This is a genomic window from Actinomadura keratinilytica (genome assembly GCF_039539665.1).
Taxonomy (GTDB): domain Bacteria; phylum Actinomycetota; class Actinomycetes; order Streptosporangiales; family Streptosporangiaceae; genus Spirillospora; species Spirillospora keratinilytica.
The window spans coordinates 1-48,187 of the sequence record NZ_BAABDO010000040.1 but is presented as its reverse complement, the minus strand read 5'-3'; the positions used below and the strand labels follow the sequence as shown (position 1 = coordinate 48,187).

Sequence of the window (48,187 nt, the reverse complement as noted above, 5' to 3'; positions counted from 1 at the left end):
GCTGACCCGCGACGACGTGGTGATCCCCGACGGCTTCACCCGCCCCCTCGGCGCCGCGGGAGCGCCATGAACCCGCTGCTGTCCCGGCGTTCGTGGCCGCAGGTTCCCGAGGGGGCGCTCGTCCTGGTCCCGGTGGGGTCGTTCGAGCAGCACGGGCCGCACCTGCCGCTGGACACCGACACCGCGATCGCGGCGGCGGTGGCGCAGGGCGCGGCGGCGGAACTTCCGCGCCGCCGTCCCGGCGAGCCGGTGCTGGTCGCGCCGCCGGTGACCTACGCGGCCAGCGGCGAGCACCAGTCGTTCGCCGGGACGATCTCCATCGGGCACGAGGCGCTGCGGTCGATGCTGGTGGAGCTGGTGCGCTCGCTGGCCACCTGGTGCGGTCGGGTGGTGTTCGTCAACGGGCACGGCGGCAACCTGCCGAGCCTGTCGGGCGCGGTCGCGCGGATGCGGGAGGAGGGGCACCGGGTGGCGTGGGTGCCGTGCGAGACCGAGACCGTCGACGCGCACGCCGGGTTCACCGAGACCTCGCTCATGCTGCACCTGGCCCCCGACCGGGTGGACATGACGCGGGCGGCGCCCGGCAACACCGCGCCCGTCGCCGAGCTGCTGCCCGCCATGACCGCCTCGGGGGTCGCCGCCGTGTCGCCGTCCGGCGTGCTCGGCGACCCGACCGCCGCCACCGCCGCCGAAGGCGAGCGGGTGCTGCGGCGGATGGTCGAGGAGGTGTGCGCGCTGGTCGACGGCGGCGTGCCCGGCGCCGACGGCCGCCTGCGGCTCGTCGAGGAGACCCGGCGATGAGCGCCGCCGCGGAAGCGGGACGGGTCGCGCTGGTCACGGGCGCGGCCCGGGGCATCGGCGCCGCCACCGTCCGCGCCCTGTGCGATCGCGGTTACCGGGTCGTCGCCGTGGACTGCTGCGCCGGGGACGTCCCCGGCGACCTGCCCGGCGTGACGTACGCGCTGGCCGGCGAGCACGAGCTGGACGCCCTGCGCGACGAGCACCCCGAGCAGGTCCTCGCGCTGGTGGCGGACGTCCGCGACCGCGACGCCCTGGACCGCGCCGCCGCCGCGGCCGTGGAACGGTTCGGCCGTCTGGACGCCGCCGTGGCCGCCGCCGCGGTGATCTCCGGCGGGCGGCCGCTGTGGGAGACCCCCGCCTCTCACGTGCAGGCGTTGTGGGACGTGGACGTGATGGGGGTGTGGAACACCGCCGCCGTCACGGTGCCGCGCATGCTGGCCGGCCCCGACCCGGCCGGCTGCCGGTTCGTGGCGGTCGCCTCGGCCGCCGGGACGCGCGGTCTGTTCCACCTGTCCGGATACGGCATGGCCAAGCACGCCGTGGTGGGGCTCGTCCGGTGCCTGGCCGCCGACCTGGTGGGCACCGGGGCGACCGCCGTGGCCGTCTCCCCCGGCTCGACCCGCACCTCGATGCTGTCGGCCACGGCCGCGTTGTACGGGCTGGACGACGTGGAGTCGTTCGCGCCGTCCCAGCTCACCGAGCGGCTGATCGACCCCGCCGAGGTCGCCGAGCTCATCGCGTTCTGCTGCTCGCGCGCGGGCGGCGTCGCCACCGGCACGGTGGTCAGCGCCGAAGGCGGGTTCCGGGGATGAGCCGTTCCGCTGCCCGGACGCGCCTGCCGCGCGGCTTCGTCGTCACGCTCGGCCGCCGCGTCCGCGTGTACGACGGCGGCCGCACGCTGGTGGGCGGCGCGCCCATGCGGCTGCTCCACCTGAACGGACGGGCGGCGGCGCTGCTGCGCGGCCGTCGCATCGAGGTCACCGACGCGCTGTCGGAACGCATGGCCGAGCGGCTGCTCGCCGCTGGCGTGGCGGACCCGGTGGTCGCCGAACTGCCGCCGGTCGACCTGTCGCAGGTGACGGTGGTCGTCCCGGTCCGCGACCGCGCCGGCCCGCTGGACCGGCTGCTGGCCGCCCTTGCGGGCCGCGTCGAGGTCATCGTGGTCGACGACGGCTCCAAGGACCCCGGGGCCGTCGCCGAGGTGACGGCCAGTCACGGGGCGCGGCTCATCCCCCTGCCCCGCAACGTCGGCCCCGCCGGGGCGCGCAACGCGGGACTGGAGAAGGTCTCCACCCCGTTCGTGGCGTTCGTCGACTCCGACGTGGTCGTGTCCCCGGAGGCGATCGCGACGCTGCTGCGTCATTTCCACCACCCGCGCGTCGCCGTCGCCGCTCCCCAGATCCTCGGGCTGCGCAAGCAGGGTGCCCCGAACTGGATCTCCCGCTACGAGGACGCCCGCTCGTCGCTGGACCTGGGGCCGACGCCCGCGCTGGTGCATCCCCGGTCGGCGGTGAGCTGGGTGCCCAGCGCGTGCCTGGTGGCCCGGGTCGCCGCCCTCGGCGAGGGCTTCACCGACGGGATGCGCGTCGCCGAGGACGTCGACCTGGTGTGGCGCCTGGCGGCCCAGGGGTGGCAGGTCCGGTACGAGCCCGCCGCCACCGCCTGGCACGACCACCGCACCCGGCTGACGGCGTGGCTGCGCCGCAAGGCGTACTACGGCACCGGGGCGCACCCGCTGGCCGAACGGCACGGCGCGTTGGTGGCGCCGGCCGTCCTCACTCCGTGGAGCGCCGCCGTCGCCGCGGCGGCGCTCGCCCAGCGACGGTGGTCCGTGCCGCTCTCGGCCGCCGTCCTGGCGGTCGTGCACGTCCGGCTGGCCCGCACGGTGGGCCGCAGCGATCACCCGCACCGGCTGGCGGCCGATCTGATCGGGCGCGGGCTCGTCGGCACCGCCGGGCAGACGAGCGCGCTGCTGCTGCGCCACTGGTGGCCGGTCAGCCTGACCGCCTGCCTGTTCTCGCGCCGTGCCCGACGCGCCGTCCTCGTGGCCGCCGTCGCCGACGGCGTCGCCGAGTACCGCCGGGTCTCCCCCGACCTCGACCCGGTGCGCTTCATCCTGGCCCGACGCCTGGACGACCTGGCCTACGGCGCGGGTGTCTGGGCGGCGGCCTTCAAGGCGCGGTCGCCCCGGTCGCTGCTTCCCGACCTGCGCGGGCTGTCGGGGCCGCGGGGCGGCAGCGCCCAGACGAGCAGGGCGATGACGACGAGGGAGGAGTAGGCCCACCAGACGTGGACGTCGCGCCATCCGTACTCGTCCAGCCGGGTCGTGTAGAGGTAGCCGAACGCCGCCCAGGCCCCGGACACGGTGACGGCGGGCCAGGTCGCGCGGCCCGCGAGGGCGATCAGGTACGGCATCGGCCAGGCCAGGTACTGGGCGCCGAACCGGTGCGTGGCGATCAGGAAGGCCAGCAGCAGCGCGAGCGTGAGCACCGCCGGGTCGGCGCGGCGCCACCACCACGCCGCGGCCAGCACCCCGGCCGCGAGGATCAGCAGCCCGGGGCGGGCGTAGGCCGGGTCGACGATCTGCTGCCCGCCCGTCGCCACCGCCGTCCAGCCCCAGTCGCCGACCACCGGCCGCGTGGACAGCGACTTGGCGAGCGTCGCGGGCAGGTCGCCCACCGGCGTGCCCAGGAACACGCAGCCGCTCAGCAGGAACACCAGCGGCACGACGCCCGTCCAGACGAACGCGACGAGGCGGCTGCGCGCCCCGGACAACGCGAGCAGCACGCCGGGCAGCATCAGCCCCGCCCAGCTCGCCGAGGTCACCGCGAACCCGACGAGGATCCCGGCGGCGTGCGCGCGGCCCGCCCGGTGGCCGCCGTCGCGCGCCACCACCAGGGCCGCCACCCCGAGCAGCAGGGTGATCGGCGCGAACTGGCCGTGGATCGCGCTGACCATGACCCCCACCGGGGCGCAGGCGTACTGGAAGGCGCGCAGCCCGCTCTTGTCCGGGTCGGCGGCCAGCCTGCCCACCAGCGGGATGAGCGCGAGGTCGCACAGGATCGGCACGGCCCGGCCGACGACGCTCCACGGCACGCCCAGCAGCTCGCCGAGCTCCCGCTGACCGGCCAGGACGTAGGCCAGGAAAGGCAGGAAGTGCCAGCCGCCCTCGCGCAGGTACACCAGCGGGTCGCGGCCGTCCAGGACGGTGTCGGCGGTGGAGCGGAAGTCCTCGGCCAGGTCGTAGGGCTGCCAGCCGTCCCGGGCGGCGATCACCAGCAGCACCAGCCGCAGCAGCGCGCCGACCGCCAGCGCCGCCGCGAGGGGCGGCCGCCGGCCCGCGCGCGCGGCGGCCACGGCCAGGACCAGTCCGATCGTCAGCGGCAGGCCCGCCGCCAGCACGTGGGTCACCGGGTGTCCTTCCTTTCGCCGGTCATCTTGCCGGATGGGGGCGCCGCGCGGCGAACCGGGGACGCGGCGATGCGGCCGAGCGGCCAGAGCTGCGGCCGAGGTCGGCTAGGGTCGACCTTCAAAGACAAGCACGCGAGCGTCGCGAGTGAACGCAGGTGAGGGAGAAATCGCCGGTGGAGGGGTTGGAGTCGCCGGACGAGGCGAGGCTTGAGGGCGCGCGGGTGCTGGTCACCGGCGGCGCGGGGTTCATCGGCAGCCGCGTGGTGGCGGCGCTGCTCGACGCCGGGGCGGAGGTGGTCGTCGCCGACCAGCGGCCCCATCCGGATCCCGCGGTCCGCTCGGTGGTGGGCGACCTGTGCGACCCCGACGTGCGCAAGCGGGCGGTCGGCACCGCGCCGGACGGCATCGTCCACCTGGCGGCCGCGACCTCGGTACTGCGGTCGATCGAGGACCCGGCCGGGGTGTACCGGCTGAACGTCGACGCCACCGCCGGGCTGCTGGAGCTGGCGCGCGAGCAGGGGGTGCGCCGGGTGGTGTTCGCCTCCACCAACGCCGTCACCGGCGACGTGGGCGACGCGCCGATCAGCGAGCGGCTGCCGCTGCGGCCGCTCACCCCCTACGGGGCGACCAAGGCGGCCGCGGAGATGCTGCTCAGCGCCTACTCGGGCGTGTACGGCATGCGGGCGTGCGCGCTGCGGTTCGCCAACGTGTACGGCCCGGGGATGCTGCACAAGGACAGCTTCGTGCCCCGCCTGATGCGCGCCGCCGCGGCCGGGACGGGCGTCCAGGTGTACGGCGACGGCCGCCAGCTGCGCGACTACGTCCACGTCGACGACATCGTCCAGGCGGTGCTGCTGGCCTGGCGCAAGGGCCTGACCGGGCCGCTGGTGGTCGGATCGGGCCGGTCGACGAGCGTCAACGACCTGATCGAGGCGGCCCGTGAGGTCACCGGCGCGCCGATCCCCGTCGAGCACGTGCCGGCCAAGGCCGGGGAGATGCCCGCCGTCGTGCTGGACATCTCCGCCGCCCGCGCCCTGGGCTACGAGCCGCGCCACGACCTGCGCTCCGGGCTGGCGACCGTGTGGCCCGACTTCGCCCCCGCGAAGGAGGCGTCGTGACCGCGGTGCACGAGAAGGCCGAGGACGTCGACGAGGCGGCGCTGACGGCGTTCCGCGCCGAGTACGGTGCACAGCTCCCTCCGGTGGCCATCGTCATCGCCGCCTACAACGAAGAGGACGGCATCGGTGAGGTCGTCGGGTCCATCCCGGCGACGGTGGGCGGGCAGGAGACCGCCACGATCGTGGTGGTGGACGGCTCGACCGACGACACCGCGCAGGTCGCCCGCAAGCACGGCGCGATGGTCTGCGACGTCCCGGTGAACCGCGGGCAGGGCGCGGCGCTGCGCCTGGGGTACCGGATCGCCCGCGAGGGCGGCGCCGAGTACATCGTCACCACCGACGCCGACGGCCAGTACGACCCGGCGCACATCGAGCGGGTGCTGACGCCGGTGCTGCGCGGCGAGGCCGACTTCGTCACCGGGTCGCGGCGGCTGGGCCGCCAGGAGACCTACGACCGGGTGCGGCGCGCCGGCGTGTACGTGTTCGCCTGGGTGGTGAGCCTGCTGACCGGGCAGCGCGTCACCGACACCTCCTTCGGCCTGCGCGCCATGCGCGCCGAGGTCACCGGGGCCGTCACCCTGAACCAGCCGCAGTACCAGGCGTCCGAGCTGCTGATCGGCGTGATCTCCCGCGGGTACCGGGTGAAGGAGGTCCCGGCGACGATGCGGCTGCGCACGGCCGGGACCACCAAGAAGGGCGGCAACCTGGTGTACGGGTACCGCTACTCCCGCGTCGTGTTCGGCACCTGGTGGCGCGAGCGGCGCGCCGCGCGCGGCCGGCGCCCGGGGCGCCCGCCGTCGGCGAACACCAGGTAGTGGAACAGGACGAACTTCACCACGAACATCACCCCGTAGACGGCGAGGAACACCCCGCCGACCAGGGCGGCCCCCAGCGCCTCGTCCTCCACCAGCCGGTCGACCTGCCGGTCGGCCGCGCCGGTGGCCCATGCGCTGAGGGCCATGGTGGTCAGCGCGATCACCCAGTACGGCAGCAGCTCGCGGAGCGGGTCGGCGCGGCCGCGGCGGCCCCAGGCCCACCACCGGTTGAGCCCGTAGTTGAGCGCCGCGCCCGCCGCCCAGGCCGCGACGGAGGCGGCCTGCGGGCCGAGCAGCCCCGGCCCGTAGGTGAGCAGCAGCACCGCCTCGCTGGCCACGGCCGCCAGCACCGAACCGATCGTGTACCGGGTGAACACGCGCCCGAACGATCGGCGGCGGCCCGGCGCCGCGGGGCCCGCGGGCCGGGTCGGCGCGGTGGCGGTCATCCCGTCACCGCGCCTTCTCCGCCCGCGGGCCGCCGTCCGGCACCCGGGCGACCGCCAGCACCGACTGCCCGAACGGGATCGGCAGCAGCCGGTCGAGCACCCGGGTGGCCGGGACGACCACGCGGTCGTACACGCCCACGGCGCCCGTCTTGGGCCCCTGCACCTTGCCGAGCCGCATCGCCGCCCACCAGGCGACGCCGCCGAGCAGGTTCACCGGCCGGGCCAGCTCGCACGCCAGCCCGGCCCGCCGGATGGCGTCCCGCAGGGTCGCGGGCGTGTACCGGCGGAAGTGCCCGACGCGGCGGTCGAACTCGCTGTACAGGCTCTGGTAGCCGGGCACCCAGAGCACGATCGTGCCGCCGGGGACGACCGAACGCGCCAGCACGGCGAGCACGTGCGCGTCGTCTTCGAAGTGCTCCAGCACGTTGATCGCCACGGCCGTGTCGACCGGCCGGTCCAGTGCTTGCGTCCCCGCCAGGTCGAACTGGTGGGCCTCCACCTCGGCCCGGTCGGCGAAGCGGTTCTTCAGCAGCGCGACCGCGTCCGGGTCGACGTCGGTGACGACCAGCCGGTCCAGCCCGGTGAACTGCGCGGCGAACTCGCCGAGCCCGGCGCCGACCTCCAGCACGCTGCGGCCGCAGTGCGGGGCGATGAGGTCGTACTGGTAGCGCCGGTAGCGGGGCTTGTCGGCGCCGCCCTCCTCGGCCGGCACGGTGCGGCCGGTCGCGCGGGCGAACGCGCCCTCGGGTGAGGTCATGGACGGCTCCCGGTCGGTCATGTCTCCTGCACGGGGCTGGCGTGGCGGCGCCAGTCCACCTTGGGCGTCAGGGCCTCGGGCCGCACCCGGTGCGCGTGCCGCTTGGTCACGTCGAACAGCGAGGTGATCAGCGTATCGGACAGCAGGTGGGGGGTCAGGCCCAGCTCCAGCAGCCGGGTGTGGGTGACGTTGTAGTAGTGGTCCTCGTGCTCGACCCGCGGGTTGTCCAGGTGCTCGATGCGCGCGTCGCCGGGGAAGCAGCGGACCACGGTCTCGGCGATCTCCTGGACGCTCATCGCCTCGGTCATCTGGTTGAACACCCGGAACTCGCCGCGCTCGGCCGGGTTCTCGCAGGCCAGCTGGATACAGCGGACGGTGTCGCGGATGTCGATGATGCCGCGGCGCTGCCCGCCCCGGCCGTAGACGGTCAGCGGGTGGCCGAGCACGGCCTGGATGACGAACCGGTTCAGCACGGTGCCGAACACCGCGTCGTAGTCGAAGCGGGTCGCCAGCCGGTCGTCCAGCACCGTCTCGGGGGTCTGCTGCCCGTACACCACGCCCTGGTTGAGGTCGGTGGCGCGCAGGCCCCAGATCCGGCAGGTGAACTCGATGTTGTGGCTGTCGTGCACCTTGGACAGGTGGTAGAAGGAGCCGGGGCGCTTGGGGAACAGCACCCGGTCCTTGCGCCCCTTGTACTCCAGGTCGAGCCAGCCCTCCTCGATGTCGATATTGGGGGTGCCGTACTCGCCCATGGTGCCGAGCTTGACCAGGTGGATGTCGCGGTCCACCTCGGCGATGGCGTACAGCAGGTTGAGCGTGCCGACGACGTTGTTGACCTGGGTGTAGACCGCGTGCTTGCGGTCGATCATCGAGTAGGGCGCGGCGCGCTGCTCGGCGAAGTGCACCACGGCGTGCGGCCGGAACGTGCGCAGCATGTCGTAGGTGAAGTCGGCGTCGGTGAGGTCGCCGACGAACACCTCGATGGACGCACCGGTCACCTCCCGCCACGCCGCGACGCGCGTCTGCAGCGTCTCGATCGGCACCAGGCTCTCCACGCCGAGCTCGTAGTCGTACTGGCGCCGCGCGAAGTTGTCGGCGACCGCGACGTCATGGCCGCACCGCGAAAGGTGCAGCGCCGTCGGCCACCCGAGGTACCCGTCGCCGCCGAGGACGAGAATCCGCATGCATCACTCCTGACCTGTCCGGACCGGTTCGTCGGGCGAGCGCGGAATACGGCCGGCCCGCGGCGCGGATGCGACACGGGCGGCCCCGGGAGCGGCATGGTGGGGGGCCATGACGGCAGCCGGTGCGAACGATCGCCGGCATGGGCCGACACCCATCTGACAAGCGCCGATTCCATTCCGACCAGACTTCCCGGCTCACCCGGCCGTCACCTTACCGGGCGAAACTGAATGTCAGCTGGAAGCCTTCCGGTCGGGCACCGCACCCCGCCGGCGCCCCGGCCCGTCTCCGGCCGACGTCCAGGCGCGGGCGCCTCAGCCGGCGCCCCGGTCGGCGGCGTGGGCCCGGTCGTAGCGGGCGCGTGCGGCCAGCACCGCCGGCATCTCCTCCTCCACCAGGCGGATCAGGTCGAGGAGCCGGGCGGCGACGCGTTCGCCCAGCGGGGTCAGGCTGTACTCCACGTGCGGGGGGATGGTGGCGCGCACGTCGCGCACCACCATGCCGTCGCGTTCGAGCACGTGCAGGGTCTGCGCCAGCATCTTCTCGCTCACCCCGTCGACGCGGCGGCGCAGCGCGTTGAAGCGGTGGCTGCCCTCGGCGAGCGCGGCCAGGGCGAGCGCGCCCCATTTGCCGGTGACGTTCTCGAGGGTGCGGCGGGACGGGCAGGCGCGGGCGAACACGTCCGCGACCAGCTCGTCGGTGATGTCGCCGGTGTCGCCGGCGGCGTCGCCGGCGGCCTCGGCGCGGGGGGCGGGACCGGTCACGTCCGGGCTCGTGCTGGTCATATGTCAACGGTAACCGCCCGGGCGGCCGCCGTACCGCGCCACCTCCCCCTCTCGGTTAGTGCTGTGGATTAGTTAGTGCATGATGGTCAGTACGTACCCACCGTGGAGAGGACAGTGTTGTGATCACGATCACCGGAGCCACCGGCAGGCTCGGCCGGCTGACCGTCGCGGCGCTGCTGGAGCGCGGCGTGCCCGCCGACCGGATCGTGGCCGCCGTACGCACCCCCGACAAGGCCGCCGACCTGGCCGAACGCGGCGTCCAGGTGCGCCGGGCGGACTACGCGGAGCCGGACACCCTCGCCGCCGCCCTCGCCGGGACCGACCGGCTGCTGCTCATCTCCGGCAGCGAGGTCGGCCGGCGCGTCCCCCAGCACCGCAACGTGGTGGAGGCGGCCGCCGCCGCCAACGTCGGGCTCATCGCCTACACCGGCATCCTCAACTCCGACACCAGCCGGCTGGCCCTCGCCGAGGAGCACCAGGCCACCGAGGCGATCATCCGCGAGTCGGGGCTGCCGCACGTGTTCCTGCGCAACGGCTGGTACTTCGAGAACTACACCGACAACCTGGCGCCCGCCCTGGAGAGCGGCGCGCTCATCGGCGCCGCCGGGGACGGCCGGATCGCCGCCGCCGCCCGGGCCGACTACGCCGCCGCCGCGGCCGCCGTCCTGACCGGGGACGGGCACGCGGGCAAGACCTACGAGCTGGGCGGCGACACCCCGTTCACCATGGCCGAGCTCGCCGCCGAGCTGTCCCGGCAGACCGGCAAGGACATCGCCTACCGCGACATGTCGGAGGAGGAGTACGCCAAGGCGCTGGTCGCGGCGGGCCTGCCCGAGCCCTACGCCAAGGTCCTGGCCGACGGCGACACCGGCATCGCGCGCGGCGACCTGACCACCGGCTCCGGCCACCTGCGCGCCCTCATCGGCCGCCCCACCACCACGCTCGCCGACGCGGTCGCGGCCGCCCTGAAGGGCTGACCGCGGACGCGCCGGCCGGCGGACCTGTCGGCGCCCCGGTCGGCCGACCGGTCGGCCGACCGGGGCGATCCGCACCGGCACGCCGTTGAGGTGCGCCATGCCCGCGAGGGGCTCCAGGTCGGCGGGGTCGGGCGAGGCGAGCAGGTTGACGTCGACGCCCCCGGCGGCGTCGGCGAGCCGCCGGCCCCCGTGGTGGCCCGGCCGTGCGGGACGGCGACGGTGCCCGGCGCCATCTCGTCGGTGACCGTCACCGGCAGCTCCACCGAGCCGTGCGGCGAGGAGATGCGGCACCGTCGCCGTCCTGGAGCCCGTGCTCGGCCGCATCCTCGGGCGCGGGAGGCGGATCGTCGGGATCCGGGCGCAGCCGTAGCAGCTCGCCGTCGCGGACGGTGGCGGTCAGCCCGCACAGCGGCTCGCCGATCCGCCAGTAAGTGGCCACTTGCGTCGTCCCCATGGGGACGATCATGCGCCACGGCCCGCCGCCCGCCCCCCTCGGGCTAGGTGCCGGCGCCGCGGACCATGCGGGCGTGGGCCAGCCAGCGGCGGGCCTTCTCGGCGTGGGCCAGGTCGATGTGCTGGCCGCGGAAGCGGACCGCGCCGTGGCCGTCGGCCGCCGCCCGCTCCACCGCCGCCACCAGCTCCTCGTGGTAGGCGACCTCGTCGTCGGTGGGCGTGAACACCTCGTTGACCACGGGCACGTGCGAGGGGTGGATGACGATCTGCCCGCGGAAGCCCAGCTGCAGGCCGTAGTCGGCGAACGCGCGCAGCCCCTCCAGGTCGGCCAGGTCCTCCCACAGGCCGGTCAGCGCGTGCAGGCCGTGCCGGCGGCAGGCCAGCAGGACGCGGCTGCGCAGGTAGAGCGACTCGCTGCCCTCCGGCGACCAGCGGAAGCCGACCGCGCGGGCGATGTCGGCGTGCCGCGAGGTCGGGCCGATCATCGCGCCGACCCGCGGCGAGGCGCCGGCGATCGCGCCGCACTCGTCGATGGCCTCGACGGTCTCCACCGGGACGATCATCTCCAGCCCGGAGGCGCCGTTGCGCGCCTCGAACCAGTCGATGAGGGTCTCCCAGCGCAGCACGTCGGCGGCGCCGCGGACCTTGGGGGTGAACAGGCCGGTCAGCTCCGGGCCCACGACGCGTTCCAGGTCGGCCCCGGCCATCCGGGTGTCCAGCGCGTTGGGCCGGACGAACAGCCCGACGCGCGGGTCCGCGGCGCGCAGTTCGGCGAGCGAGGCGCGGACGGTGTCGCGGCTTTCGGCCTTGAGGTCGTCCGGCACCGAGTCCTCCAGGTCGAGCACGATGGCGTCGGCCCCGGACGCCAGCGCCTTGCGCGCCCACGCGGGTTTGTGTCCGGGGACGAACAGGACCGATCGGTAGGGGTGCATCGCGTGCCTTTCAGCGGCCCGCCGCCCTTCCGGCGGCGTCGGGGGTGCGGTCGTGGGTGTCGGGGGTGATCCCGGCGGCGCGGAGCTTGGCCTTCTGGACGCGCTGCGACGGCGTCTTGGGCAGTGCGTCGACGAACCGCAGGTAGCGGGGGACGGCGAAGGCCGGGATGCGGCCCTCGCACCATGTCCAGATCTCCTCGGGCGTGACCTCGCCGCGGGTGACCAGGTAGGCCATGACCTCGTCCTCGCCCGCCTCGGACTCGGCGGGCACCGCGATGACCGCGCACTCGGCCACCGCCGGATGGCTGAGCACGGCGGTCTCGACCTCGTAGGAGCTGATGTTCTCGCCGCGGCGGCGCAGCGCGTCCTTGAACCGGTCGACGAAGTAGAACCAGCCGTCCTCGTCGCGGCGCAGCGCGTCGCCGGTGTGGAACCACAGGTTGCGCCACGCCTCGACGGTGCGGTCGGGCATGCCGAAGTAGCCGTTGCTGGAGATGAACGGCACCTTCGGCCGGACGACCAGCTCGCCGACCTGCCCGACCGGGACCTCCTCGTCGGTCTCGGGATCCACCAGCGCCACGTCGAACCACTCGTCGGCGGCCAGCCCCGCCGCGCCCGCCGGGCGGTCCTCCCCGTAGGGGGACAGGATCGGCGCGGACGTCTCGGTCAGGCCGAACACCTCCACGAACGCCTCGATGCCGAAGCGCTCCTTCATCGGGGCCAGGATCGAGGCGGCGGTGGGCGCGGCGAACACGCAGCGCAGCGGGTTGTCGGCGTCGCCCGGGCGGCGCGGCTGCTTCCAGACGAAGTCCATCATCACGCCGATGAAGTTGGTGACGGTGACACCGCCGGCGCGGATCTGGTCGATCCACCGGCTGGCGCTGAACCGGCCGCGCAGCACGAAGCGGGCGCCCGCGACCATCGCCGGGTAGGCGGCCATGAACTGGGCGTTGCCGTGGAACAGCGGGGTGACCGCCATCCACGCGTCGTCCGCGGTCAGCCGGGTGAGCGCCACGCACTCCTGGGCGAAGAAGTACATCTGCGCGTGCGGCATGGCCACGCCCTTGGACGGGCCGGTGGTGCCGGAGGTGAAGAAGACGGCGGCCAGGTCCCGGGGGCTCACCGCGGGCAGTTCGGCGGGGCCGCCGGCGAGCAGCTCCTCCCAGGGGGCGGCATCCCAGCCCGCGGCGCGCAGCGTCTCGATCGCCTCGGCCCGCCGCCCGGTGTCGATCACCCAGAACTTGCGGATGTCGGCGGCGGCCTCGGCGACGGCGGCGAACCGTGCGGCGTGCACGTCCTCGACGACGGCCAGCCGCGCCCGGACGGTGCGCACCTGGTGGGCGAGGAAGTCGTGCTCGTAGGCGGTGTTGATGGGCACCTCGGCCAGCCCGGCGACGGCGGTGCCGAGCCAGGTGCGCACGAACCGGGAGGAGTTCGCCGCGTAGATCACGACCCGGTCGCCGGGCCGCGCCCCGTTCGCCAGCAGCGCCGCGCCGATCGCCTCGGCCTCGGCGAGCACCTGCGCGTAGGTCCAGGCGGCGTCCTCCTCGGGGGCGTCCAGCCAGACGGCGTCGGGCCGCCGCTCGGCGTGGTGCCGCAGGACGGTGGGCAGCGTCCAGTCCTCGCGGTTGGGGAAGGCGGGGTGGATGTCGCGGTAGTAGCGGAAGGTCACGGACGGCCCCCTTCAGGTGCGGCGTCGGTCGCGGCGCGGGCGCCGCGGAAGTCGGGGGCGCGCCGCTCCAGGAAGGCCCGGGCGCCCTCGCGCATGTCCTCGCTGCCGATGGCCTGGACGAGCATGCCCAGGCCGGTGTTCATGTTGTCGGCGGACTGGTGCCACCACTGGTTGGAGCTGATCTTGGCGATCTCCAGGTAGCGGGGGCTGAGCGCGCGGATCTCGGCGATCCAGCGGCCCACCGCCTCCTCCAGCCCGCCGTCGTCGACGACCTCGTTGATCAGCCCCAGGGCGAGGGCCTGCTCGGCGGTGTAGCGGCGGCACAGCATCGCCATCTCCTTGGCGCGCTTCTCGCCGATCTGGACGGTGAGCATGTTCGTGGCGCCCAGCACCCCGGCCGAGCCCACCCGGGGCCCGGTCTGCCCGAACGTGGAGCGGCGGGTGGCGATGGCGAAGTCGCAGGCGACGACGAGCTCGTTGCCGCCTCCGGCGGCGGGCCCGTCCACCGCCGCGATCACCGGGCGCGGGCAGGCGCGGATGGCGTCGACCAGCCGCAGGGAGGCGGTGAACAGCGCCCGCAGCCGCCCCGGGTCGGGGTCGTCCAGCTGGTCGAGCGCGCCGCCCGCGCAGAACGCCCCGCCCGCGCCGGTGAGCACCACCGCGTCGGCGTCGGCGGCGTCCTCGAACGCCGCGATCATGGTGCGGGCCATGGCGAGGTCGTAGGCGTTGCGCCGCTCGGGCCGGTCGATCCGGATCCAGACGACCGGCCCGCGGCGCTCCACGTGCACGCCCCCCGGCCCACTATCCATACGATTCATAGTCATAGATTCTAGTCGTGGACGCGGCCGACCGGCAGGGGCTCGCCGCCCTCGGGGCGGACGAAGTCGACGCGCACCGGCAGGCCCGCGCGCAGCTTGCGCCCCGCGGCGTCCACCAGCCGCAGCGTCAGCCACGGCCCCTCGGTCAGCTCCACCAGCCCGATGACCTGGGCGGGCCCGCGGACGCCGTCCGGGCCCCGGCGGCCCGGCTTGACCGTCCAGGACACCAGCTCGCCGGTGCCCGCGGCGGGCCGCCACTCCAGGTCCCGCGCCTGCGTCACCGAGCACACCACCGCGGCCGGCTCGGACCACTCGCCGCTGCTGGGCGAGTAGCGCAGCAGCAGCGTGCCCTCGGCGGCGGCGTCGAAGAACGGGGCCGAGTGCTCGTCCCGCTCCACGGGGATCAGGTCCATCGGTGCGTCCCTCTCGTCCGGCATCGCGTCACGTCCTGGGGTGCGGGCTGAGGATGAGGGTCGAGTGGAAGTCCAGCACTCCCCCGTTGCCGCTCACCATGATCAGGTCGTGCGCGGGCACCTGGCGGTCGCCGCCCTCGCCCCGCGCCTGGATGACCGCCTCCGACAGCGGCGTCATCCCCCACATGTAGAAGGACGACAGCTCGCCGCCGCCGGTGTTGACCGGCAGGCTTCCGCCGGGTGCGATCGCGCCGCTCTCGACGAACGCGCCGCCCTCGCCCTTGGCGCAGAACCCGTAGTCCTCCAGCGTGACCAGCGTGGTGTAGGTGAAGCAGTCGTAGATCTGGCACATGTCGATGTCGCCGACGCCGATCCCGGCCATCCTCAGCGCCTCGGCACCCGACCGCGCCGCGCCGGTGACCAGGCCGAACTCGCTGCCGCGCCGGTTGACGTAGCCCGGGTGCGCCTGCCCCCAGCCCCAGATGTGCACCGGCGGCCTGCGCAGCCCCGCGGCCCGCTCGGCGGTGGTGAGGATCACCGCGACGCCGCCGTTGCTGACCAGGCAGCAGTCCAGCAGCCGCAGCGGGTCGGCGATCATGCGGGAGGCCTGGTGGTCGGCCAGCGTGATCGGCTCGCGCATCTGCGCGCGCGGGTTCATCGCCGCCCACTGCCGGGCGGCGACCGCGACGGCGCCGAACTGCTCGCTGGTCGTCCCGTAGGTCTCCATGTGGCGGCGGGCCGCGATCGCGTACCGTTCGGGCGCCGCCTTGAGCCCGGCGGCGGCCGGCAGCGCGCCGACGCCGCGCATCGCCCGCCGCTGCCCGGCGTACGAGGCGCCCGCGCCCCTGCCCTCCTTCAGCGGCGCGTCGGCGTAGACGCACGCCACCACGTCGGCCATGCCGGCGGCGATGGCCATCGAGGCGTACTGCACCATCTGCCCGGCCGACGACCCGAACCCCTGGACGGTCGCCAGCAGCCGGGTGTGGCGCATCTGCAGCGTGGACTGCAGGCGCAGGTCGATGTCGCCGCCGACGCCGGGGTTGACCAGCAGGCCGTCGATGTCGCCCAGCGTCAGGCCCGCGTCCTCGGCGGCCCGCGCGATCGCCTCGACGGCGAAGTCGGCGGACGTGCGCCCGTAGATGCGGCCGAACTCGGTCAGCCCCAGGCCCGCGATGACCGCGGTGCGTCCCCCGCTCATGCGCCCTCCCCGCATGCGCCTTCCTCACTGCGGCGCGGCAGGACGACCTCGACGACGCCCGGCCCGACCGTCACGCCGCCGGAGTTCTCGCAGCGGATCGCGATCTCCACCACGCCCCGGCCCTCCTCGTCGATGCGCGCGTCCTTGACCTCGCCGCGGACCCGCATGGTGTCGCCGACGGTGTTGAACGCCCGCATCCGGAAGCCGCGGACGGCGCGGATCTGCCCGGCCAGGCCCATCCAGTCGCGGACGCAGCGTTCCCACGCGCCCAGCAGGAACTGGGTGTTGGCGTACATCTCGGGCGCGCCCGTCCTGCGGGCGTACTCGGTGTTGTGGTGGATGGAGTTGAAGTCGCGGTTGGCGCCCGCCGCCATCACCAGCCGGTAGACGGTCAGGGGGTAGTCGGCGCCGGGCAGCTCCTCCCCGACCGTCACGTCCTCGAACCTGCGCCCCTCCAGGGCCGTCGTGTCCACCGGCTCACCCCTCCCGGTCGCCGTTGTCGGGGACGTCGCTCTTGGGCACGTCGCTTCTGGGCACGTCGCTTCTGGGCACGTAGGCGTAGGTGCCGATGCGGATGCGCGCCACCACCTCGCCGGACGTGGTGACGATGTCGCTCTCCCAGGTCATGAAGGCGCCCCGCCCCACCGAGGTCTCCTTCGGCACGCACGACACCAGCCGCCGCCCGCGCCGTCCGATGCGCTCGCCCGCCACCACCGGGCGCAGGAAGTCCACCTCGATGTCGGTGCCGAAGAAGCCGGTGGTCTTCGGGCCGAGCGGCATGTCCTGGTTGTTGATGGGGCTGCGCACCGGCTGGGCGTCGCGGTCGTCGCTGTCGAACAGCGTCTCGCCGGGCCGCCACATCGGCGGCAGCGTCCACGACATCAGCCCGGTGTAGGGCATCGTGACGTCGGTGAACCCGGCCCGGCGCGCCACCTGCGGATCGGTGTGCAGCGCGCAGCCGAACTCCAGCGGCTCCAGATATCGGCGGATCGCGCCGCGTTCGACGGCATCCGCGCCCCAGACGGTCTCGCCGTCGGAGAAGTCGCGGCCGACCGCGTCGACGACCGGCTGCCATTCGGCCTTCCAGTCGTCCGGCCCGGCGGCCGCCGTGTTCGTGTTCGCCTGTGCGCTCAACGGAGCGCCCCTCCCTCCAGCAGTTCACGCACCCGCGCCTCGGGGTAGCCGAGGATCTCCCGCAGGACGGTCTCGTTGTCCTGCCCCAGCGTCGGGGCGGGACGCCGCACGGCGCCCGGCGCCGCCGACAGCAGGTAGCGCGGCCCTTCGACGTACGCCGTGCCGTGCAGGCGGTGCGGCAGCGCGACGATGTGGCCCCGCGCGGCCAGCTGCGGGTCGGCGACGAAGTCCGCGCTCGCCTGGGACAGGTGGGCCGGGACGCCCTCGGCCTGCAGCAGCCGCTCCACGTCCCGGGCAGCGCGCCGCGACGTCCACTCGGCGATCGCCTCGTCGAGCAGGTCCTCGTGCTCGCGGCGGCCCGCCGCCGTGGCCAGGTCCTCGCGTCCGGCCAGGTCGGGGCGGTCGAGCACGGCGGCCAGGCGGCGCCACTCGGCGTCGCCGCGCACGGCGATCGCCACGAACCGGTCGCGGCCGCCCTCGGGCCGACACGGGTAGACGCCGTGCGGGACGAGCACCTCGTCGCGGTTGCCCCGGCGCCGCGCGACCGTCCCGTCGAACCCGTACCGCGCCACCTGCGGCGACAGGAAGAACACGCCCGCCTCGATCTGCGCCACGTCGATGTGGCGGCCGCGGCCGGTGCGGCGGCGGTCCGCCACCGCCGCCAGCAGCGCCGCCAGCGCCAGCCGCGGGCCGAGGAAGTCGGTGTAGGGGCCGAACGGGCCGAGCGGCAGCCGGTCCTCCCAGCCGACCAGGCCCTGCAGCCCGCTCAGCGACGAGCCGACGTTGCCGTACCCGGCGAGCCCGGCCAGCGGGCCGCTCTGCCCGGCGATGCTGGTGCTCAGCATGATCAGGGACGGGTTGTCCGCCGCGAGCGCGGCGTAGTCCAGCCCCCAGGCGGCCATCCGGCCGGGCGAGAACGACTCGACCACCACGTCGGCCCAGCGCGCCAGGTCGCGGACGACCGCGCGCCCGTCCTCGCTGTTGAGGTCGACGGTCAGGCCGAGCTTGCCGGCGTTGCAGTTGCCGAACAGCGCCGAGTTCTCCGGGCCGGGCACGCCGCCGTAGAACGGCTGCATCAGCCGCGCCGTCTCGATGCGCGTGCCGGACTCGGCCCGCACGACGCAGGCGCCGAAGTCGGCGAGGGCGCGGCCGATGAGCGGCCCGGCGACCACCCATGCCAGGTCCAGAACTTTCAGGCCCTCCAGGGCCCGCGCGCTACGCGGGCGGGCCGCCGCGGCGCCCCGATCGGCGCGTTCGGCGCGATCGCCGCGGACGCCGGCGCGGTCGCCGGGGAGCCATTCGCCCAGCACCTCGCCGGTGTGCTCGCCGACGCGCGGCGCGCGGCGCCGCACCCGCGGCCCGTCGCCGCCCGTGACCTGGGCGAAGCGGCCGGGGATGCGCACCCTGCGGCCCTCGATCTCCACCTCGGACCAAAAGCCGCGGGCCGCCAGGTGGGGCGCGCCCGCCACGTCGGCCGTGTCGAAGATCGGCACGCAGAGCAGGCGGCGGCGCAGCGCCGCGTCCAGCACCTCGGCCTTGGTGCGGTCCTTGAGGAAGGCGCGGACGGCGGCGCGGGCCTCGTCCAGGTCGGCGGGGGTGAGCGTGCCGTCGTCGAGCAGGCCCGGCAGGGTGCGCCAGTCCCAGGACGCGATGCGCTCGTCCACCGCGCCCTCGTCGCGCAGCCAGGCGAACAGGTTGTTGGTGAACGCTCCGGCGGCCGGGCCCATCGACAGGTGCAGCTCGACCATGCCGTCCTTGACGTGCCACTTCTTCAGGGCGTTGGGCGTGGCGGCGCCGCTGCCGCTCTGGTCGGAGCGCGGTGCGGGCTCGCGGTGCCACTCGGGGTCGCCGTCGCCCACCGCGTGCGCCAGGACGCGCGCGAGCGTCGCCACGCCCAGGCACGCCTGCGCCGAGACGTCCACGACCTGCCCCTCGCCGGTGGCCTCCCGCGCCAGCACCGCCAGCAGCGTGCCGGCCGCGGCGTCCGCCCCGGCCTGCAGGAACGCCTGCGGGGCGCTGATGCGCAGCGGCGGCCGGCCCTCGTCGCGGTGCGGGTCGAGGGGGCCGCCCGCCGCCCACACGACCAGGTCGCTGTCGGCGTACCCGGCCTTGGGCCCCGACAGCCCGAACGCCGTGATCGCGGTGACGATCAGCCGGGGCCGCCCGGTGCGCAGCGCCCGCGGGTCCAGGCCCCGTTCCCGCAGCCACGCCGCCGGGGCCGAGGTGACGACGACGTCCGCCGCGTCCGCCAGGCGGCGCACCAGCGCGCGGCCCTCCGCGGTGTCCAGGTCGGCGACGACGCCGCGCCGGCCCGCCGCGTAGGTCTCCCAGAACAGCGACGGGCCGGCCCCGCCGGCGACCGGCGGGGCCTGCCGGGCGGGCGACCCGCCCGGCGGTTCGACCTGCACCACGTCCGCGCCCAGGTCGGCGAGCAGCCGCCCGCACATCAGGCCGCGCTCGTCGGTCAGGTCCAGGACGCGCAGGTGCTCAAGCATCGGCACCGGCGCCGCCCAGCGCACGGGAGGCCTCGCGCAGGGAGATCGCCCGCTCGGGGCAGGCGCTTACCGCCTCCCGCGCGTCCGGCAGCAGCCCCTCCGGGACCTCGACGGTCTGCCCGCGCTGGGCGACGAAGCCCTCCTCGTCGTCGGACAGCAGCCCCTCGGCCACCGAGTAGCAGCGGCCGTGGCCCATGCACCGGTCCGCGTCGATCGACAGGAACATTGCTCAGACCTCCCATTCCAGGGGCAGCGTCGGCATGGTGAGCTGGCCGCCCCGCTCGGTCAGCGGCACGCCCGGCCGGATCCGGTAGTCGGGGATGCGGGCGTGCCACTCGCGCAGCACCACCGCCAGCTCCAGCCGGGCCAGGTGCATGCCCAGGCAGCGGTGCGGGCCGGCGCCGAACGCCAGGTTCTGGTTGACGCCCTCGCGGCCCAGGATGAACCGGTCGGGGTCGGGGAACTTGCGGGGGTCGCGGTTGGCCGAGGCGATGCCCAGCCAGACGACGTCGCCCTTCTCCAGCGGCAGGCCGTGGAAGTCCTGCGGCTCCTGCACCTCCCGGCCCGCCTGGATGACCAGCGGGTACATGCGCAGGAACTCCTCGACCGCGGCGGGCGCCAGCTCGGGTTCGGCGATGATCCGCCGCCGGTCCTCCTCGTGCCGGGCCAGGTGGGTGAAGATGAAGCCGAGCGCGCTGCGGGTGGTGTCCAGCCCCGCCAGCATCAGCGTCATGCAGACGGTGAGGATGTCCTCCTGGGACAGCGGCTCGCCGTCGATCCGCGCCTGCACCAGCCGCGTCACCATGTCCTCGGCCGGGTCGCGGGGGGCGGCGCGGCGCTCGTTCACCGCCCGGTCGAAGTACTCCAGGATGTTGCGCCTGGCCTCGGCGGCCGCCTCGGGGTCGCCGCCGAAGAACCCCGCGAACAGCGTCTCCGACCAGGGCAGGAAGAACTCGCCGTCGGCGACCGGCAGGCCCAGCAGGGACAGGAACAGGTCGGTGGGGTAGCGGATGGCGAACTCGGCGACGAAGTCGCAGCCGCCCTTGGGCCGGACCTCCTCGACCAGTTCGACGCAGCGGCGGTGCGCCAGCGGCTCCATCCGCCGCACCGCCGCCGGGGAGAAGAACGGGTTGAGGACGCGCCGCAGCTTGGCGTGCTCCTTGCCGTTGAGGTCCTGCGGCAGCAGCGCGATGCCCGGCTCGGGGTTGAGCGCGCTGCGCACGCGTGTCGTCCACACCGCGTGGTTCTGGAAGCCCTCCAGCACGTCGTCGTAGCGCTGCAGCATCCAGAAGCCGCGCGGCCGGGTGTCGTTGAAGTGGAACCGGGCGGCCTCGCGTTCGGCGTCCAGCAGGGCGTAGTGCCCGTACAGCTCCGAGTCCTCGCCGTACTCGGTGTGGCTGACGGGGCAGCCGCGCACCGTCCGGGCCCCGGGCGCGTCGTCGTCCGGCCCGGTCCGCTGCCTTGTCTCGCTCATCTGGGGGGATCCTTCGTCGTTCGGTTGTCGCTCGGGTCGCGCGGGGGCGGGGACTCGTCACTCTCCCGACGCCAGGTCGGGGATGAACGTCGCGATCTGCGGGAAGAAGATCAGCACCAGCGTGACGATGATCGCCATCGGCATGAACCACCACACCGCCCGGAACACGTCGTTCATGCTGATGCTCCGGCCCTGGTTGACCTGCGGGTCCTTGGTGATGCTGTAGATGATGAAGGCCAGGATGCCGACCGGCGGCGTCACCACGGCCAGCTCCCCCATGAACACCGCGAACACCCCGTACCAGAGCAGGGAGATGTCCAGCGCCTTGAGCGTCGGCATGAGGATGGGGATGGTCAGCACCATCATCGGCAGCGGCTCCATGAAGGTGCCGAGCACGACGTAGACCACCGTCATCAGCAGCAGGAAGCCCACCCGGTTGAGGTTCAGTTCCTCCACCAGCCCGGCGAACCCGCTGCTGATCCCGGTCAGGGTGAGCATCCGCGACAGCGCCTCGACGCCGATCAGCATGAAGAAGATCGCGCCGACGCCGGCCACGGTGCCGGTCGCGGCGTCGGCCACCGCCCGCCAGGCGCCCGAGCCGCGCCGCCACACCAGCGTGACCAGCAGCGACACCAGCGCGGCGACGGCCCCCGCCTCGGTGGCGGTGAACACGCCGGAGAACATGCCCACCACGATCAGCACGATCAGCAGCGGGACGGGCCAGACGCGCGCCAGCCCGACCAGCCTGTCCCGCCAGGTCACCGCGGGTCCTTCGGCCGCGCCGGAGACCGCTCCGGCCGCCGCCTCGGCTCCCGCCCAGCGCCGCGCGAACAGCACGATCATGACGGTGAACAGGGCCGCGACCAGCAGCCCGGGGCCGATGCCCGCCAGCAGCTGCGGCCCGATGGGCACCTCGGCGATCCCGGCGTAGATGACCAGCATGATGCTCGGCGGGATGAGCTGGCCCGGCAGCCCCGCGACCACGACCGCCCCGATCGCCAGCCGCTTGTCGTACCCGGCCTTGAGCATCTCGGGGATGCCGATGCGGGCCAGCGCGTAGGTGGTCCCGACCGAGGAGCCGCTCACCGACGCCAGGCCCGCGCCCGCCAGGTTGGTGCCGACGGCCAGCCCGCCCGGCAGCCAGCCCAGCCACATCCGGCCGACCGAGTACAGGCTCTCGGTGAGCCCGGCCCGCCACAGCAGCAGGCCCATGAGGATGAACATGGGCACGACGCTCAGCGTCCAGTTCGCCACCTGCTGGTAGGGCAGCGTCGTCAGGGTGCTCTCCACCAGCGGCCACCCGCGCAGCGCGTGCACGCCGAGCAGCGCCGGGATCGTCATGGCGATCGCCACCGGCATCCGCAGGAAGATCAGCACCAGCATCAGCACGCAGGCCAGCGCGCCGATCGCCTCGGGCACCAGCGGCAGGAACAGCGCGGCCGTCGTGCCCGCCACGGCCGCCGCGGTCAGGCCGAGGACGATCCAGGACCGCATGTCCGAGGGGCCTTCCCGGTCCCCGCCGCCGGGATCCTCGGCGCCGGCCGGGGCGCCGGCGGTGCGCGCGGCCGGTTCGGTCATGACCGGGCCTCCTTGTCCTCGGCGGCCGACAGCTCCTGCAGGACGGCCGCCTCGTCGGGGTCGGCGGTGGCGGGGCCGGTGACCGGGCGCAGCGCGGCCCGCACGGCGGCCGCGGCGAACTGCGCGGTCAGCCCGGCGAAGGCGAGCGGGACCAAAAAGTAGGTCGGCCAGGCGGGGACGTCGCTCACCCCCGCCGTCTTCCTGATCTCGTAGGCGTGCAGGGCCTCCTGCCAGCCGAACCAGGCGAAGCCGGCGGCCAGCGCGCAGCAGGCGGCCAGCACCACCGCCAGCACCGGGCGCCGCCCCGCCCGGGGCAGCCGCTCGAACAGCAGGTCGGCCGCGACGTGCTGGCCCCGGTGCTGGGCGGCGACGAAGCCGAGGAAGGCGACGATCGGCAGGTACCAGTACTGCACGATCTCCAGCGTGTTGGGCACCGGCCGGTCGGCGAACGACCGCAGCAGGGCGTTGGCCGTGATGTGCAGCATCATCACGAAGGTCACGGCCACGGCCGCCACCTCGATCACGGCCACGTCCGGCCGGAACCTGCGGGCCCCGGCGTGCGGTGCGCGGTCGGGCCGGCCGCCGGCGGCGGGGTGGGATGGTGCGCTCATGGCGGCTCCATGGCGAAGGTGGGGTGGGTCGGTCCGCCGCGGCGGGGCGCGGCGGACGGTCGGGACGGGCGGTCGGGACGGGCGGTCGGAAGGGCGGTCAGGACGGGCGGTGCGGCAGGAAGACCTGCTGGTAGACCTTGTCGATATAGCGGTCCACGTCCACTTTGCCGGGCTTGTACCACTTATCGAAATCGGCGTGCGCGACGTCCTCCTGCGGCCCGGCGGCCTGCGCCTCCTTCAGCCACCGGTCGGCGGCCGACTGGATGTTCGCCACGAACGCGCCGGGGTCCTCCACCTTGGCCTCGGTCCGCAGCTCGTTCAGCATGCGGGTGTTGGCCGCGGTCATGGCCTTGCGGGCGTCCTCGGCGAACGGGCCGACCGAGCCGCCCGCCGCCTTGGCCTCGGAGACGGCCTGCGCGATGTTCGGCCAGATCTTGCCCTCGATGTTGGCGGCCAGGAACACGTCCAGGCGGTCCCACAGCAGCTGGCGGGCGACCAGCGGCAGCCCGTCCCAGGTCCGCCGGTTGATCGCCATGCCGCCGGGGGCCAGGGCGAACCCGGCGGCGGGGTCGATGGTCACGTTCGGCGCGACCTTGACGAACCCGCCGAGCACGCCGACGGTGAAGCTGGAGACGGTGCAGTCGACCACGCCGCGCTGCAGGCTCTCGAACTGCTCGGTGTAGGGCACCGACGCGGGCGCGGCGCCCAGCGCGGTCAGCTCGGTGTTCTGCGCCTGGCCGCCGGAGGCGGTCTGCACGCCCTTGAGCGCGGCCAGGTCGCGGCGGGGCTTGCGGCAGAACATCACGTTGGCGCCCGAGTCGTAGTAGGGCACCATCAGCTTGATGCCCTTCTTCTCGAACTCCTTGGTGATCTCGGGCGTCTTGAAGGCCACCTCGTTGGGCCAGGCGTTGGACTGCATCGTCCCGGCGACCGGCGTCTGGTTCGACACGAAGCTCGCCTGGATCAGCGCCGCGTTGGCCGGGTACTCCGACGGCTCGTAGATCGGCAGCACCTGGCCGATGTCCAGCCGGCCGTCCACCAGGGCGTCGTCCACCTCGGCGGGCGGGGCGACGCCGTTGGAGTAGGTCACCTCGAAGGTGATCTTCCCGCCCGACCACTCGGTGACGGCCTTGAGGTAGTCCTCGACGTTCTTGCCGGTGACCGAGCCCTTGGGGGACGGGGACTGGGTGGTCAGCTTGATCGGCTCGACGTCGGCGAAGGCCGCCTTGTACTGCTCGATGGTGGCACCTGCGGGGACGCCCTTGCCTCCCCCGCCGCCGGCCCCGCTGCCCTGGGTGTCGGCGCAGGCCGACAGTGCGAGGACGCTGCACGCGCCCACGGCGAGGGCGGCTGCGCGCACGCCCCGGCCACCGCTGTTAGCGACCATGTTCCACTCCGTCGCTCGGGAAAAGATGATGAATATGATTCGCCTGTATTACGTCCAGGTCAAGAGTTCTATGCGCATGAATCGAAGGAAATATGGCCAGGTGGGGAACGTGCACGCTAGGTGCGCAGCCCGCGCCAGGCGGTGGTGCCGCCGTCCACCGGGAAGACCCCGCCGGTGACGAACGAGGCGTCGTCGGAGGCCAGGAAGCAGACCACCTTGGCCACCTCCGCCGGCCGGCCGAACCGGGGGATCAGGTGCGCGCCCGTCATCTCCCGCAGCCTGGCCTCCCGGTCCGGCGCGGCCGCCAGGTGCGCGCGGCTCATCGGCGTCTCGATCGCCCCCGGGCAGTAGGCGTTGCAGCGCACCTCGGGCGCCAGCGCGATCGCGGCGGCCCGGGTGAGCTGGATGACCGCGCCCTTGCTGGAGGTGTAGGCCGCGGCCGGGTAGCCCGTCATCCCCGCGACGGACGCGGCGTTCACCACCGACGGGCCGCGCCCCGACGCCCGAAGGTGCGGGGCCGCCGCCTTGGTCGCCGCCCACACCGCCTTGACGTTGACCGCGTACACCCTGTCCCAGGCGTCCTCGGGCAGCGTCTCGAACGTGGCGCCGGGGGCGACCGCGCCGTCCATCACCCCGGCGTTGTTGACCAGGGTGTCCAGGCCGCCCGCCGCCGCGGCGGCCGCCCGCACCATGTCCGCGACCTGCGCCGCGTCCGCCAGGTCCACCCGGATCGGCAGGCCCCGCGCGCCGGCCTCGCCGACGGCGGCGGCGGTCTCCTCGGCGGCGGCGAGGTCGATGTCGGCCACGGCCACGAACGCGGCGCCCTGCCGGGCGGCCTCCACGGCGATCTCCCGTCCCATGCCGGCGCCCGCGCCGGTCACGAGCACACGCTTGTCCGTGAGCATGTCGGTCTCCGTTCTGCTGTTGGAAGGTGTGCGCGCCGCACCCGGCGACCGACCGGTGTCCCCCGCCCGCCGCGGCGGCGGTCAGTCGCCGGCGGCGGGCACGCGGCGGCCGGCCTCGAACAGCGCGGTCGGCTCCTCGTAGCGGCCGCCGGCGAAGGGGGAATGGCCTCCGGCACCGGTCATACCCGCGTCGACCGGCAGCACGATCCCGGTGACGTGGGACGCCTCGTCGCTGGCCAGGTAGAGCGCCCCGGCGGCGACGTCGGCGGGGCGCAGCGGCCGGTCCATGTACGCCGTCCGCCCCAGCGCGCGCTCGGCCCCGTCCAGGTCGTCGGCGCCTCCGGCCACCAGTCCGGCGGTCATGGCCGACACGACCGCGCCGGGCACGATCACGTTGCAGCGCACACCGAACCGGCGCAGTTCGGCGGCGACCGAGTTGGACAGCCCGATGATCCCGGCCTTGACCGCGCTGTAGACGTGCGGGCCGACGCCGCCGAGCACCCCGGCGGGGCTGGAGGTGGACAGGATCACCCCGCTGCGCCGCGGCTTCATCACCCGCGCGGCGTGCTTCATCCCGCACAGCGCGCCGCGCAGGTTGACGGCGATGGTCAGGTCGGCGTCCGCCATGCGGGTGCGGTCGATCGGGCCGAGGGCGCCCATCACCCCGGCGTTGTTGAACATCACGTCCAGGCGGCCGAACCGTTCGACGGCGGTGTCGACCAGGGCGGCCACGTCGTCCTCGCGGGAGACGTCGGTGCGCACGAACACCGCGCCCTCCCCCAGGGCGGCGGCCAGCGCCTCGCCGGGCCCCTCCTGCACGTCGGCGATGACGACGCGGGCGCCCTCGGCGTGGAACAGGCGGGCGGTGCCCTCGCCGATCCCGCTCGCGCCGCCGGTGATGACCGCGACCTTCCCGGCCAGCCGTCCGGACATTGACCCTCCTCGGTCGGTCTGCCGCGCGCGGGGGTGTCACGCGCGGAGGTCGCACAGGGGTGTGCGGGGAAGCGGGCGCTTCGGGCCCGGTCAGGGGGCGACGGCGATGGACTTGGTCTCCAGGTACGACCGGAAGCCCTCGGGGCCCATCTCCCGGCCCAGGCCCGACTCCTTGTAGCCGCCGAACGGGGTGCCGAACGCCTGGGGGCGCCCGTTGACACTGACCATGCCGGTGCGGATGCGCCGGGCGATCGCCAGCGCGCGGTCCTCGTCCGGTGTCCACACCGAGCCGGACAGCCCGTAGCGCGAGTCGTTGGCGATCGCCACCGCCTCGTCGTCGCCGGCGTACTCGATCACCGCCAGGACCGGCCCGAAGATCTCCTCCTGGGCGACGCGCATGCCGTTGTCGACGCCGTCCAGCAGGGTGGGCGGGACGAACCAGCCGCGGGCCAGCGCGCCGGGCAGCTCGGCGCGCTCGCCGCCGACGACGACGCGGGCGCCCTCGGCCCGGCCGGTCGCGATGTACCCGGCGACGCGGTCCCGCTGCACCTCGCTGATCAGCGGCCCGACGGTGGTGGACGGGTCGGCGGGGTCGCCGAGGCGCTGCGCGCGCAGCGCCTCGGCCAGCGCCGCGACGATCTCGTCCCGGCGGCGGCGCGGCACCAGCACGCGGGTCTGGGCGATGCACGCCTGGCCGTTGACCAGCAGCGCCATCGGCAGCAGGGCCGGGACGACGGCGTCCGGGTCGGCGTCGTCGCAGATGATCGCGGCGGACTTGCCGCCCAGCTCCAGGGTGACGCGGGCGATCCGGTCGGCCGCCACCGCCATGATCTTCTTGCCGGCGGCGCTGCTGCCGGTGAACGCGATCTTGTCGATCCCGGGATGGGCGACCAGGTGCTCCCCGGCGGCCCGGTCGCCGGGCACGATGCCGAGCACTCCCTCCGGCAGCCCCGCCTCGGCCAGCGCGTCGGCCAGGGCGTGCACGGTCAGCGGCGTCTCGGGCGGCGGCTTGAGCACCACCGAGCAGCCGGCCGCCAGCGCCGGGGCGACCTTGAGCGCCGGGGCGCTGAGCGGACCGTTCCACGGGGTGATCGCGGCGACCACCCCGACCGGCTCCTGGGTGACGATGCTGGCGTTGGCGCCGTCGGTGCGCCGCTCGTCGTAGGGGAAGGTCTCGGCCAGGTCGGCGTAGTAGCGCAGGTGCCGGATCGGGTTGGGCACGTGCGCGCGCTCGCTGAACCAGATCGGGCAGCCCAGCTCGGCGGTGATGCCGGCGGCCAGCTCGGGGGCGCGCCGCTCCAGCAGGTCGGCGGCGGTGCGCAGCACCCGGGCGCGCCGGGCCGGGTCGGCGCCCGCCCACACGCCCGCGTCGAACGCCCGCCGCGCGGCGGCGACCGCGTCGTCGATGTCGGCGGGCGAGGCCAGGGCCGCCTCCCCCAGGCGCTCGCCGGTGGCGGGGTTGCGCACCTGCACCGTGCGACCGTCCCGCGCCGGAACCCGGCGCCCCCCGACGAACAGCCCCAGTGGCCCGCTCCGCACCGCCGCCATCTGCGCTCCGATCCCGCCCGATCGCCAAATCTGTGATAATGAACATAAGGGTCGGTCAACGGAAGGTCAAGGGCCCGACCCCGCGGACCTGCACGGACCATGATCATTCGGGCGCGGAGCGGATCGCGCACATCCGCGCCCGCGGCCGGACCGAGGAGCGACCATGACGAGCCGGAGCGAGATCGCCGACCTGCTGCGGCGGGTGCGCCGCCTGGAGGAGAGCGAGACCGCGCGCAACCATCTGCACCGCTACGCCGAGGCGCTCGACGACCCCGACCCGGAGGCGGTCGCGGCCCTGTTCACCGAGGACGGCGCGCTGCACACCCGGCTGGCCGGGCGGCCGGGCCGGACGATGACCGGGCGCGCGGCCATCGCCGCCTTCTACCGGGACCGGATCGCGGCCGACCCGTCGCCCAAGCGGCATTTCATCGTCGGCCCGCGGACCACCTGGGTGGCGCCGGGCGAGGTGGAGATCGCCTCGTACTTCCTGTTCACCGCGCGCGCCGACGTCTCGTCGGTGATCGGCTGGGGCACCTACCGGGACCGGCTGCGGGTCGACGGCGGCACCGCCCTGTTCGCCGACAAGACCATCGACCTGCAGGTGAGCACCGACCTGGAGAAGGGGTGGGCGCGTCCGTGAACCGGCGAACGGGGCGCGCCCGGCGGGCCGGGCGCGCCCCGTTCGCCGCGTGCGGCGCGGCGGTCAGGCGAACGCGGGGAGCACTTCGTCCTTGAACAGCTCCAGGGTCCGCAGCACCTGCTCCTGGGGGAGGTCGTACCACTGGGCGCGCAGGATGACGTGGGTGAACCCGTCGGCCTCCAGGGCCTTGAGCGCGGCGACCGCCCCGGCCGGGTCGGTGAACAGGTAGGAGGCGTCCGCGACCTCCTCGGCCGCCCGGTCGCCGCGCAGGTGCCGGTACGCCTCGCCCTGCTGCGGCGCGTTGTACTCGGCGTACTTGCGGGTGAGGGCGCCGCGGGCCGCGATGCCGACGGCCCGCGCGCGCTCGCGGTCGCGGTCGAGCACCAGCTCCCGGCGGACGACCAGCTCCGACGGCCCGAGGCCGAGCCGCTCGCGCTCCCCCCGGTGGTGCCCCAGGAGCGTGCGCAGCTTCTCCGGGGTGACGTGGGGCGGGACGATCCAGGCGTCCCCGAGCCGGGCGGCGCGCAGCGCCCCGGTGCGGTGCGGGCCCGCGCCGATCCACACCGGCGGCCCGCCCGGCTGGACCGGCGGCAGGCTGATGCGCTGGTCGTCGACGCGGAAGTGCTCGCCGCGGAAGGTGACGCGCTCGCCGCTCCACAGCCGCCGGATCAGCGCGACGGCCTCCTCGTAGCGGCCGAGCCGGTGCTCCATCGGGATGCCGAAGGAGGCGAACTCGTTCTCCCGGTAGCCCATGCCGAAGCCGGCGACGGCGCGTCCCCCGGTCAGGTGGTCCAGGGTGGCGAACTCCTCGGCGACCTCGACGGGGTGCCGCAGCGGCAGGATGAACATGTTCGTGCCCAGGCGCATGCCGCCGGCGTCCTCGGCGAGCGCGGCCAGCAGCGGCAGCGGCTGCAGGGTCGGCATGCCGCCGAGGTAGTGCTGCAGCACCCAGATCGAGGAGATCCCCGCGTCGCGGGCCGCCCGCACCTGCTCGCGGATCAGCGGGACGCGCCGCGCGGGCACCGCGTCCGGGGGGAAGTCGTTCATGACGGCGAGCCCGAACCGCAGCACCTCGGCACCTCCACACGCCCGGGCCGCCCCGGGCGACATCGTACGGACCAGCCGGACAGGGGACGTCAGGGCTGGAAAAACAGGTTTATCATGCGCCTGGATTTCGGCCCGGGTCAAGCGCCCCGGCCCGCCGCGCGACCTGGGCGGGCCCGCGAGGAGGGCCGTCGCCCCGGCGGACGCTTGACGCGGTGGCCGGCCACCAAATACCTTCATTTCATTATCAGAGTTAAGGGGTAGGGAGCGCCTGGCAGTGAGCACGCCCACCGCATCGCACGAACGGCCCGGGCCGCCGCCCGGGGAACTGGACGTCCTCGTCGTCGGCGCGGGCTTCGCCGGCCTGTACGCCCTGTACCGGCTGCGCGCGCTCGGCCACCGGGTGCACGCCGTGGAGGCGGCGGGCGACGTCGGCGGCGTCTGGTACTGGAACCGCTACCCCGGGGCGCGCTGCGACATCGAGAGCGTCGACTACTGCTACTCCTTCTCCGACGAGCTGATCCAGGAGTGGGACTGGACCGAGCGCTACCCGTCCCAGCCGGAGATCCTGCGCTACATCAACCACGTCGCCGACCGGTTCGACCTGCGCCGCGACATCACCTTCCGCACCCGGGTCACCGCGCTGACGTTCGACGAGGAGGCCGGCGCCTGGACGGCCGTCACCGACCACGGCGACCGCGTCACCGCCCGCCACGTCATCATGGCCACCGGCCAGCTGTCGGTCGCCAAGCCGCCGGAGATCGAGGGCGTCGGCGACTTCGCCGGCGACAGCCACCACACCGGCGACTGGCCGCACGACGGCGTCGACTTCACCGGCAAGCGGGTCGGCGTGATCGGCACCGGCTCGTCCGGCGTGCAGGTCATCCCGCAGATCGCCCGGCAGGCCGCGCACCTGACGGTGTTCCAGCGCACCCCGCACTACATCGTCCCGGCCGTCAACCGGCCGCTCGACCCCGGCTACGTCGCCGACCTCAAGTCGCGCTTCGCGGAGTACCGCGAGCAGGCCCGCAACCACCCGGGCGGCACGCACCGCGTGCTGCACGAGGACCTGGCGGTCGAGGCCGACCCCGAGGAGCTGCGGGCGCGGCTGGAGGAGTACTGGCGGCGCGGCGGCCCCGACATCCAGGCCGCCTACCGGGACATCACCCGCGACCCGGAGGCCAACGAGCTGGCCGCCGAGTTCGTCCGGTCCAAGATCCGCGAGATCGTCCGGGACCCGTGGGTCGCCGAGCGGCTCACCCCGCGCGGCTACCCGTTCGGCAGCAAGCGCCTGGTCCTGGAGATCGGCTACTACGAGACGTTCAACCGCGACAACGTCCGCCTGGTCGACGTGCGCGAGACCCCCATCGAGCGCATCGAGCCCGAGGGCGTGCGCACCGGCGGCCCGCACCCGCAGCTGCACCGGCTGGAAGTGCTGGTGTTCGCCACCGGGTTCGACGCGCTGACCGGCGCCGTGCTGAAGATCGACATCCGCGGCCGGGGCGGCCGGTCGCTGCGCGACAAGTGGTCGGCGGGCCCCCGCACCTACCTGGGGCTGGCCACCCACGGGTTCCCCAACCTGTTCTTCATGGCCGGGCCCGGCAGCCCCTCGGTGCTCAGCAACGTGCTGGTGTCGATCGAGCAGCACGTCGAGTGGGTCGCCGACCACCTGGAGTACCTGCGCAAGAACGGGCTGACCCGCTCCGAGGCCGTCCTGGAGAAGGAGGACGCCTGGGTCGAGCACGTCAACGAGGTCGCCGCGCAGACGCTGTACCCGCGCGGCAACTCCTGGTACCTGGGCGCGAACGTGCCGGGCAAGCCGCGCGTGTTCATGCCCTACGCCGGCGGGGTCGGACGGTACCGGCGGATCTGCGCCGACGTGGCCGCACGCGACTACGACGGCTTCGCCCTGAGCTGACCCCCGAGCCGTCCCACGAACCGACCGCGAGCGGGAAGGCCCCGCACGTGCACACACCAGGAGGTCCGGCGCGTGAGCCCTGCTGACATGCGCGACGACAGTCCCCCCGCCGACGGCCCCCTCGCGGGCGTGCGCGTCATCGAGCTCGGCTCGATGTACGCGGCGCCGACCGCCGGCCGGATGCTGCGCGACTTCGGCGCGGACGTGGTCAAGGTCGAGGACCCGGCCGGCGGCGACTTCGCCCGCCAGTGGCAGCCCGCGCACAACGGCCTGGCGATCGGGTTCTCCCGGCTCAACGCCGGCAAGCGGTCGGTGGGCATCGACCTTCGCCGGCCCGCCGGGCGCGACCTGGTCCGGCGGCTGGCCCGCGACGCCGACGTGCTCATCGAGAACTTCCGCCCCGGCCGGATGGAGGCGTGGGGCCTGGGCTACAAGGAGCTGTCGCAGGACAACCCCGGCCTGGTGCTGACGCGGGTGAGCGGCTTCGGGCAGACCGGCCCGTACCGGGAGCGCCCCGGGTTCGGCACCGTCGCCGAGACCGCCAGCGGCTACGCCTTCCTCAACGGCTGGCCGGACTCCCCCCCGACCGCGCCGCCGTTCGGGTTCGCCGACTCGATCGCCGGCATCGCGGCGGCGTTCGGCACGGCCATGGCGCTGTACCGGCGGGAGGCCGGCGACGGCACCGGCGGCGAGGTGGACGTGGCGCTGTACGAGCCGCTGATGTTCATCCTCGGCGACGCGGTGCTGCGCTACACCGCCTCCGGGGAGATCATGCAGCGCTGCGGCAACGCGTCGGGCGCGGCCTCCCCGCGCGGCATCTACCAGGCCGCCGACGGGGCGTGGCTGTCGATCGCGGCGTCCAACCAGAGCATCGCGATGCGGCTGTTCGACGCGATGGGCCGGCCCGACCTGCGCACCGACGAGCGGTACGCCACCAACGCCGCGCGCATGGCCAACAACGAGGAGCTGCAGCGGATCGTGGCGGACTGGGTCCGGTCGCGGCCGCGCGCGGAGGTGCTGGCCGTGCTGGACGAGCACGAGGTGGTGGCCGCGCCGGTCAACGACGCCCGCGACATCACCCGCGACCCGCACTTCGCCGAGCGCACGCTCAGGGAGCTGGCGGGCACCGTCCTCGGCCCGGCCGCCGCGATGCCCGGCCCGGTGCTGCACGTCAAGGACTACCCGGGGCCGGTGTACCGGGGCGTGCCCGCCGTCGGCGAGCACACCGGCGAGGTGCTGGGCGGGGAGCTGGGGATGTCGGCGCAGGAGCTGGCCGAGCTGGCCGCGGCGGGCGTGATCAGCGCCCCGGGAGGGGCGTGACGATGACCGCACCGGTGGCGCCCGGCCCGGCGGCCCGCGGCACGCCGCGGCCGAAGAAGACCGCCGAGCTGCTGGCGCAGCGCATCGTCGCCGACATCAACCGGCGCGGCAACACCGTCGGCGACCGGCTGCCGCCCGAGCGGGAGATGCTGGAGCACTACAGCGTCGGCCGCGGCACGCTGCGCGAGTCGCTGCGGTTCCTGGAGCTGCAGGGCGTGATCGCGCTGAAGCCGGGCCCGGGCGGCGGCCCGGTGGTGCAGCGGCCGGACGCGGGCACGCTGGCCACCACGCTGACGCTGCTGCTGCAGTTCGGCAACGCGCCGTTCCGCACGGTCGCCGAGGCGCGCGGCGGGCTGGAGCCGATGATGGCGCGGCTGGCCGCCGAGCGGATGAGCGCCGGGCACCTGGCCGACCTGCGCTCCAGCGTCGAGGTCATGGGCGACCACCTGGACGACCAGGCGGTGTTCCTGGAGCAGAACAAGCGCTTCCACGACGTCATCGCGCACGGCTCGGGCAACCAGCTGTTCGGGCTGGTGGTGGACGCGCTGCTGGGCATCCTGGACGGCTCGGCCATCGGCATCGACTACCCGGAGGTGCGGCGCCGCGCCGTGCACCGGGCGCACCTGCGGATCTACGAGGCGATCGCCGCGCGCGACCCGGCCGCGTCGGCCGAGGCGATGACCCGGCACATCGAGGAGTACATCCGCTACGCCGAACGCAAATTCCCCGAGGTGCTGGCGGCCCCGATCGTGTGGAGCGACGGCCAGTAGCGCCCCCGGCGGCACCTCGGCAGCGCCCCGTCGGGGGCTCCGGAACGCCCCGGGTGCTCCGGGAGGGCCGCGCGGGACCTCCCGGAGCACCCGGTCACCTCGCCCAGGGCGAGTCGATCCCCAGGACGCGGGCCATGGTGCCGCCGAGCACGGACTTGGTCTCGTCGTCGGTCAGGCCGAGCGCCCCGATCGCGGCGATCTCCGCGCCCGGGTCGGTCATCGGCCAGTCCGAGCCGAACACGATGCGCTCCGCGCCGTGCCGCCGCACCAGCCGCCGCACCCGCTCGGGCGGCAGGTCCGCCAGGCTCGGCGGCCAGGACGTCTCCAGCACCACGTCGGCGCCGTCCAGCATCTCCTCGGCCTGGTCCAGGATGCGGTAGCCGCCGAAGTGGCAGGCCACCAGCCGCAGCTCGGGGAACCGCCGCGCGATGTCGGCGATCATCCGGGGGCTGGACAGCGCGTTGGTGCGGGCGTCGCCGCCCTCCCCCACGTGGGCGATGACGGCGACGTCGGAGCCGAACGCCTCCAGCAGCTCCCACAGGCGGGGGTCGTCCAGCGCGAAGTCCTGGAACAGCGGGTGCAGCTTGACCGCCGTGACGCCGTGCCGCCGCAGGCTGGCCAGGTTCTCCTCGACGGGCAGGTCGACGTGGACGGTGCCGACCGCGATCCGCCGCTCCCCCGCCAGCCCGGCGACGAACGCGTTGACCTTGTCGACGTGCCGGGCCTGGTCGGCGATGCCCAGGCAGCAGCTGACGTCGACGCCGGCGCGGTCCATGGCCGCGGTCAGTCCGCCGACGGTGCCGTCGCCGCGGGCGGTGAGGCCGGGCACGCGGTTGCCGCCGAGCGCGGCCGCGGCGATCCGGTCCGGCCACACGTGGCTGTGCGCATCGATGATCATGTTCTCCTCACAGCTTGCCGGACTCGCCGCCGTCCACCACGAAGGTGGCGCCGGTGGTGAACGACGACAGCGGGGACAGCAGCAGGCACGCCAGCGGCACCAGCTCGTCCGGGTCGGCGATGCGCCCGGCGGGGATGCGGGCGACGCGGCGGCGCAGCAGGTCGGGCGACTCCAGCACGGCGCGCTGGGCGTCGGTGCGGAACGCGCCCGGCGCCAGGCAGTTGACCTGGACGTTCTTGGCGGCCCACTCGGCGGACAGGGCCTCGGTGAAGCGCACCACCGCGCCCTTGGAGGTGGAGTAGGCGACCAGGTGCGGCTTGCCCCGCACGCCGGTGGTGGAGGCGACGTTGACGATGCGGCCGCCGCCCTGGGCGATCATGTGCCGGCCGGCGGCCCGGGCCAGCAGCATGGGCGCCAGGACGTTGACCGCCATCACCTCCTTCCACACGGCGGGGTCCTGGTCGGCGAACTTGCCGGCGGGGGCGATGCCGGCGTTGTTGAGCAGCGCGTCGATGCGTCCGTGCCGGGCGACCACCTCGTCGGCGAGCCCGGCGACGGCGTCCTCGTCGCGCAGGTCGGCCTCGATCGCGGTGATGCGCCCGCCGCCGCGCGCGGCCAGCTCCGCCAAGGCGTCCTTGGAGCGGGCGGCGCCGACGACGTGCGCGCCCTCGGCGGCGAGCCGGAGCGCGATGGCGGCGCCCAGGCCCCGGCTCGCGCCGGTCACCAGGACGACCGCGTCCCGCAGCCGAAGATCCATCACGACACTCCCTTCGCCAGGCGGCGCGCGAGCGAGTCGAGCAGCACCTCGGTGGCGCCCTCGTAGACGCGCAGCGGGCGCGCGTTGCGGTACAGCCGTTCGATCTTCGCGCCGCGCACCAGCCCGAAGCGGCCCATGACCTGCAGGGACCGGTCCACGACCCGGCCGGCGGCCTCGGTGGCGGCGACCTTGGCGATCGAGGACATGTCCAGGCGGGCCAGCGGGTCGGCGCCGGCCAGCGCCGCCGCCCGGTAGGCGAGCGCGCGGGCCGCCTCCACCTCCGTCCACGACAGCGCCACGTTCTGCGCGACGGCGCCCAGGTGGATCAGCGGCCGGCCGAACTGCTCGCGGGTGGTGACGTGCCGCAGCGCCTCGTCCAGGGCCGCCTGCGCCAGCCCGACCGCCGCCCCGGCCACCGACACGCGGAACACCGCGAGCGTCCGCAGCATCAGCGAGAACGCCTCGCGGGGCACGCCGAGCCGGTTCTCCTCGGGCACCACGACCCCGTCGAAGTCCAGCTCGCCGAGGATGTGCGGGGCGATCAGGCCGCTGCCGGGGGTGACGGTCAGCCCGGGCGCGTCGGCGGGGACGAGCACCATCGAGTACCCGTCCCCGCCCTCGCGGCCGAGGACGCAGTAGAAGTCGGCCGCGCCGCCGTTGGTGATGAACGACTTGCGGCCGTGCACCCGCACGCCGCCCGCGACGCTCTCGACGGTGGTGGCGACGGCGCGCAGGTCGGACCCGACGTCCGGTTCGGTGAGCGCCAGCCCGGCGATCGCCTCCAGCGCGGCCACCCGCGGCAGCCACGACCGGCGCAGCGCGTCGCCCCCGCCGACGGCCAGCGGGTAGCTGCCGATGCCCTGCATGGCGAACAGCGAGTCCAGGTGCGCCGAGGAGTACATCAGCGCCTCGCGCACCACGGTGATCGTCAGCGGGTCGAGCATCTCGCTCTCCCCGCCGTAGGCCGCGGGCACCACGTGCCGGGCCAGGCCGGAGGCGCGCAGCGCCGCCAGGGTCCCGGCGTGCACCTCGGTGCTCTCGTCGGCCTCGGCGGCGAACGCGTCCACCTGCGCCGCGACCTGCCGCGCCGCCTCCCGCACCTTGCGGTGGCGCGGGCTCAGCTCGAACAACTGCCCTTCTTCCACGATGCTCCTCGGGGTCGGTGTCGGGGCGGACGGTCAGCGGCGCTGGTCGAACCTGCGGCCGAGCAGCTCGGAGGCGATGCGGATGCGCTGCATGGCGGGGGTGCCGCCCGCGATGGCCCAGCCGTGCGCGTCGCGGTGCAGGCGCTCGATGCCGTACTCCTCGGTGTAGCCGTTGCCGCCGTGCAGCTGCATGGCCAGGTCGGTGACGCGCTTGGCCATCTCGTTGGCGGCGCACTTGGCCAGCGAGGTCTGCAGCGGGTCGGGCAGGCCGGTGCCGGCGCCGGCGGCGGCGCGTTCGACCAGCAGCCGGGCCGCCTCCACCTGCAGCAGCATGTCGGCCAGCGCCAGCTGCACGGACTGGAACTCCGCCAGCGGCTTGCCGAACTGCTCGCGCCGGCACACGTACTCGCGGGTGCGGTCCAGTGCGGCCTGCCCGATCGCCAGGCTCATGGTGGAGTTGCCGAGCCGCTCGATGGCGAACACCCCGAACAGCCTGCCGAAGCCGCCGGCGGGCACGACGACGTTCTCCTCGGGCACGCGGACGCCGTCGAGGATCACGTCGGCGGACGGGATGCCGCGAAAGCCCATCAGCCGCTCGGGCCGGCCGAAGCTCAGGCCGGGCATGCCCTTCTCCACGACGACGGCGCCGATGCCCTTGGCGCCGGGCGCGTCGCTCATCCGGCAGTACAGCAGGTAGCGGTCGGCCTCGCCGCCGTTGGAGATCCAGCGCTTGACGCCGCTCACGACGTAGCCGCCGTCGACGCGCTCGGCGCGGGTGCGCATGTCGGTGGCGGCCGACCCGGCGTCCGGTTCGGAGATCGCGACCGCCATGGTGCTGTCGCCCCGGATGATCGGCGGCAGCCAGCGCGCCCGCTGCTCCTCGGTGCCCAGGTGGTTGATCACCTGGGCGGGCCCGGTGTTGGCCTCGAAGATCTGGAACGCCGCCGGCCGGGACACCTTGGCGAACTCCTCGATCACCGCCAGCGCCTGCGGCAGCGGGGCGCCCGCGCCGCCGAACCGCTCGGGCAGCGCGATGCCGAGGAAGCCCAGCTCGCCCAGGCGGCGCCGTTCGGCCACCGACACGGGGGTGCGGGCGACGTCGCGTTCTCCGGCCGACGGGCCGAACACCTCGGCCGCCACGCGGGCCGCCAGCTCGCGGATCTCGTCGATCTCGGGATGCTCGGCAACGGCAGTCATGGAACCCGCCTTCTCCCTAGTAATGATGAACCTTGTCTGTGGGCGAGCGGCGGTCAACGGCGCTCGTGGACATACTGATGCATATCATGATAATCAATTGACATGCAGCAGGGACACCCGCCGACCGAGGCCGTCATCGTCGACGCGGTCCGCACCGCCGGCGCCCGCGGCCGCCCGGGCGGCGCGCTCGCCGACGTCCACCCGGTCGACCTCCTGGCCCAGACGTTCACCGCGCTCTTCGCCCGCACCGGCCTCGACCCCGCCCTCGTCGACGACGTGCTGGTGGGATGCGTCTCGCAGGTCGGCGAGCAGTCGGCCACCCCCGGCCGGATGGCCTGGCTGGGCGCCGGGCTGCCCGCGCACGTGCCCGCCGCCACCATCGACCGCAAGTGCGGATCCAGCCAGCAGGCCCTGCACTTCGCCGCGCAGGCCGTCAGGTCCGGCTGCCAGGACGTCGTCGTGGTGGCCGGCGTGGAATCCATGAGCAGGGTTCCGATGGGCTCGGCCCGCGCGGGCGCCGACCCGTACGGCACCGCGGTCGCCGACCGCTACGCCCCCGGCCTGGTCCCGCAGGGCGTCGCCGCCGAACTGGTCGCCGCCCGCTGGAAGCTGGGCCGCGACGAGCTGGACGCCTACGCCGTCCGCTCGCACCGCCTGGCCGCCGCCGCGCGCGACTCCGGCGCGTTCGACCGCGAGATCACGCCCGTCGACACCCCGGCGGGCCCGTTCGCCCGCGACGAGACGATCCGCCCCGACAGCACCGCCGAGCGCCTGGCCGCGCTGCGGCCCGCGTTCGCCCGCGACGACCTGGCCGCCCGCTTCCCGGAGATCGGCTGGCACATCACCGCCGGCAACTCCTCGCAGATCACCGACGGCGCCGCCGCCCTGCTGGTGATGAGCGCCGCCCGCTGCGCGCGGCTGGGCCTGACACCGCGCGCCCGCATCCACGCGATGGCGGTGTGCGGGGACGACCCGCTGCTGATGCTCACCGCGCCCATCCCGGCGACGCACCGCGTCCTGCAACGCTCCGGGCTGACGCTCGCCGACATCGACCACATCGAGATCAACGAGGCGTTCGCGTCCGTCCCGCTGGCCTGGCTGGCCGAGTTCCCCGACGCCGACCCGGACCGGGTCAACCCGCGCGGCGGCGCCATCGCCCTCGGCCACCCGCTCGGCGCGTCCGGCGCCCGCCTGGCCACCACGATGCTGCACGCCCTGGAGGACGGCGGCGGCCGCTACGGGCTGCAGCTGATGTGCGAGGCGGGCGGCATGGCCAACGCCACCGTCATCGAACGCCTCTGACCCCGCCCGCCGACCCCGCCCGCCGACCCCGCCTTCCCGCCCGCCCCCGACCACCGCGAAACGGAGACACCCGCGTGGACGTCAAAGGAACATCGGTCATCGTCACCGGCGGCGCCTCCGGCCTGGGCGCGGCCACCGCGGCGCGGCTCGCCGAGCGCGGCGCCCACGTGGTCGTCCTCGACCTGCCCGAGTCCGCCGGCCAGGCCGCCGCCGTCCGGATCGGCGGCACCTTCGCCCCCGCCGACGTCGCCGACCCCGCGGGCGTGCGGGCCGCCCTCGGCGCCGCCGATGCCGCCGCGCCGCTGCGCGCCCTGGTGCACTGCGCGGGACGCGGCGGGCCGGTCCGGCTCGTCGGCCGCGACGGCTCCCCCGGATCGCTGGAGACCTACGAGCGGATCGTGCGGATCAACCTGATCGGGACGTTCAACGTGCTGCGGCTGGCGGCGGCGCGGATGGCCCGCAACGAGCCCGTCGGCGGCGAACGCGGCGTGTGCGTGCTGACCGCGTCGGTCGCCGCGTGGGAGGGGCAGATCGGCCAGATCCCCTACGCGTCGGCCAAGGCGGGCGTGGTCGGCATGACGCTGGTGGCCGCGCGCGACCTGGCGTCGCGGCTGATCCGGGTCGCCACGATCGCGCCCGGCCTGTTCGACACCCCCATCCTGGCCCGCCTGCCCGAGGACGTGCGCGCGTCCCTCGGCCGGAGCGTCCCCCACCCCAACCGGCTCGGCGTCCCCGACGAGTACGCCGCGCTGGCCCTGCAGATCATCGAGAACAAGATGCTGAACGGCGAGACCATCCGCCTGGACGGCGCGCTGCGCATGGCCCCCCGCTGACCGCGGCATCGGCAGAGGAGACCGAAGATGAGCCAGACCGCCGGCGCCGAGCCGGAACTGCTGGTCGAGGAGCGCGGCCCGGTGCTGGTGCTCACCATGAACCGGCCCGCCGCCCGCAACGCCGTGACGCGGAACATGGCGCACCGGATCGCCGAGGCGCTGGACCTGCTGGACGCCCGCGCCGACCTGGCCGTCGGGGTGATCACCGGGGCGGGCGGGACGTTCTGCGCCGGCATGGACCTCAAGGGGTTCGCGCGCGGCGAGCGGCCCGTCGTGGAGGGGCGCGGCCTGGCCGGGCTGGTGCAGCGGCCGCCGCGCACCCCGCTGATCGCCGCCGTGGAGGGGTACGCGCTGGCCGGGGGCTTCGAGATCGCCCTGGCCTGCGACCTGATCGTGGCGTCGCGCGCGGCCACGTTCGGGCTGCCGGAGGTCAAGCGGGGCCTGACGGCGGCCGCCGGGGGCCTGCTGCGGCTGCAGCGGCGGGTGCCGTACCACCTGGCGATGGAGCTGGCCCTGACCGGGCGGTTGTGGCCCGCCACCGACGCCGCCGAGGTCCGCCTGGTCGGCCGGCTCACCGACCCCGGCAAGGCCCTGGCCGGGGCGCTGGAGCTGGCGGCGGAGATCGCCGCGAACGCGCCGCTGGCGCTGGCGGCGTCCAAGCGGGTGCTGGTGGAGTCGGCGGACTGGACGCTGGAGGAGCAGTTCGCCCGGCAGGAGGAGATCGTCGCCCCGGTCCGCGAGTCGGCCGACGCCAAGGAGGGCGCGCGGGCGTTCGTGGAGAAGCGCGCCCCGCGCTGGACCGGCTCCTGAAAGGCGGCCCCGCAGGCCCGCCGCCCGGGGGCCGTGCGCGCCGTCAGCGCCAGCCGACGACCTCGTTCATCAGCGCGGGCTGCTTGCGCCGCACGTAGGTGGCGTACTCCTGCATGTGGTCGCGCATCAGCTTCTCGGCCGCGTCGGCGTCGGAGTCGGCGATCGCCTGCGCGATGGCGGCGTGCGCCTCGCGCACCTTGGCGCGGCGGGCCTTGGGGAAGAACATCCCGCTGACCCGGTCGTGGAAGATGTGCCCGAGCGAGGCGCTGTAGAGGTTGAGCATGCCGTTGCCCGACATGGACGCCACCAGGCGGTGGAAGTCGCCGCTGTGGCTGAGGTAGCCGGCGTCGTCGTCCAGCGGCGTGCCCTGCGCGATGCTCCGCAGCAGCTCGACCTTGTCGGGCTCGCGGCGCTCGGCGGCCAGCCGCGCCATGACCGGCTCCATCACCAGCCGGGCCTCCATCAGCTCCCGGAAGGTCATCCGCGCCGCCTGGAAGTACAGCGACGCCATCCGGCCGAAGGCGGCCGCGCTGACCTCGGCGACGATCGGCCCGCCGCGCGGACCCGGCTTGATCGAGATGAGGCCGTGCACCTCCAGGATGCGCAGCGCCTCGCGCAGCGACCCGCGCCCGACGCCGTACTCCTCGATCATCTGCGCCTCGGACGGCAGCGGCGTGCCCGGTGCCAGCCCCTCCGCGCCGATCTTCCGCACGATGTCCTGCGCGATCGCCTCGCCGACCTTCACCCCCCGTTTGATATGCGGCTGCGCCACGTCGTCCCTACCCGTCTTCCGCAATCAATGACAACCATCATTATGGTCTATAGGAAGCCCCGGTACGGCATCGCGGCGGCCCGGCCGCCGCCTTTACGCTGTAGATCACAAAGCGCCGTCCCGGGCGGGGCCCGGGACGGCACGCGGCGGCGCGGCGGGGGCGCTCAGCCGGCGCGGCGCTCCACCGCCGCCTCCGGAAGGCGCCTGGCCAGCGGGCCGGGCAGCCACCAGGCGCGCCGCCCCAGCAGCTGCAGCACGGCGGGGACGATCAGGCAGCGGATGACCGCCGCGTCCAGCAGGATCGCGACCGCCAGGCCCAGGCCGAACTGCTGCAGCATCCGGCTCGGGCTCAGCACGAACGCGGCGAACACCACGATCATGATGGCCGCGGCGGCGGTGATGACCTGGCCGGTCGCGGCGAGGCCCTCGCGGACGGCGCGCCCCGGGTCGCCGGTGGCGGTCCACCGCTCGTGGATGCGCGCCAGCAGGAACACCTCGTAGTCCATGGACAGCCCGAACACGATCGCGAAGATCATCACCGGGATGTACGCCTCGATCGGGCCCGGCGGCACCCCGAAGCGGCCGTGCTGGAACACCAGCGTGATCGCGCCCAGCGCGGCGGCGATGCTGAGCAGGTTGAGCAGCGCCGCCTTGACCGGGATCAGCAGCGAGCGGAACACGACCGACAGCAGCAGCGCCGACAGGCCCACCACGATCGCGACGAACAGCGGCAGCCGCGCGGCGACGGTGTCGGCGAAGTCCTGGGTGGCGGCGGTGGGGCCGCCGACGTGGAACCCGTCGGGCAGCACGTCGGCGCGCAGGGTGTGCACGAGGTCGGCGGTCCGCTCGTCCTGCGGCGCCGCGTCCGGGAAGACCAGCAGCGTGTGCACCGCGCCGTCGCGGGACGGCAGCGGCGGGGTGGCCGCGGCGACGCCGTCGGTGCGGGCCAGCACCTGCTGCACGCGGCGCGCCTCGTCCGCGCCCGTCTCGCCGACGACGACCAGCGGCCCGTTGAAGCCGGGCCCGAAGCCCTCGGCGAGCAGGTCGTAGGCCCTGCGGGTGGTGGACGAGGCCGGGTCGTTGCCCGCGTCGGCGAAGCCCAGGCGCATGTCCAGGGCCGGCGCCGACAGCGCCAGCAGCGCGGCGAGCGCCACCAGCAGGGCGGGCAGCGGACGGCGCTGCACTGCCGCGGCCAGCCGCCGCCAGCCCGCGCCCGGCTCCCTGCCGCGCGCGGCGGCCCGCTCGGCGCGCCTGCGCACGTGCCGCCGGATGCGCCCGCCGAAGAAGCCGAGCAGCGCGGGCAGCAGCACCAGCGCGGCGAGCATGGTGACCAGCACGGTCAGCGCGACCGCGACGGCCACGCCCTGCAGCGCGCCGAGGCCGAGGGCGACCAGGCCCAGCAGCGCGATGACGACGGTGCAGGCGGCGACGAACACGGTGCGGCCCGCGGCGTCCAGGGCGCGGCGCGCGGCGTCCGCCGGCCCGGCGCCCTCCAGCAGCTCGTGCCGGTAGCGGTGGAACACCAGCAGCGCGTAGTCCACGCCGACGCCGAGGCCGACCAGCATGAGGATCGGCGGGGTGAAGTCGGCGACCGTGGCCAGGTGCGAGGCCAGCCCGATCAGCCCGATCGCCGACCCGACCGCGAACAGCGCGGTCAGCAGCGGCAGCGCGGCGGCGACCAGCGAGCCGAACAGCAGCACGAGGATCACCAGCGCGGCCAGCATGCCCGCGCCCTCGGCGCCGCCGCCGCTCTCCTCGGCGCCGCGCGCCGCGTCTCCGCCCACCTCCACCTGGAGCCCCCCGGCCGCCGCCGAGGACGCGGCCGGGGACGCCGCCGACCGCGCGGTGTCGACGATGCGGACGACGTCGCCGCGCGGGACCTGCTCCGCCTTGCCGGTGAGCGCGACGGTGGCGTACCCGACGGTGCCGTCGCGGGAGATCGCGGCGCGGTCGTCGTAGGGGGCGCGGACGGCCGCGACGCCCGGCAGCGCGGCCACCCGCCCGAGCATGTCGCGGACGCGGCGTTCGGTGTCCGGCGCGCGCAGCCCGCCCGGCGCCTTCAGCACGATCTGCAGGGCGTCGCCCGCCTGCGCGGCGCCGTGCTCGGCGAGCAGGTCGCCGGCCCGCTGCGACTGGGTGCCGGGCAGGGTGAAGTCGTTGCGGTAGTCGGTGCCCGCGACCTGCGCGGCGACGGTGACGGCGGCCAGCACCAGCGCCCACAGGCCGAGCGCGATCCAGCGGCGCCGGTACGACCAGGCCGCCAGGCGCCCGAACACTCCGGTCGTCACCGGCGGCCCCTGTTCTCCCGGACGGCCACGCGCACGCCCACGAACGCGCCGACGACCGCCAGCAGCGGCGGCAGGCCGGCGAACACCGCCAGCAGGGCGGGCGTGTCCTCCACGTCGAGGGTCACGCCGAGGACGAAGTGGCAGAACGCGGCGAACGCCTCCGTCGCGAAGAAGCCCCCCGCACCGCCGACCAGGAAGCCGACCACGGCGGCCCCGGCCCTGCTCGCCGGCGAGGGAGCGGATCGGTTGTCGTTCATGCGCCCAGGCTGCCGCCGCGGCACGGCGGCGCGCATCGGCCGCGGGGCGCCGCCCCGGTACCCCGTTTGTTGCGTGCGCCCGCCGCGGCCCTACACCTCAGGTTGCGGCGGCGCGTCAGCCGGCCCAGCCGGGGCGCACCAGGCCGCTTTCGTAGGCCAGCACCACCAGCTGCGCGCGGTCGCGCACGTCCAGTTTGGTCATGATGCGGCTGACCTGGCTCTTCACCGTGGCCGGGCGCAGCTGCAGCCGCTCGGCGATCTCGTCGTTGGAGCGGCCCCCGGCGACCAGCTCGACGATCTGGCGTTCGCGCGGGGTGAGGGCGTCCAGCCGCGGGTCCGGGTCGGGCGCCGCCCCGCGGGCGGCGTACTCGGCGATGAGCCGCCGCGTCACCGACGGGCTGATCAGCGCGTCGCCGCGGGCGGCGACCCGCACCGCGCGCGGCAGCTCCTCCGGTTCGGTGTCCTTGACCAGAAAGCCCGCCACGCCCGCGCGCAGCGCGCCGTAGACGAACTCGTCCAGGTCGAACGTCGTGAGGATCACCACGCGCACCGCCGGGTCGGCGGCGGCGATGCGGCGGGCCGCGGCCAGGCCGTCCATGCCCGGCATCCGGATGTCCAGCAGGACCACGTCGGGCTTCAGCTCGCGCGCCGCCGCGACCGCGCCCGCGCCGTCGGCGGCCTCGCCGACGACGGCGATGTCGGCCTCGTCGTCGAGCAGGGAGCGGAATCCGGCGCGCACCAGCGCCTGGTCGTCGGCGAGCAGCACCCGGATCATCGGTCCGCCCCGTACGGCAGCCGCGCCCGCACCCGGAACCCGCCGCCCGGCAGGGGCCCGGCGGTCAGCTCGCCGCCCAGCGCCCGCGCGCGCTCCCGCATGCCGCGGATGCCGGTGCCGTCCCCGCCCGCATCCGCGGCGGCGCCCCTCCCGTCGTCCTCGACCTCCACCAGCAGGTCCGCCGCACCGTAGCCGATCCGGAAGGCGACGCGGCGGGCGGCGGCGTGCCGGGTCACGTTGGTGACGGCCTCCTGCAGGATGCGGTAGGCGGCCAGGTCCACCCCGGCGGGCAGCGGACGCGGGTCGCCCTCGATCCGCACCTCGGTCTCCAGCGACGCCAGCTCGGCGTGCCGGACCAGGTCGTCCAGCCGGTCCAGCCGCCCGGCGGGCGCGGTGCCCGGCGCCTCGTCGACGGCGCGCAGCACGCCGATCGCGGCGCGCATCTCGCGCAGCGTGTCGCGGCTGGCCTCCTTGATCACGCTGAGCGCCCGGCCCGCCTGCTCGGGGTCGCGGTGCAGCCGGTGCAGCGCGGTGCCCGCCTGCACGTTGATCATCGACAGGTGGTGGCCGACGACGTCGTGCAGTTCGCGGGCGATGCGCAGCCGTTCGTCGGTGGCGCGCCAGCGCGCCTCCTCCTCGGCGCGCCGCACCGCCGCGCGCAGCGCCTCCTGGCGGCCGTGCCGGACGGCGCCGAGGGCGACCAGCGCCACCACCCAGCCGGTCAGCATGATGATCGCGACGCCGTTGACGTCCTCGTTGCCGGCCAGCGTGCCGAGCCCGACGGCGATCACCAGGACCGCGCCGAGCGCCGCGGCGGTGCGCACCCGCCCGCCCGCGGCGACCATGTACAGCGCCAGGACCGTCACGACGATCAGCGGCCCGTCGACCGGGCTGAGCACGTAGTACGCGCAGGTGGCCGAAAGCGCGTACAGGCCGCCGGCCAGGGGGCGGCGCCGCAGCAGCGGCAGCGTGCCGCACACGCTCAGCACCAGCAGCCCGTCCACGGCCGCCCGCCACGGCGGATGGGCGGGGGCGCGCAGCCACATCGCGACCGTGCTCCCGGCGACCAGCACCGCCAGCGCGGCGGCCGCCGCCCCGTGACGAGACAGCATCACCCCAGCATAGGGAGACGATCAGCCGCGTTCCGCCGCGCGGCATTCGGTGGCCGCGTCGGCCAGCAGGCCGAGGCCGATGCCGAGCAGCCAGACGTCCTTGCTGACGCCGATGCCCTCCCGGCTGGGCCAGACGCTGCCGGGTTCGCGCAGGCCGGGGGCGCGCAGGTAGAACGCGACCAGGGAGCCGCCGAACCCGGTGAGGGCGGCCCCCGCCAGGGCGCTCGGCACGAACGGCGCCAGCAGCGCGGCGCCGGTGGCGATCTGCCCGGCGGCCAGCAGGCGCAGGAACCGGCGCGGCGGGACGTCGCGCAGGAACGGGAAGGCGGCGGCCGCCATGCCGTGCGTGGCCGCGGCCTGCCTCTCGTCCCCCTTCCACAGCTCCAGCCCGCTGTGCAGGATGTACGCGCCGCTGGCCAGGCGGCCCGGAACGGTCCTCAGCTTCACCGCATCCTCCTTGTGGACGGACGGTCGGGCATGCGATGGGGGGCCGGGGCGCGTCCGGGGCCGGGCCCGGCCGGGTCAGGCCGATGCGGACGCGCGGGCGGAGGCGACCAGTTCGCGGGTCGCGGGGGCGACCTCCCGTCCGAACGTCCGCAGGAAGGCGGGGTCGTCGGCCATGGCGATGAAGCCGCTGACGCCGTACTCCAGGGTCAGCTCGGCCAGCTGCTCGGCCCACCGCGCGGGCGGTCCGCTGAACGGCTCCTCGCCGCCGGCCCCGAACCGGCCGCCGATGTTGAGCAGGCGGCGCACCGCGGCGGGGTCGCGCCCGGCCGCGGCGGCGGCCTCGTCGATGACCGCGTTGCCTTCGGCAAGACTGCGCACGCCGTCCAGGTACGGCAGCGAGGGCAGCCACCCGTCGGCCTTGCCGCCGACCAGGCGCAGCATGCGGGGCTTGTAGGCGCCCAGCCAGATGCCGATGTCGTGGGCGGGGGCCGGGCCGCGCTTGGCGCCGTCCACCCGGTAGTGCGCGCCGTCGATCCGCAGCCGCGCGGTGTTGCCGGCGTCCCAGATGCCGCGGATGACGTCGATGGCCTCGCCGAGCGCGTCGACGCTCTGCGCCGGGGTGAGGCCGGGCCCGCCCATGGCCTCGACGGCGTCCCGGAACCCGCCGGCGCCCAGGCCGAGCTCGAAGCGGCCGCCGCTGAGCAGGTCGAGGCTGGCCGCCGCGCGCGCCAGCACCGCGGGGGGCCGCAGCGGCAGGTTCAGCACGTTGCCCGACAGGCGGACGCGCTCGGTGCGCGCGGCCACGTAGGACAGCAGGGTCCAGGTGTCGAGGAAGCGCGGCTGGTAGGGGTGGTCCTGGAACGTCACCAGGTCGAGGCCGGCGGCCTCGGCCTCCTGCGCCAGGTCGAGCACCCGTTTCGGGTCGGCGCTGCCCGGGGTGATGAACGCGCCGAACATGAGGTCGTGGCCGTAGTCGGTCATGTCTCCCCCTCACTCCCGCCGCGCCGACGTCGTCGTCGCACGGCCCTAAGGTGACCGGACGTGCCGTGGAACCGCGCGCCCCGGGACGGTATTCCGCTTGCGGCGTGTGGGAAACGACGCATGTTGATCTACCGGGTGCGACGGCATTCTTGACATTCGTCTTCTTGATCACCTTGGTTCGCCGCGCCTAGCATCCTGACTGGTCGGTGACGGTGCGGGGGTCGGCGGGGCGACATCTTCGGGGGCGAGTTGACCAGGGACACGGGGCCGTGACGCGGCCGCGGGCAAGCGGCGGGCGCACCGCGCGGGCACCCGCCCGACGGCTCGGCCACCGGATCGGCCTGATGGCGGGCGGCGCGGCGGTCGGCGTGCTGGCGGGTGCGGCGCTGGGCCACCGGGCGGTGCACCGCTGCGGCCGCCTGTGCCGGGGGCGGGCCGACGAGGTCGCCCTGGCCGTGCAGCGCGAACGCCGGCGCATCGCCCGCGAGCTGCACGACGCGGTCGGCCACGGGCTCGTCGTCATCGCCATGCACTCGCGGCGGCTGCCCGCGGTCAGCGCGCAGGCGCAGTCGGTGGCCCGGCTGATCGACGAGACCGCGCAGGCGACGCTGCGGGACATGCGGCAGATCATCGGCACGCTGCGCGGCGCCCCCGAGCCCGGCGGCTGGCTGCTGTCGCAGCGGGCCGCCGAGCTGATCGGGCGGATGCCCGACCGGCGCGCGGTCGAGCTGGAGGTGACCGGGCGCGAGCCCGCGCTGCCGCTCGACCTGCGCACCACCGCGCTGCACATCGTGCAGGAGAGCCTGGCCAACGCGCTCAAGCACGGCGGCGGCAGGCTGCGCGTGCTGATCGAGTACGGCGACGAGCTGCGCATCACCGTGACCAACGAGGGCGGGCGGCCGCCCGGGGAGGGCTGGGCCGGTCCCGGCGGGCAGGGGCTGCGCGGCCTGGTCGAGACGGTCACCGCGCGGGGCGGCTCGTTCACCTTCGGGCGCCCGCCCGGCGACGGCTTCCTGGTGCGGGCCCGGCTGCCGCTGCCCGCCGCGCGCCGCCCGCCCGGCGCCCCGGCCGGCCTCCC

At 74.9% G+C, this 48,187-nt stretch carries 47 protein-coding genes; 14 read left to right on the top strand and 33 right to left on the bottom strand.

All coding sequences use genetic code 11. The annotated features are described in order from the left end of the window. Positions 1-66 precede the first annotated feature (66 nt). The 5 genes from mftE (at position 67) to ABD879_RS15380 (ending at position 6,145) form a co-directional block, all read left to right on the top strand. Positions 67-801, top strand: a complete 735-nt coding sequence (gene mftE, locus ABD879_RS15400; protein WP_345021957.1) for a mycofactocin biosynthesis peptidyl-dipeptidase MftE — start codon at positions 67-69, stop codon at positions 799-801. Further along, entirely contained in the window at positions 798-1,613 is an 816-nt protein-coding gene (locus ABD879_RS15395) for a mycofactocin-coupled SDR family oxidoreductase (protein ID WP_345021955.1), read from the top strand. Before mftE ends, ABD879_RS15395 begins: the two co-directional genes overlap by 4 nt. Further along, positions 1,610-3,079, top strand: coding sequence for a mycofactocin biosynthesis glycosyltransferase MftF (gene mftF / locus ABD879_RS15390; RefSeq protein ID WP_345021952.1), 1,470 nt, complete (start codon positions 1,610-1,612; stop codon positions 3,077-3,079). Before ABD879_RS15395 ends, mftF begins: the two co-directional genes overlap by 4 nt. 1,306 nt (positions 3,080-4,385) lie before the next feature. Then, positions 4,386-5,330 (top strand): NAD-dependent epimerase/dehydratase family protein, encoded by a 945-nt coding sequence (locus ABD879_RS15385; protein WP_345021950.1) that lies wholly within the window; start codon positions 4,386-4,388, stop codon positions 5,328-5,330. After that, positions 5,327-6,145, top strand: coding sequence for a glycosyltransferase family 2 protein (locus ABD879_RS15380; protein WP_345021948.1), 819 nt, complete (start codon positions 5,327-5,329; stop codon positions 6,143-6,145). Before ABD879_RS15385 ends, ABD879_RS15380 begins: the two co-directional genes overlap by 4 nt. On the opposite strand, the gene ABD879_RS15375 is transcribed toward ABD879_RS15380, so the two are convergent. From ABD879_RS15375 to ABD879_RS15360, 4 genes are all read right to left on the bottom strand, one after another. Continuing rightward, positions 6,052-6,591: a GtrA family protein gene (locus tag ABD879_RS15375; protein ID WP_345021946.1), complete on the bottom strand. Its 540-nt coding sequence runs from the start codon at positions 6,589-6,591 to the stop codon at positions 6,052-6,054. The two genes, ABD879_RS15380 and ABD879_RS15375, sit on opposite strands and share 94 nt — an antisense overlap. Positions 6,592-6,595: 4 nt before the next feature. Then, positions 6,596-7,369 (bottom strand): class I SAM-dependent methyltransferase, encoded by a 774-nt coding sequence (locus ABD879_RS15370; protein WP_345021944.1) that lies wholly within the window; start codon positions 7,367-7,369, stop codon positions 6,596-6,598. After that, positions 7,366-8,532 (bottom strand): NAD-dependent epimerase/dehydratase family protein, encoded by a 1,167-nt coding sequence (locus tag ABD879_RS15365; protein WP_345021942.1) that lies wholly within the window; start codon positions 8,530-8,532, stop codon positions 7,366-7,368. The genes ABD879_RS15370 and ABD879_RS15365 overlap by 4 nt, the downstream gene beginning before the upstream one ends. A gap of 312 nt (positions 8,533-8,844) precedes the next feature. Next, on the bottom strand, positions 8,845-9,315 hold the full coding sequence (locus tag ABD879_RS15360; RefSeq protein ID WP_345021941.1) for a winged helix-turn-helix transcriptional regulator: 471 nt from the start codon (positions 9,313-9,315) through the stop codon (positions 8,845-8,847). A gap of 119 nt (positions 9,316-9,434) precedes the next feature. Between ABD879_RS15360 and ABD879_RS15355 the strand changes: the two genes are divergently transcribed. Continuing rightward, entirely contained in the window at positions 9,435-10,292 is an 858-nt protein-coding gene (locus ABD879_RS15355; protein WP_345021939.1) for an SDR family oxidoreductase, read from the top strand. 247 nt (positions 10,293-10,539) lie between these two features. On the opposite strand, the gene ABD879_RS15350 is transcribed toward ABD879_RS15355, so the two are convergent. The 17 genes from ABD879_RS15350 to ABD879_RS15270 all read right to left on the bottom strand — a co-directional run bounded on the left by ABD879_RS15350 (position 10,540) and on the right by ABD879_RS15270 (position 27,843). After that, a complete protein-coding gene (locus ABD879_RS15350) occupies positions 10,540-10,746 on the bottom strand; it encodes a hypothetical protein (RefSeq protein ID WP_345021937.1) in 207 nt (68 codons plus the stop codon). Positions 10,747-10,789: 43 nt separating this feature from the next. Beyond that, positions 10,790-11,677, bottom strand: a complete 888-nt coding sequence (locus ABD879_RS15345; RefSeq protein ID WP_345021935.1) for an HpcH/HpaI aldolase/citrate lyase family protein — start codon at positions 11,675-11,677, stop codon at positions 10,790-10,792. A 10-nt stretch (positions 11,678-11,687) separates the two neighbouring features. Further along, positions 11,688-13,349, bottom strand: coding sequence for an AMP-binding protein (locus ABD879_RS15340; RefSeq protein ID WP_345021933.1), 1,662 nt, complete (start codon positions 13,347-13,349; stop codon positions 11,688-11,690). After that, the gene (locus tag ABD879_RS15335; protein WP_345021932.1) at positions 13,346-14,158 is read right to left on the bottom strand and encodes an enoyl-CoA hydratase/isomerase family protein; all 813 of its coding nucleotides are present in this window, start codon (positions 14,156-14,158) and stop codon (positions 13,346-13,348) included. Before ABD879_RS15335 ends, ABD879_RS15340 begins: the two co-directional genes overlap by 4 nt. 20 nt (positions 14,159-14,178) lie before the next feature. Beyond that, positions 14,179-14,580, bottom strand: a complete 402-nt coding sequence (locus tag ABD879_RS15330; protein ID WP_345021931.1) for a Zn-ribbon domain-containing OB-fold protein — start codon at positions 14,578-14,580, stop codon at positions 14,179-14,181. Between the two features lie 28 nt (positions 14,581-14,608). After that, on the bottom strand, positions 14,609-15,778 hold the full coding sequence (locus ABD879_RS15325) for a thiolase family protein (protein ID WP_345021930.1): 1,170 nt from the start codon (positions 15,776-15,778) through the stop codon (positions 14,609-14,611). Next, the gene (locus tag ABD879_RS15320) at positions 15,775-16,251 is read right to left on the bottom strand and encodes a hotdog family protein (RefSeq protein ID WP_345021929.1); all 477 of its coding nucleotides are present in this window, start codon (positions 16,249-16,251) and stop codon (positions 15,775-15,777) included. Before ABD879_RS15320 ends, ABD879_RS15325 begins: the two co-directional genes overlap by 4 nt. 4 nt (positions 16,252-16,255) lie before the next feature. Further along, the gene (locus ABD879_RS15315) at positions 16,256-16,912 is read right to left on the bottom strand and encodes an FAS1-like dehydratase domain-containing protein (protein ID WP_345021928.1); all 657 of its coding nucleotides are present in this window, start codon (positions 16,910-16,912) and stop codon (positions 16,256-16,258) included. Next, complete coding sequence (locus ABD879_RS15310) at positions 16,909-19,407, bottom strand: CaiB/BaiF CoA-transferase family protein (protein ID WP_345021959.1); 2,499 nt, start codon at positions 19,405-19,407, stop codon at positions 16,909-16,911. The genes ABD879_RS15315 and ABD879_RS15310 overlap by 4 nt, the downstream gene beginning before the upstream one ends. Next, positions 19,400-19,633 (bottom strand): ferredoxin, encoded by a 234-nt coding sequence (locus tag ABD879_RS15305; RefSeq protein WP_345021927.1) that lies wholly within the window; start codon positions 19,631-19,633, stop codon positions 19,400-19,402. The genes ABD879_RS15310 and ABD879_RS15305 overlap by 8 nt, the downstream gene beginning before the upstream one ends. A gap of 3 nt (positions 19,634-19,636) precedes the next feature. Further along, on the bottom strand, positions 19,637-20,881 hold the full coding sequence (locus ABD879_RS15300; RefSeq protein ID WP_345021926.1) for a cytochrome P450: 1,245 nt from the start codon (positions 20,879-20,881) through the stop codon (positions 19,637-19,639). Positions 20,882-20,938: 57 nt separating this feature from the next. Continuing rightward, positions 20,939-22,459: a TRAP transporter large permease gene (locus ABD879_RS15295; protein WP_345021925.1), complete on the bottom strand. Its 1,521-nt coding sequence runs from the start codon at positions 22,457-22,459 to the stop codon at positions 20,939-20,941. Beyond that, positions 22,456-23,070 carry a TRAP transporter small permease gene (locus tag ABD879_RS15290; RefSeq protein WP_345021924.1) on the bottom strand — a complete coding sequence of 205 codons (615 nt, stop codon included), beginning with the start codon at positions 23,068-23,070 and terminating at the stop codon, positions 22,456-22,458. The genes ABD879_RS15295 and ABD879_RS15290 overlap by 4 nt, the downstream gene beginning before the upstream one ends. A gap of 97 nt (positions 23,071-23,167) precedes the next feature. Beyond that, positions 23,168-24,457 (bottom strand): TRAP transporter substrate-binding protein DctP, encoded by a 1,290-nt coding sequence (dctP, locus tag ABD879_RS15285; RefSeq protein ID WP_345021923.1) that lies wholly within the window; start codon positions 24,455-24,457, stop codon positions 23,168-23,170. Positions 24,458-24,573: 116 nt separating this feature from the next. Beyond that, positions 24,574-25,362, bottom strand: a complete 789-nt coding sequence (locus ABD879_RS15280; protein ID WP_345021922.1) for an SDR family NAD(P)-dependent oxidoreductase — start codon at positions 25,360-25,362, stop codon at positions 24,574-24,576. Between the two features lie 81 nt (positions 25,363-25,443). Beyond that, entirely contained in the window at positions 25,444-26,295 is an 852-nt protein-coding gene (locus ABD879_RS15275) for an SDR family oxidoreductase (RefSeq protein ID WP_345021921.1), read from the bottom strand. 90 nt (positions 26,296-26,385) lie between these two features. Beyond that, entirely contained in the window at positions 26,386-27,843 is a 1,458-nt protein-coding gene (locus tag ABD879_RS15270) for an aldehyde dehydrogenase (protein ID WP_378269150.1), read from the bottom strand. A gap of 163 nt (positions 27,844-28,006) precedes the next feature. Between ABD879_RS15270 and ABD879_RS15265 the strand changes: the two genes are divergently transcribed. Beyond that, a complete protein-coding gene (locus ABD879_RS15265; protein WP_345021919.1) occupies positions 28,007-28,483 on the top strand; it encodes a nuclear transport factor 2 family protein in 477 nt (158 codons plus the stop codon). Positions 28,484-28,546: 63 nt separating this feature from the next. Here the strand turns inward: ABD879_RS15265 and ABD879_RS15260 are convergent, their stop codons facing one another. After that, the gene (locus ABD879_RS15260; protein WP_345021918.1) at positions 28,547-29,554 is read right to left on the bottom strand and encodes an LLM class flavin-dependent oxidoreductase; all 1,008 of its coding nucleotides are present in this window, start codon (positions 29,552-29,554) and stop codon (positions 28,547-28,549) included. Between the two features lie 250 nt (positions 29,555-29,804). On the opposite strand from ABD879_RS15260, the gene ABD879_RS15255 reads away from it, so the two are divergent. The 3 genes from ABD879_RS15255 to ABD879_RS15245 all read left to right on the top strand — a co-directional run bounded on the left by ABD879_RS15255 (position 29,805) and on the right by ABD879_RS15245 (position 33,535). Beyond that, positions 29,805-31,445: a flavin-containing monooxygenase gene (locus ABD879_RS15255; protein ID WP_345021916.1), complete on the top strand. Its 1,641-nt coding sequence runs from the start codon at positions 29,805-29,807 to the stop codon at positions 31,443-31,445. Between the two features lie 72 nt (positions 31,446-31,517). Continuing rightward, complete coding sequence (locus tag ABD879_RS15250) at positions 31,518-32,765, top strand: CaiB/BaiF CoA transferase family protein (RefSeq protein WP_345021914.1); 1,248 nt, start codon at positions 31,518-31,520, stop codon at positions 32,763-32,765. A gap of 2 nt (positions 32,766-32,767) precedes the next feature. Further along, a complete protein-coding gene (locus ABD879_RS15245) occupies positions 32,768-33,535 on the top strand; it encodes a FadR/GntR family transcriptional regulator (protein ID WP_345021912.1) in 768 nt (255 codons plus the stop codon). A gap of 94 nt (positions 33,536-33,629) precedes the next feature. Here the strand turns inward: ABD879_RS15245 and ABD879_RS15240 are convergent, their stop codons facing one another. From ABD879_RS15240 to ABD879_RS15225, 4 genes are read right to left on the bottom strand one after another with little or no spacing between them, the layout of a single operon-like run. Continuing rightward, entirely contained in the window at positions 33,630-34,433 is an 804-nt protein-coding gene (locus tag ABD879_RS15240; RefSeq protein ID WP_345021910.1) for an amidohydrolase family protein, read from the bottom strand. 7 nt (positions 34,434-34,440) lie between these two features. Then, positions 34,441-35,190: an SDR family NAD(P)-dependent oxidoreductase gene (locus ABD879_RS15235; protein ID WP_345021908.1), complete on the bottom strand. Its 750-nt coding sequence runs from the start codon at positions 35,188-35,190 to the stop codon at positions 34,441-34,443. Next, positions 35,190-36,335, bottom strand: a complete 1,146-nt coding sequence (locus ABD879_RS15230; RefSeq protein ID WP_345021906.1) for an acyl-CoA dehydrogenase family protein — start codon at positions 36,333-36,335, stop codon at positions 35,190-35,192. Before ABD879_RS15230 ends, ABD879_RS15235 begins: the two co-directional genes overlap by 1 nt. 33 nt (positions 36,336-36,368) lie before the next feature. Next, a complete protein-coding gene (locus ABD879_RS15225) occupies positions 36,369-37,532 on the bottom strand; it encodes an acyl-CoA dehydrogenase family protein (protein ID WP_345021904.1) in 1,164 nt (387 codons plus the stop codon). 102 nt (positions 37,533-37,634) lie between these two features. Between ABD879_RS15225 and ABD879_RS15220 the strand changes: the two genes are divergently transcribed. The 3 genes from ABD879_RS15220 (at position 37,635) to ABD879_RS15210 (ending at position 40,477) form a co-directional block, all read left to right on the top strand. Next, entirely contained in the window at positions 37,635-38,834 is a 1,200-nt protein-coding gene (locus tag ABD879_RS15220) for a thiolase family protein (protein ID WP_345021901.1), read from the top strand. A 74-nt stretch (positions 38,835-38,908) separates the two neighbouring features. After that, a complete protein-coding gene (locus ABD879_RS15215) occupies positions 38,909-39,667 on the top strand; it encodes an SDR family NAD(P)-dependent oxidoreductase (RefSeq protein WP_345021899.1) in 759 nt (252 codons plus the stop codon). A 27-nt stretch (positions 39,668-39,694) separates the two neighbouring features. After that, positions 39,695-40,477, top strand: a complete 783-nt coding sequence (locus ABD879_RS15210) for a crotonase/enoyl-CoA hydratase family protein (protein ID WP_345021897.1) — start codon at positions 39,695-39,697, stop codon at positions 40,475-40,477. A gap of 43 nt (positions 40,478-40,520) precedes the next feature. On the opposite strand, the gene ABD879_RS15205 is transcribed toward ABD879_RS15210, so the two are convergent. The 7 genes from ABD879_RS15205 to ABD879_RS15175 all read right to left on the bottom strand — a co-directional run bounded on the left by ABD879_RS15205 (position 40,521) and on the right by ABD879_RS15175 (position 47,109). After that, entirely contained in the window at positions 40,521-41,249 is a 729-nt protein-coding gene (locus tag ABD879_RS15205; RefSeq protein ID WP_345021895.1) for a FadR/GntR family transcriptional regulator, read from the bottom strand. Between the two features lie 164 nt (positions 41,250-41,413). Beyond that, complete coding sequence (locus ABD879_RS15200; RefSeq protein WP_345021893.1) at positions 41,414-43,537, bottom strand: MMPL family transporter; 2,124 nt, start codon at positions 43,535-43,537, stop codon at positions 41,414-41,416. Continuing rightward, entirely contained in the window at positions 43,534-43,794 is a 261-nt protein-coding gene (locus ABD879_RS15195; RefSeq protein ID WP_345021891.1) for a hypothetical protein, read from the bottom strand. The genes ABD879_RS15200 and ABD879_RS15195 overlap by 4 nt, the downstream gene beginning before the upstream one ends. A 115-nt stretch (positions 43,795-43,909) precedes the next feature. After that, positions 43,910-44,569, bottom strand: a complete 660-nt coding sequence (locus ABD879_RS15190; protein WP_345021889.1) for a response regulator — start codon at positions 44,567-44,569, stop codon at positions 43,910-43,912. Next, positions 44,566-45,681, bottom strand: coding sequence for a sensor histidine kinase (locus ABD879_RS15185; RefSeq protein ID WP_345021887.1), 1,116 nt, complete (start codon positions 45,679-45,681; stop codon positions 44,566-44,568). The genes ABD879_RS15190 and ABD879_RS15185 overlap by 4 nt, the downstream gene beginning before the upstream one ends. 21 nt (positions 45,682-45,702) lie before the next feature. After that, positions 45,703-46,128 (bottom strand): hypothetical protein, encoded by a 426-nt coding sequence (locus tag ABD879_RS15180; protein WP_345021885.1) that lies wholly within the window; start codon positions 46,126-46,128, stop codon positions 45,703-45,705. Between the two features lie 75 nt (positions 46,129-46,203). Next, positions 46,204-47,109 carry an LLM class flavin-dependent oxidoreductase gene (locus tag ABD879_RS15175; protein ID WP_345021883.1) on the bottom strand — a complete coding sequence of 302 codons (906 nt, stop codon included), beginning with the start codon at positions 47,107-47,109 and terminating at the stop codon, positions 46,204-46,206. Positions 47,110-47,378: 269 nt separating this feature from the next. On the opposite strand from ABD879_RS15175, the gene ABD879_RS15170 reads away from it, so the two are divergent. Then, positions 47,379-48,187: sensor histidine kinase (locus ABD879_RS15170; RefSeq protein WP_345021881.1), on the top strand; the 809-nt coding region annotated here is incomplete at its 3' end.

Coding starts and splice junctions, on each gene's coding strand:
- ABD879_RS15370 (WP_345021944.1), bottom strand. CDS start 7,369: ATGACCGACCGGGAGCCGTCCATGACCTCACCCGAGGGCGCGTTCGCC.
- ABD879_RS15395 (WP_345021955.1), top strand. CDS start 798: ATGAGCGCCGCCGCGGAAGCGGGACGGGTCGCGCTGGTCACGGGCGCG.
- ABD879_RS15375 (WP_345021946.1), bottom strand. CDS start 6,591: ATGACCGCCACCGCGCCGACCCGGCCCGCGGGCCCCGCGGCGCCGGGC.
- ABD879_RS15220 (WP_345021901.1), top strand. CDS start 37,635: ATGCAGCAGGGACACCCGCCGACCGAGGCCGTCATCGTCGACGCGGTC.
- ABD879_RS15305 (WP_345021927.1), bottom strand. CDS start 19,633: ATGTTCCTGTCGATCGACGCGGACCGGTGCATGGGCCACGGCCGCTGC.
- ABD879_RS15325 (WP_345021930.1), bottom strand. CDS start 15,778: ATGAGCGGGGGACGCACCGCGGTCATCGCGGGCCTGGGGCTGACCGAG.
- ABD879_RS15295 (WP_345021925.1), bottom strand. CDS start 22,459: ATGACCGAACCGGCCGCGCGCACCGCCGGCGCCCCGGCCGGCGCCGAG.
- ABD879_RS15290 (WP_345021924.1), bottom strand. CDS start 23,070: ATGAGCGCACCATCCCACCCCGCCGCCGGCGGCCGGCCCGACCGCGCA.
- ABD879_RS15210 (WP_345021897.1), top strand. CDS start 39,695: ATGAGCCAGACCGCCGGCGCCGAGCCGGAACTGCTGGTCGAGGAGCGC.
- ABD879_RS15300 (WP_345021926.1), bottom strand. CDS start 20,881: ATGAGCGAGACAAGGCAGCGGACCGGGCCGGACGACGACGCGCCCGGG.
- ABD879_RS15365 (WP_345021942.1), bottom strand. CDS start 8,532: ATGCGGATTCTCGTCCTCGGCGGCGACGGGTACCTCGGGTGGCCGACG.
- dctP (WP_345021923.1), bottom strand. CDS start 24,457: ATGGTCGCTAACAGCGGTGGCCGGGGCGTGCGCGCAGCCGCCCTCGCC.
- ABD879_RS15195 (WP_345021891.1), bottom strand. CDS start 43,794: ATGAACGACAACCGATCCGCTCCCTCGCCGGCGAGCAGGGCCGGGGCC.
- ABD879_RS15275 (WP_345021921.1), bottom strand. CDS start 26,295: ATGTCCGGACGGCTGGCCGGGAAGGTCGCGGTCATCACCGGCGGCGCG.
- ABD879_RS15270 (WP_378269150.1), bottom strand. CDS start 27,843: ATGGCGGCGGTGCGGAGCGGGCCACTGGGGCTGTTCGTCGGGGGGCGC.
- ABD879_RS15310 (WP_345021959.1), bottom strand. CDS start 19,407: ATGCTTGAGCACCTGCGCGTCCTGGACCTGACCGACGAGCGCGGCCTG.
- ABD879_RS15350 (WP_345021937.1), bottom strand. CDS start 10,746: ATGGGGACGACGCAAGTGGCCACTTACTGGCGGATCGGCGAGCCGCTG.
- ABD879_RS15245 (WP_345021912.1), top strand. CDS start 32,768: ATGACCGCACCGGTGGCGCCCGGCCCGGCGGCCCGCGGCACGCCGCGG.
- ABD879_RS15335 (WP_345021932.1), bottom strand. CDS start 14,158: ATGGATAGTGGGCCGGGGGGCGTGCACGTGGAGCGCCGCGGGCCGGTC.
- ABD879_RS15175 (WP_345021883.1), bottom strand. CDS start 47,109: ATGACCGACTACGGCCACGACCTCATGTTCGGCGCGTTCATCACCCCG.
- ABD879_RS15185 (WP_345021887.1), bottom strand. CDS start 45,681: ATGCTGTCTCGTCACGGGGCGGCGGCCGCCGCGCTGGCGGTGCTGGTC.
- ABD879_RS15345 (WP_345021935.1), bottom strand. CDS start 11,677: ATGCACCCCTACCGATCGGTCCTGTTCGTCCCCGGACACAAACCCGCG.
- ABD879_RS15360 (WP_345021941.1), bottom strand. CDS start 9,315: ATGACCAGCACGAGCCCGGACGTGACCGGTCCCGCCCCCCGCGCCGAG.
- ABD879_RS15265 (WP_345021919.1), top strand. CDS start 28,007: ATGACGAGCCGGAGCGAGATCGCCGACCTGCTGCGGCGGGTGCGCCGC.
- mftF (WP_345021952.1), top strand. CDS start 1,610: ATGAGCCGTTCCGCTGCCCGGACGCGCCTGCCGCGCGGCTTCGTCGTC.
- ABD879_RS15235 (WP_345021908.1), bottom strand. CDS start 35,190: ATGGATCTTCGGCTGCGGGACGCGGTCGTCCTGGTGACCGGCGCGAGC.
- ABD879_RS15330 (WP_345021931.1), bottom strand. CDS start 14,580: ATGGACCTGATCCCCGTGGAGCGGGACGAGCACTCGGCCCCGTTCTTC.
- ABD879_RS15240 (WP_345021910.1), bottom strand. CDS start 34,433: ATGATCATCGATGCGCACAGCCACGTGTGGCCGGACCGGATCGCCGCG.
- ABD879_RS15280 (WP_345021922.1), bottom strand. CDS start 25,362: ATGCTCACGGACAAGCGTGTGCTCGTGACCGGCGCGGGCGCCGGCATG.
- ABD879_RS15190 (WP_345021889.1), bottom strand. CDS start 44,569: ATGATCCGGGTGCTGCTCGCCGACGACCAGGCGCTGGTGCGCGCCGGA.
- ABD879_RS15225 (WP_345021904.1), bottom strand. CDS start 37,532: ATGACTGCCGTTGCCGAGCATCCCGAGATCGACGAGATCCGCGAGCTG.
- mftE (WP_345021957.1), top strand. CDS start 67: ATGAACCCGCTGCTGTCCCGGCGTTCGTGGCCGCAGGTTCCCGAGGGG.